Source organism: Cupriavidus sp. PB-02, from assembly GCF_058252315.1.
In genome coordinates, this window is sequence record NZ_CM177694.1 from 1 (window position 1) to 56,447 (window position 56,447).

Annotated in this window: 47 protein-coding genes and 4 pseudogenes (1 of these 51 running past the window's edge); 23 read left to right on the forward strand and 28 right to left on the reverse strand. The window is 65.7% G+C overall.

The features are described 5' to 3' along the window. From dnaA to gyrB, 3 genes are all read left to right on the forward strand, one after another. Positions 1–1,803 carry a chromosomal replication initiator protein DnaA gene (gene dnaA / locus AC10V3_RS00005; RefSeq protein WP_022533108.1) on the forward strand — a complete coding sequence of 601 codons (1,803 nt, stop codon included), beginning with the start codon at positions 1–3 and terminating at the stop codon, positions 1,801–1,803. A 358-nt stretch (positions 1,804–2,161) separates the two neighbouring features. Next, positions 2,162–3,277, forward strand: a complete 1,116-nt coding sequence (gene dnaN / locus AC10V3_RS00010; RefSeq protein ID WP_022533109.1) for a DNA polymerase III subunit beta — start codon at positions 2,162–2,164, stop codon at positions 3,275–3,277. 225 nt (positions 3,278–3,502) lie between these two features. After that, positions 3,503–6,028, forward strand: a complete 2,526-nt coding sequence (gyrB, locus tag AC10V3_RS00015) for a DNA topoisomerase (ATP-hydrolyzing) subunit B (RefSeq protein WP_022533110.1) — start codon at positions 3,503–3,505, stop codon at positions 6,026–6,028. A 420-nt stretch (positions 6,029–6,448) separates the two neighbouring features. On the opposite strand, the gene AC10V3_RS00020 is transcribed toward gyrB, so the two are convergent. From AC10V3_RS00020 to AC10V3_RS00030, 3 genes are all read right to left on the reverse strand, one after another. Next, a complete protein-coding gene (locus AC10V3_RS00020) occupies positions 6,449–7,141 on the reverse strand; it encodes a helix-turn-helix domain-containing protein (protein ID WP_490922890.1) in 693 nt (230 codons plus the stop codon). Positions 7,142–7,156: 15 nt separating this feature from the next. Then, a complete protein-coding gene (locus AC10V3_RS00025; protein ID WP_349605272.1) occupies positions 7,157–8,494 on the reverse strand; it encodes an MFS transporter in 1,338 nt (445 codons plus the stop codon). A gap of 302 nt (positions 8,495–8,796) precedes the next feature. After that, positions 8,797–9,147 (reverse strand): DUF2958 domain-containing protein, encoded by a 351-nt coding sequence (locus tag AC10V3_RS00030; protein WP_349605271.1) that lies wholly within the window; start codon positions 9,145–9,147, stop codon positions 8,797–8,799. Positions 9,148–9,534: 387 nt separating this feature from the next. On the opposite strand from AC10V3_RS00030, the gene AC10V3_RS00035 reads away from it, so the two are divergent. Beyond that, positions 9,535–9,786, forward strand: coding sequence for a helix-turn-helix domain-containing protein (locus tag AC10V3_RS00035; protein WP_349605270.1), 252 nt, complete (start codon positions 9,535–9,537; stop codon positions 9,784–9,786). Between the two features lie 163 nt (positions 9,787–9,949). Here AC10V3_RS00035 and AC10V3_RS00040 read toward each other — a convergent pair whose 3' ends face one another. The 5 genes and pseudogenes from AC10V3_RS00040 to AC10V3_RS00060 form a co-directional block, all read right to left on the reverse strand. Further along, complete coding sequence (locus AC10V3_RS00040) at positions 9,950–10,348, reverse strand: DUF350 domain-containing protein (RefSeq protein ID WP_022533114.1); 399 nt, start codon at positions 10,346–10,348, stop codon at positions 9,950–9,952. Between the two features lie 63 nt (positions 10,349–10,411). Beyond that, complete coding sequence (locus AC10V3_RS00045; protein WP_490922893.1) at positions 10,412–11,140, reverse strand: hypothetical protein; 729 nt, start codon at positions 11,138–11,140, stop codon at positions 10,412–10,414. A gap of 4 nt (positions 11,141–11,144) precedes the next feature. Next, positions 11,145–12,766, reverse strand: a pseudogene (locus AC10V3_RS00050) (glutathionylspermidine synthase family protein). A gap of 106 nt (positions 12,767–12,872) precedes the next feature. Further along, positions 12,873–13,301, reverse strand: a complete 429-nt coding sequence (locus tag AC10V3_RS00055) for a saccharopine dehydrogenase C-terminal domain-containing protein (protein ID WP_022533120.1) — start codon at positions 13,299–13,301, stop codon at positions 12,873–12,875. Positions 13,302–13,344: 43 nt separating this feature from the next. After that, positions 13,345–13,737, reverse strand: a complete 393-nt coding sequence (locus tag AC10V3_RS00060) for a saccharopine dehydrogenase NADP-binding domain-containing protein (RefSeq protein WP_349605269.1) — start codon at positions 13,735–13,737, stop codon at positions 13,345–13,347. Positions 13,738–13,999: 262 nt separating this feature from the next. Between AC10V3_RS00060 and AC10V3_RS00065 the strand changes: the two are divergent. Continuing rightward, positions 14,000–14,262, forward strand: a pseudogene (locus AC10V3_RS00065) (methyltransferase family protein); the annotation flags it as partial. Between the two features lie 369 nt (positions 14,263–14,631). Further along, positions 14,632–17,481 (forward strand): ankyrin repeat domain-containing protein, encoded by a 2,850-nt coding sequence (locus AC10V3_RS00070; RefSeq protein WP_454751460.1) that lies wholly within the window; start codon positions 14,632–14,634, stop codon positions 17,479–17,481. Positions 17,482–17,600: 119 nt separating this feature from the next. On the opposite strand, the gene AC10V3_RS00075 is transcribed toward AC10V3_RS00070, so the two are convergent. Continuing rightward, a complete protein-coding gene (locus tag AC10V3_RS00075; protein ID WP_022533126.1) occupies positions 17,601–17,753 on the reverse strand; it encodes a hypothetical protein in 153 nt (50 codons plus the stop codon). A 179-nt stretch (positions 17,754–17,932) separates the two neighbouring features. Further along, a complete protein-coding gene (locus tag AC10V3_RS00080) occupies positions 17,933–18,592 on the reverse strand; it encodes a methyltransferase family protein (RefSeq protein ID WP_022533127.1) in 660 nt (219 codons plus the stop codon). 148 nt (positions 18,593–18,740) lie between these two features. Between AC10V3_RS00080 and AC10V3_RS00085 the strand changes: the two genes are divergently transcribed. Further along, positions 18,741–19,064 (forward strand): nucleotide pyrophosphohydrolase, encoded by a 324-nt coding sequence (locus tag AC10V3_RS00085; protein WP_022533128.1) that lies wholly within the window; start codon positions 18,741–18,743, stop codon positions 19,062–19,064. Positions 19,065–19,090: 26 nt separating this feature from the next. On the opposite strand, the gene AC10V3_RS00090 is transcribed toward AC10V3_RS00085, so the two are convergent. Beyond that, positions 19,091–19,969, reverse strand: a complete 879-nt coding sequence (locus tag AC10V3_RS00090) for a hypothetical protein (protein ID WP_490922894.1) — start codon at positions 19,967–19,969, stop codon at positions 19,091–19,093. A 210-nt stretch (positions 19,970–20,179) separates the two neighbouring features. Here AC10V3_RS00090 and AC10V3_RS00095 point away from each other — a divergent pair. Then, a pseudogene (locus AC10V3_RS00095) lies at positions 20,180–20,590 on the forward strand (lecithin retinol acyltransferase family protein); the annotation flags it as partial. Positions 20,591–20,682: 92 nt separating this feature from the next. Here the strand turns inward: AC10V3_RS00095 and AC10V3_RS00100 are convergent. Then, complete coding sequence (locus AC10V3_RS00100) at positions 20,683–21,675, reverse strand: PWWP domain-containing protein (RefSeq protein WP_041680911.1); 993 nt, start codon at positions 21,673–21,675, stop codon at positions 20,683–20,685. Between the two features lie 266 nt (positions 21,676–21,941). On the opposite strand from AC10V3_RS00100, the gene AC10V3_RS00105 reads away from it, so the two are divergent. Continuing rightward, entirely contained in the window at positions 21,942–22,862 is a 921-nt protein-coding gene (locus AC10V3_RS00105) for a restriction endonuclease (protein ID WP_022533132.1), read from the forward strand. Here AC10V3_RS00105 and AC10V3_RS00110 read toward each other — a convergent pair. Then, a complete protein-coding gene (locus tag AC10V3_RS00110) occupies positions 22,859–23,371 on the reverse strand; it encodes a DUF2938 domain-containing protein (RefSeq protein ID WP_022533133.1) in 513 nt (170 codons plus the stop codon). The two genes, AC10V3_RS00105 and AC10V3_RS00110, sit on opposite strands and share 4 nt — an antisense overlap. After that, positions 23,364–24,233: a class I SAM-dependent methyltransferase gene (locus AC10V3_RS00115; protein WP_022533134.1), complete on the reverse strand. Its 870-nt coding sequence runs from the start codon at positions 24,231–24,233 to the stop codon at positions 23,364–23,366. Before AC10V3_RS00115 ends, AC10V3_RS00110 begins: the two co-directional genes overlap by 8 nt. Before the next feature lie 73 nt (positions 24,234–24,306). Between AC10V3_RS00115 and AC10V3_RS00120 the strand changes: the two genes are divergently transcribed. Continuing rightward, entirely contained in the window at positions 24,307–24,747 is a 441-nt protein-coding gene (locus tag AC10V3_RS00120) for a helix-turn-helix domain-containing protein (protein ID WP_022533135.1), read from the forward strand. Positions 24,748–24,852: 105 nt separating this feature from the next. On the opposite strand, the gene AC10V3_RS00125 is transcribed toward AC10V3_RS00120, so the two are convergent. The 5 genes and pseudogenes from AC10V3_RS00125 to AC10V3_RS00145 all read right to left on the reverse strand — a co-directional run. Next, positions 24,853–26,031, reverse strand: coding sequence for a DUF3322 domain-containing protein (locus AC10V3_RS00125; RefSeq protein WP_022533136.1), 1,179 nt, complete (start codon positions 26,029–26,031; stop codon positions 24,853–24,855). Continuing rightward, complete coding sequence (locus AC10V3_RS00130) at positions 26,028–29,402, reverse strand: ATP-binding protein (RefSeq protein WP_490922896.1); 3,375 nt, start codon at positions 29,400–29,402, stop codon at positions 26,028–26,030. Before AC10V3_RS00130 ends, AC10V3_RS00125 begins: the two co-directional genes overlap by 4 nt. Beyond that, a complete protein-coding gene (locus AC10V3_RS00135; protein ID WP_490922898.1) occupies positions 29,395–30,102 on the reverse strand; it encodes a DUF4194 domain-containing protein in 708 nt (235 codons plus the stop codon). Before AC10V3_RS00135 ends, AC10V3_RS00130 begins: the two co-directional genes overlap by 8 nt. Before the next feature lie 2 nt (positions 30,103–30,104). Then, complete coding sequence (locus AC10V3_RS00140) at positions 30,105–31,559, reverse strand: DUF3375 domain-containing protein (RefSeq protein ID WP_490923697.1); 1,455 nt, start codon at positions 31,557–31,559, stop codon at positions 30,105–30,107. Positions 31,560–31,709: 150 nt separating this feature from the next. Further along, a pseudogene (locus tag AC10V3_RS00145) lies at positions 31,710–32,902 on the reverse strand (methyl-accepting chemotaxis protein); the annotation flags it as partial. Between the two features lie 517 nt (positions 32,903–33,419). Between AC10V3_RS00145 and AC10V3_RS00150 the strand changes: the two are divergent. From AC10V3_RS00150 to AC10V3_RS00165, 4 genes are all read left to right on the forward strand, one after another. Continuing rightward, positions 33,420–34,631, forward strand: a complete 1,212-nt coding sequence (locus tag AC10V3_RS00150; RefSeq protein ID WP_490922899.1) for a DUF4382 domain-containing protein — start codon at positions 33,420–33,422, stop codon at positions 34,629–34,631. A 164-nt stretch (positions 34,632–34,795) separates the two neighbouring features. Beyond that, on the forward strand, positions 34,796–35,701 hold the full coding sequence (locus AC10V3_RS00155; protein WP_490922901.1) for a DUF72 domain-containing protein: 906 nt from the start codon (positions 34,796–34,798) through the stop codon (positions 35,699–35,701). Between the two features lie 22 nt (positions 35,702–35,723). Beyond that, positions 35,724–37,133, forward strand: a complete 1,410-nt coding sequence (gene dbpA / locus AC10V3_RS00160) for an ATP-dependent RNA helicase DbpA (protein ID WP_490922903.1) — start codon at positions 35,724–35,726, stop codon at positions 37,131–37,133. Between the two features lie 442 nt (positions 37,134–37,575). After that, positions 37,576–38,016: a CBS domain-containing protein gene (locus tag AC10V3_RS00165; protein WP_490922904.1), complete on the forward strand. Its 441-nt coding sequence runs from the start codon at positions 37,576–37,578 to the stop codon at positions 38,014–38,016. 77 nt (positions 38,017–38,093) lie between these two features. Here AC10V3_RS00165 and AC10V3_RS00170 read toward each other — a convergent pair whose 3' ends face one another. Beyond that, positions 38,094–39,131, reverse strand: a complete 1,038-nt coding sequence (locus tag AC10V3_RS00170) for an aromatic ring-hydroxylating dioxygenase subunit alpha (protein WP_490922905.1) — start codon at positions 39,129–39,131, stop codon at positions 38,094–38,096. Between the two features lie 237 nt (positions 39,132–39,368). On the opposite strand from AC10V3_RS00170, the gene AC10V3_RS00175 reads away from it, so the two are divergent. Together AC10V3_RS00175 and AC10V3_RS00180 are read left to right on the forward strand one after the other, a co-directional pair. Then, on the forward strand, positions 39,369–40,859 hold the full coding sequence (locus AC10V3_RS00175) for an MDR family MFS transporter (RefSeq protein ID WP_490923699.1): 1,491 nt from the start codon (positions 39,369–39,371) through the stop codon (positions 40,857–40,859). A gap of 108 nt (positions 40,860–40,967) precedes the next feature. Continuing rightward, on the forward strand, positions 40,968–41,627 hold the full coding sequence (locus AC10V3_RS00180; protein WP_490922906.1) for a glutathione peroxidase: 660 nt from the start codon (positions 40,968–40,970) through the stop codon (positions 41,625–41,627). 24 nt (positions 41,628–41,651) lie between these two features. Here the strand turns inward: AC10V3_RS00180 and gstA are convergent, their stop codons facing one another. From gstA to AC10V3_RS00210, 6 genes are all read right to left on the reverse strand, one after another. Beyond that, positions 41,652–42,278, reverse strand: coding sequence for a glutathione transferase GstA (gene gstA, locus AC10V3_RS00185; protein WP_490922908.1), 627 nt, complete (start codon positions 42,276–42,278; stop codon positions 41,652–41,654). Positions 42,279–42,413: 135 nt separating this feature from the next. Continuing rightward, the gene (locus AC10V3_RS00190; RefSeq protein ID WP_349605253.1) at positions 42,414–43,151 is read right to left on the reverse strand and encodes an aspartate/glutamate racemase family protein; all 738 of its coding nucleotides are present in this window, start codon (positions 43,149–43,151) and stop codon (positions 42,414–42,416) included. Between the two features lie 51 nt (positions 43,152–43,202). Continuing rightward, on the reverse strand, positions 43,203–44,624 hold the full coding sequence (gene hydA, locus AC10V3_RS00195; RefSeq protein WP_490922909.1) for a dihydropyrimidinase: 1,422 nt from the start codon (positions 44,622–44,624) through the stop codon (positions 43,203–43,205). Between the two features lie 4 nt (positions 44,625–44,628). Further along, positions 44,629–45,357 (reverse strand): maleate cis-trans isomerase family protein, encoded by a 729-nt coding sequence (locus AC10V3_RS00200; protein ID WP_490922911.1) that lies wholly within the window; start codon positions 45,355–45,357, stop codon positions 44,629–44,631. Positions 45,358–45,425: 68 nt separating this feature from the next. Further along, positions 45,426–46,622 carry a serine hydrolase domain-containing protein gene (locus AC10V3_RS00205; protein WP_490922912.1) on the reverse strand — a complete coding sequence of 399 codons (1,197 nt, stop codon included), beginning with the start codon at positions 46,620–46,622 and terminating at the stop codon, positions 45,426–45,428. Between the two features lie 121 nt (positions 46,623–46,743). Continuing rightward, positions 46,744–48,042 (reverse strand): MFS transporter, encoded by a 1,299-nt coding sequence (locus AC10V3_RS00210; RefSeq protein ID WP_022533152.1) that lies wholly within the window; start codon positions 48,040–48,042, stop codon positions 46,744–46,746. A 188-nt stretch (positions 48,043–48,230) separates the two neighbouring features. Between AC10V3_RS00210 and AC10V3_RS00215 the strand changes: the two genes are divergently transcribed. The 3 genes from AC10V3_RS00215 (at position 48,231) to AC10V3_RS00225 (ending at position 51,349) form a co-directional block, all read left to right on the forward strand. Next, positions 48,231–48,950, forward strand: coding sequence for a GntR family transcriptional regulator (locus AC10V3_RS00215; protein WP_454751464.1), 720 nt, complete (start codon positions 48,231–48,233; stop codon positions 48,948–48,950). Between the two features lie 25 nt (positions 48,951–48,975). Next, on the forward strand, positions 48,976–49,824 hold the full coding sequence (locus AC10V3_RS00220; protein ID WP_454751465.1) for a fumarylacetoacetate hydrolase family protein: 849 nt from the start codon (positions 48,976–48,978) through the stop codon (positions 49,822–49,824). A 286-nt stretch (positions 49,825–50,110) separates the two neighbouring features. After that, positions 50,111–51,349, forward strand: a complete 1,239-nt coding sequence (locus tag AC10V3_RS00225) for a M20 aminoacylase family protein (RefSeq protein ID WP_022533155.1) — start codon at positions 50,111–50,113, stop codon at positions 51,347–51,349. 9 nt (positions 51,350–51,358) lie between these two features. On the opposite strand, the gene AC10V3_RS00230 is transcribed toward AC10V3_RS00225, so the two are convergent. After that, a complete protein-coding gene (locus tag AC10V3_RS00230; protein ID WP_490922915.1) occupies positions 51,359–52,231 on the reverse strand; it encodes an AraC family transcriptional regulator in 873 nt (290 codons plus the stop codon). A 125-nt stretch (positions 52,232–52,356) separates the two neighbouring features. Here AC10V3_RS00230 and AC10V3_RS00235 point away from each other — a divergent pair, with 125 nt between their 5' ends. From AC10V3_RS00235 to AC10V3_RS00250, 4 genes are all read left to right on the forward strand, one after another. Beyond that, positions 52,357–53,592, forward strand: a complete 1,236-nt coding sequence (locus AC10V3_RS00235) for an MFS transporter (RefSeq protein ID WP_490922916.1) — start codon at positions 52,357–52,359, stop codon at positions 53,590–53,592. A gap of 177 nt (positions 53,593–53,769) precedes the next feature. Continuing rightward, the gene (locus AC10V3_RS00240) at positions 53,770–54,072 is read left to right on the forward strand and encodes a hypothetical protein (RefSeq protein ID WP_490922918.1); all 303 of its coding nucleotides are present in this window, start codon (positions 53,770–53,772) and stop codon (positions 54,070–54,072) included. Between the two features lie 101 nt (positions 54,073–54,173). Beyond that, the gene (locus AC10V3_RS00245) at positions 54,174–55,160 is read left to right on the forward strand and encodes a Bug family tripartite tricarboxylate transporter substrate binding protein (RefSeq protein WP_490922920.1); all 987 of its coding nucleotides are present in this window, start codon (positions 54,174–54,176) and stop codon (positions 55,158–55,160) included. A 70-nt stretch (positions 55,161–55,230) separates the two neighbouring features. Then, a complete protein-coding gene (locus AC10V3_RS00250) occupies positions 55,231–55,548 on the forward strand; it encodes a hypothetical protein (protein ID WP_490922922.1) in 318 nt (105 codons plus the stop codon). Between the two features lie 52 nt (positions 55,549–55,600). On the opposite strand, the gene AC10V3_RS00255 is transcribed toward AC10V3_RS00250, so the two are convergent. Beyond that, on the reverse strand, positions 55,601–56,447 hold the 3' portion of the coding sequence (locus tag AC10V3_RS00255; protein ID WP_022533165.1) for a porin. The gene runs 251 nt beyond the window's last position; 847 of the gene's 1,098 nt are visible here — the last part of the coding sequence; its start codon lies off the right edge, out of view; its stop codon occupies positions 55,601–55,603.

A 56,447-nucleotide genomic window follows, 5' to 3' on the forward strand; every position in this document is an offset into this window, starting at 1 on the left:
ATGCAAGATTTCTGGCAGGCGGCAGCTGCGCAACTCGAGCGCGAGCTGACGCCGCAACAGTTCAAAACGTGGATTAAGCCGCTGGCGCCCGTTGCGTTCGATGAAGAAACGCACGCGCTGCGGATTGCCGCGCCTAACCGTTTCAAGCTCGATTGGGTCAAGAGCCAGTTTTCCGGGCGCATCACCGCGCTCGCCTGCGAGTATTGGGAAGCGCAGGTCACTGTCCAGTTCGTGCTGGACCCCGCCGCCTCCGGCCGCGCCGCTGCCTATATGCAGGCACCGCAGCCGGGGATCGGTCCCAATAGCCTGGGCGCGCACGCGCCCGCCGCCGGCATGGGCATGGAAGGCCACGCAGCCCCGGGTTCGGGCATGGGCGGCTATCCCGGCGCCCAGCAGATGGGCGGCCAGCCCCCCTACGCCATGCCCGGCCAGCCCGGCTATGGCGAGTACCCTGCCCCGGCCGGCTACGGCGCGGGCCAGTCGCCGTACGGCAACCCGTCTGCCGCACCGATTCCGGCTGGTGCACGTGCGCAGATGGGCGGCATGGGCCAGGGCGGCCAGGTGCACCCTGGCCAGCATGGCGGCCACGGCAACCAGCATGGCAACCACGCCAACGACATGGGCGAGATCGACGTGGTCCACATGGACCCCGCCGAGGCCAGCGCCCGCTCCTACCGCCAGCAGCAGCACCAGCCGCAGCATCCGCAGCACCCGCAGCACCAGCCCCAGATGGGCGGCGCCACGCCGATGCCCGGCCACCAGCCCAGCGACACGGTCCACGAGCGCTCGCGCCTGAACCCGATCCTGACCTTTGACAACTTCGTCACCGGCAAGGCCAATCAGTTGGCAAGGGCCGCGGCCATCCAGGTCGCCAACAACCCGGGCAAGTCGTACAACCCGCTGTATCTCTATGGCGGCGTGGGCCTGGGCAAGACCCACCTGATCCATTCCATCGGCAACCACATGCTGATGGAGAACCCGCGCGCGCGTATCCGCTACATCCACGCCGAACAGTACGTGTCCGACGTGGTGAAGGCGTACCAGCGCAAGGCGTTCGACGAGTTCAAGCGCTACTACCACTCGCTCGACCTGCTGCTGATCGACGATATCCAGTTCTTCTCCGGCAAGAACCGCACGCAGGAAGAGTTCTTCTACGCCTTCGAGGCCCTGATCGCCAACCGGGCGCAGGTGATCATCACCAGCGATACCTACCCGAAGGAGATCACCGGCATCGACGACCGCCTGATCTCGCGCTTCGACTCCGGCCTGACCGTGGCGATCGAGCCGCCCGAGCTGGAAATGCGCGTGGCCATCCTGATGAAGAAGGCCGCCGCCGAGAACGTGAACGTGCCCGAAGAGGTCGCGTTCTTCGTCGCCAAGCACCTGCGCTCCAACGTGCGCGAGCTGGAAGGCGCGCTGCGCAAGATCCTGGCGTTCTCGAACTTCCACGGCAAGGACATCACCATCGAGGTGACGCGCGAAGCGCTGAAGGACCTGCTGACCGTGCAGAACCGCCAGATCTCCGTGGAGAACATCCAGAAGACCTGCGCGGATTTCTACAACATCAAGGTCGCCGACATGTACTCGAAAAAGCGGCCTGCCAATATTGCACGGCCGCGCCAGATCGCGATGTACCTGGCCAAGGAGCTGACGCAGAAGAGCCTGCCGGAGATCGGCGAGCTGTTCGGCGGCCGCGACCACACCACCGTGCTGCACGCCGTGCGCAAGATCGCCGACGAACGCAGCAAGGATGCGCAACTCAACCACGAGCTGCACGTGCTGGAGCAGACGCTCAAGGGCTGACGCAATCAGCCCTGGCTAAAAGGCAGTTTTGAAGGGTCGGCCCCTCGGGGCTGGCATACTGTAGGGTGCGCGCCACGGACAACCCGTGGCGCCTGGGGAACTAACGTCAGCGTCGCCGGGGCAAGTGTCCGGAAAGTGGCCACCGATAAGGCTTTGCGGTGAGTCGGGACGGGATGGCAAGTGCGTTATGCGCCAGCGTGGCTTTTTGTGCACAGCTGGCCCGCCGGCCGGTCCCGCCCCGCTTCACCGCAGCGGCTTATCCTTGGTACAATGACACATTAACTCCTTGATTCCTAAGTGAATTTGGAGTTGTTTGCGTTCTGCGGTCGCCGACTACAAACGACGAAGGATAAATTCAATGCAATTGGTCAAAACCTCGCGAGACAACCTGCTGCGTCCGCTGCAAATCGTGAGCGGCATCGTGGAGCGCCGCCACACCCTCCCGATCCTGGCCAATCTGCTGATTCGCAAGTCCGGGTCGAACGTTTCCTTCCTGTCGACCGACATCGAGATCCAGATCACCACGCACGCTGAATGCGGCGTCGGCAACGACAGCGTTGCCACGACAGTGGCCGCGCGCAAGCTGCTCGACATCCTGCGTGCGATGCCTGACGGCGACGTGGCCCTGTCGCTCAACGACAAGCGCATGACCGTGCAATCCGGCAAGAGCCGCTTCGCACTGCAGACGCTGGCCGCCGAGGAATTCCCGACCGTTGCCGAAGCCAGCGAATTCAACGCCAGCGTCACGCTGCCGCAGAAGACCTTCAAGCACCTGCTGGCGATGGTCCACTTCGCCATGGCGCAGCAGGACATCCGCTACTACCTGAACGGCATGCTGCTGGTGGTCGAAGGCAAGAAGGTGATGGCAGTCGCCACCGACGGGCACCGCCTGGCGTACTGCGGCGTGGAGCTGGAAACCGAAGCCGCCGGTGTGGGCGCGCGCCAGGAAGTCATCATCCCGCGCAAGACCATCCTGGAACTGCAGCGCCTGCTGGAAGACAACGACGATCCGGTGCAGGTGCAGCTCGCCGCCAACCAGGTCAAGTTCACGTTCGCCAATATCGAACTGATCTCCAAGCTGGTCGAAGGCAAGTTCCCCGACTTCCAGCGCGTGATCCCCAAGGGCTACAAGAACGCCTTTGCGATCGACCGCGTGCGGCTGCAGCAGGCGCTGCAACGCACCGCGATCCTGACGACGGACAAATTCAAGGGCGTGCGCTGCATCCTCGACACGCACGTGCTCAAGATCAGCTCCACCAACGCCGACCAGGAAGAGGCGCAGGAAGAGCTGGAACTCGATTACTCGGGCGATGCGCTCGATATCGGATTCAACGTGACCTACCTGCTCGACGTACTCGCCAACCTGAAGAGCGAGCAGGTGCAGGTCAGCCTCGGCGACTCGAATTCGAGTGCGCTGATTACCGTGCCGGAAGACGACAACTTCAAGTACGTCGTCATGCCGATGCGCATCTGATGATCCGGTGACAGGACCAGTACAGACGAAAACCGGAGCAGCAAACGGCACGCAATGACACCCGGGCCAAGCCGGGAAGTCCTGGGGATGACCATCCCGCAGCGGGGGCAGGATCCAAGCGATCCGCCCCTTTTGCCGTTTTTAGTAACCCGCCATGCGGACCCTTCGCGCCCCGCCGCTACGCCGGCCCGGCCCGAATTTCGTATTTGCCGTGAGTAGAAAGACATGACCGAACAGCAGAAACCGCAACAGGAAAACACCTACGGAGCCTCTTCGATCCAGATCCTGGAAGGCCTGGAGGCGGTACGCAAGCGCCCGGGCATGTATATCGGCGACACCTCCGACGGCACCGGCCTGCACCACCTCGTGTTCGAGGTGCTGGACAACTCCATCGACGAAGCGCTGGCCGGCTACTGCACCGAGATCCAGGTCACCATCCACAGCGACAACTCGATCTCCATCGTCGACAACGGCCGCGGCATCCCGCCCCTGGTCAAGTTCGACGACAAGCACGAACCCAAGCGCAGCGCGGCGGAAATCGCCATGACCGAGCTGCACGCCGGCGGCAAGTTCAACCAGAACAGCTACAAGGTATCGGGCGGCCTGCACGGCGTGGGCGTGTCCTGCGTGAACGCGCTCTCCAAGTGGCTGCGCCTGACCGTGCGCCGCGACGGCCAGGTCCACCTGATCGAATTCGCCAAGGGCGACGTGCAGAACCGCATCGTCGAGACCGTGACCGGCCCCGACGGCCAGCCCGTTGAAGTCTCGCCGATGAAGATCATCGGCGCCACCGACAAGCGTGGCACCGAAGTCCACTTCCTGGCCGACGAAGAGATCTTCACCAACGTCGAGTTCCACTACGAGATCCTCTCCAAGCGCATCCGCGAGCTCTCGTTCCTGAACAACGGCGTCCACATCAAGCTGGTCGACCAGCGCACCGGCAAGGAAGAAGACTTTGCCTTCTCCGGCGGCGTGAAGGGCTTTGTCGAATACATCAACCGCTCCAAGAGCGTGCTGCACCCCAACATCTTCTACGCCAATACCGAAAAAGACGGTATCGGCGTGGAGGTGGCCATGCAGTGGAACGACGGCTACAACGAGCAGGTGCTCTGCTTCACCAACAACATCCCGCAGCGTGACGGCGGCACCCACCTGACCGGCCTGCGCGCCGCGATGACGCGCATCATCAACAAGTACATCGAAGAAAACGAAGTCGCCAAGAAAGCCAAGGTGGAAACCACCGGCGACGACATGCGCGAAGGCCTGTCCTGCGTGCTCTCCGTCAAGGTGCCCGAGCCCAAGTTCAGCTCGCAGACCAAGGACAAGCTGGTCTCGTCCGAAGTGCGCCTGCCCGTGGAAGAACTCGTCAGCAAGGCCCTGAACGACTTCCTGCTGGAAACCCCGGGCGATGCCAAGATCATCTGCGGCAAGATCGTCGACGCCGCCCGCGCCCGGGAGGCTGCTCGCAAGGCCCGCGAAATGACGCGCCGCAAGGGGTTGATGGACGGCATGGGGTTGCCCGGCAAGTTGGCCGATTGCCAGGAAAAGGATCCTGCGCTGTCGGAACTCTTCCTGGTGGAGGGTGACTCTGCAGGTGGCTCTGCCAAGCAGGGCCGGGACCGTAAGTTCCAGGCCATTCTGCCGCTGAAGGGCAAGATTCTTAACGTTGAGCGTGCGCGCTTTGACAAGATGCTGTCCAGCCAGGAAGTGCTGACGCTGATTACCGCGCTTGGTACCGGCATCGGCAAGGATGACTACAACCTGGACAAGCTGCGCTACCACCGCATCATCATCATGACCGATGCTGACGTGGATGGATCGCACATTCGTACGCTGCTGCTGACGTTCTTCTATCGGCAGATGCCTGACATTATCGAGCGCGGGTATGTCTATATCGCGCAGCCGCCGCTGTACAAGATCAAGCATGGGAAGGAAGAGCGGTACATCAAGGATGATGTTGAGCTCAATGCTTATCTGTTGAAGTTGGCGATGGAGAAGGCATCGTTGATTCGTCCGGATGGCACGGAAATCAGCGGTGATGCGCTGACTGAGCTGGCGCGTCAGTATCAGCTGACTGAAGGGGTGATTGGGCGTCTGTCGCGTGTTGTTGATACGGATGCGCTGCGTGCTATTGCGGATGGCGTGACGCTGGACCTGGATAGCGCTGCTGCGGCGGAAGCTTCAGCTGTGGCGTTGAAGGCCAAGCTGGCTGAGATGCATGCCAAGACGTTGATTGGGGCGGCTGTTAATGATGACGGTACGGCTGATGTGTATGCGCAGTTTGATGAGAAGACTGACAAGCATCGGCTGATGATTGCGCGGCGTCATCATGGCAACGTGCGGTTGTCCCATTTGGATGCGGATTTTGTGCATGGGGCGGATTACGCGGCGCTGTCCAATGCCGCCAAGACTTTCCAGGGGCTGACGCCGGAAGGGACTAAGGTGCAGCGGGGTGAAGGGGATAAGCTGCGGGATCAGACGGTGAATGATTTCCACGGTGCCATGCAGTGGCTGTTGTCTGAGGCTGAGCGTGGGGTTTCTCGTCAGCGCTATAAGGGGCTGGGTGAGATGAATCCTGAGCAGTTGTTTGAGACTACGCTTGATGTCACCCAACGCCGCTTGCTGAAGGTGCAGATTGAGGATGCTATTGCGGCGGATCAGATCTTTACCACGCTGATGGGGGATGAGGTGGAGCCGCGGCGGAACTTCATTGAGAGTAATGCGTTGGTGGCGCGGAATATTGATGTTTGATTGATTGTCGCGCGGCCAAAAAAGAGGCGATCGCCGCGTCAAAATAATCAAAGCGATAGGGGGCGTATCGGAGCCGAAACTGAAATCGAGTGGCTGCACACATCGCTGACGGCCCACTTTGATGGGCTGCGTGCCGCGCGCGGTGGTGCTCCTATTTATCTTCTGGAGCACGGCCTTTCTGAACCTGACTTGCAGGCAATGCTAAAGCCGCAACGCTCAACGGTAGAGGATAGCCGAGTCACCATGGTCGGCTCCTCGTCGTCCAGACGTTTGGTGCCTTGCGGCGCTCCTTCTCTTTCGTTCACGCGGTTTGTCCGGAGGCGGTGCGCGTCTCCCGTCTCCCTGATTCACCATTCCTACCGCTATTCGCCAGTGCGTGCTGATCGCGGTGCTGGCAAGCGTGTGCCTTGACACTTCGCCCTACAGGCGGATCTCAACGGAAGTTGGCGTGGCGAATAGCTTGGGCTCCTTGCCGAGCGGAAACCCGATCACGTACAGAACGTTAGCTGGCATTGATCTGTCCGGGTCCGAGTTCCCCTTCAGCAGCACTTCGCGCTCGGCATAGCGTAGCGAAACGCCAAGGGTCTTGAGCACATCGATGTTGGCTTGCATCGTGTCAGCCGCCTCGCGCTTCTGTGCTTCGGTATAGGCGCCCAGGCCATCCCGGTAGTCGCGGAAATATTCCATCAGCGCGGCGAAGCGTTTATCCGCTTCGCGGCCCATCTCGAAGGCCAGTTGCGACATGTCCATCGTGCTGGTCTGCGCCAACTCGGCCAACTGCTTACCCGTGGTCAGCGGAAGCGCCGCGAAGGCGGCGTGCTCCTGGTTGAACTGTTCCTGCGCAGCCTTGAGTTCGTCTTCCGGTGGAATCGCGAATGGCTTGTTGAGCGCGTCGATGTCCAGGAAATCGAACGCGTTGGCCAGTGCCCGGCAGGTGTCGGGGCCGACCGGCCAGCCTTGCTCGACGCGCTGAACGGTTCGCACGTTGAGCCCGGCGACCACGGCCAACTGCTCTTGCGTCCATTGCCGGGCGTCGCGGAACACCTTGATGCAGACAGCCAACTCGGCGGGGGTCAGCAGGCGTAATGGTGGCGTGTTTTCCGTCGCGTTCATTTCGTTGCTCCTTCGTTATCGACCGGCGTGGCCAGCCGTGCTGGCCACGCCATTGCGCATGGCATGGCCGCGCCTGGCGAGGGGCCAGAATGCAAGCAAGAATCCGACAGCGGCCAGCACTGCCACATAGTGAGCAGGCGCCATGGTGTCGTGCTGCAGCCACAGCGTGAGAATCATCGGCGTGAGGCCGCCAAAGACTGCGTAAGACATGTTGTAGGCAAACGAGAGACCGGTGAACCGCACTGGTGCCGGAAAGGCACGCACGCCGGCAATAGGCACGGTGGCGATGGTGCCGACGAACAGGCCTAGCAGCCCGTAGTGCCAGAACAGCGTGGCAGGCGTGCCAGGCAGGCTGCCGTAGAAGAAGTAAGCGGTCACGAACAGTCCGCTGCAGCCAATCAGCATGACGGCGCGGGTGCCGATGCGGTCGCATGCCCAGCCGACAATCACGCAGCCGATGGTCAGCGTGAGGGTGGCGAACGCATTGGTCTCGAGCGCGAGCGCAGCGGGTATGTGGTGGACCTTCTGCAGGTAGGTGGGCGTGTACAGCACCACCACGACGATAGAGGTAGAGAGTACCCAGGTCAGCAGGGCAACGAACATGCTGGCCGAGCGGTGATCGCGCAGCACGGTGCGGATCGGGAGTTCGCGCGCCAGATTGCTGCGGTCAGCTAACTCGCGGAACACGGGGGTCTCGTGCAGAAACCGGCGCAGGTACACGGACACCAGTCCGAAGACGCCGCCCAGGATGAAAGGGATGCGCCAGGCGAAATCGCTCACCTGCTCCGGTGAGTAATGGCGGTTGATGGCGACGGCAACGAGCGAACCCAGCAGAATGCCGCCCGTGATGCCAGAGGTCAGCGTGCCGATGCCGAAACCGTAATGCCGGCTCGGCACATGTTCGCCGACAAACACCCAGGCACCGGGCATCTCGCCACCGATGGCCGCGCCCTGCAGCACGCGCATCGCCAGCAGTAGCAGCGGCGCCGCTACGCCGATGCTGGCGTAGGTGGGCAGCAGGCCGATAATCAGCGTGGGCGCGGCCATCAGCAAGATCGAGAGGGTGAACATGCGCTTGCGGCCAAGCCGGTCGCCAAAGTGGGCGATCACGATGCCGCCCAGCGGGCGTGCCAGGTAGCCGGCGGCGAAAATGCCGAACGTCTGCAGTTGTCGCAGCCAATCTGGCATGTCGGGCGGGAAGAATAGCGCGCCCAGCACCGTGGCGAAGAAGACGTAGATGACGAAGTCGTAGAACTCGAGCGTGCCGCCGAGGGCAGCCAGGGCCAAGGTCTTGTAGTCGCGAGCACTCAGCGTGCGTGCCGGTGTGGGCAAGACGCCCCCAACTGCGCTCATGGGATTCACAGGTAGTTCTTGTTGTGGATTCACGGTCGGTCCTCGTCAGGTAGTGATCAATGGACTTCGGTCAGGGCTGGTCCTTTTGAGACCAAGACCCTATCGTTTGCGCGTGAGGGATGCCGATCAGGCATCGTCCGATGCGCCACGCCCGCGTGGAAACGGTCAGTTGCTGCGCGGACATCAAATCGTGCGCACCTTTCCATGCTGGTCGCTTTTTGCGGAATCGACGCCCCTGCTGGAACCAATGAGGCGCAGCAGAGGGCGGCCGGTCTGGCTAGCAGAATGGCCGGCGGGTTCGGTCAGTCGGGGATCGAACCGTCTACCTGCGCCAGCTGCGCATACGCCGATAGCGATCGGTTTGGCCGGAAGTACAGGTCGCGAAGAATCGGCCTTTTGAGCGGCCCAACGATGGATGCCAGGTCGGACAGCTTTACATGGCCCAGTTCGGGCATGCCAATACCCACGTCGCATAGACCGTAGGCGGTGTCACCATCGGCGGCGTCGAGCGCGGCCAGTAGCCAGGTCGCATGCGCGTCAGGGGTAAACAGCCGCACTACGGGCAGCGGGTCGTCTGCGTGGCCTGCTGCGTATGCGCGTCCGTTAGCGAGCAACTGCGCGCGTTGTTCTGCGGTGATGAGGGGTTGATTCATGGGGGGCAGCCTCCTTGAAGGTTCGCTTCACGGCGGATCGAGGCAATACAGGGCGCATGCCGATAGCGTGGGCCGTGCAATGCCAAACGGGCTCAATCGAGGTCCGAGGCTTGGTCCCGGGTTGCTGCCAGCAAGCAACCTATGAAGACGGCGGAATTAGCTGCCTCCGCGTACAAGACGCCGCCATGGTCAAAAACAAGATCCTCGTCGTGCGGGGTTGCCCGTCACAGCAGGGCGTCGCGACTGCCGGAAGAGGCGCCTCGGCCAATTTTCAATCGTGAGCTTGCATAGTTTAGCGTAAACGCTAAAAAATTAGTTATAGAGATCTGTACCCAGTTTGGCTCAGTCGGTAGAAGAAAGGTACTTCCGAGATCACTAAAAAACGGGATGGACCTTCTTCACGCGGTCGGCCAAGCCATCCGACTCGCACGCGAACACGCAAGGCTCACTCAACAGCAATTGAGTGAGCTTTCCGGCGTTCATGTCGTCTCACTCAGCAAAATCGAACGAGGCGCGGCTGAAGCACGCCTGCTAACCTTGGACGCACTTGCGCAAGCCTTACAGCTTTCGCTGTCTGACTTACTGCGCAGTGCGGAGGTTATCCAGACTCTTCACCCTAAGAAGGCTACTCGGCAATAACCTCTCGCCGCCCTCGGTCACCCTCGCCAATAGGCAAGTCCAACTAGCCGAAAACTTGGCAAAAGCCAGAAATTCAATGCAATGTCGACTGCTACCGTGATTCAATATATTGTGTAGATAGCAGGCCACACAGTCTCCAAGCTTGCCCCCACTGCGCGACGCTTCAAGTCAAACAAGCCGCATTCACCACCCCCACCGACAACGAAATCACCCCCATCACCGCCCCAACCCCCCGGTTGTCATTGGAGATCGCCTCACTGACACCCCCCAACGCCCGCGCCGCCACCAGGTAAGCCACCACCTGCACAGCAAACGCCCCAAACGCCCACAACAAGAACATCCCAAACGTAGCGTTATGCTGAATGCTCAACGACAACGTCAGCGAGAACCCCAGCGCCGCCCCACCCAGCGACAACGCCGCCGCGACATTTCCCTCGCGAATCAGCTGGAATTCCCGATGCGGCGTCACCCGCGTATAGACCAGCAGGAACAACCCCAGCAAACCAAAGCTGGTGACGATATAGATCAGGTAGGCAAGCGCCGGATGCATGGCATTGACCATAGGTTCGACTCGTTGTCAGTGGATCAGGAAAGGAAATAAGACGTGGCGAAAGCGAAGCAACACTCAACCGCCACCAGACCGCCCGGAGCTGCCCAAGCGGCTCGCAAAGCCTCCACGCGACACCACCGGCGCGCGCGACACGGCGGCGGCGCGCATGGACAGCCCCATGGATTGCCCGCGGCCGAGCGAGCTGCGGCGCACAGCGGCTTCTTCCACCATCGCGGCGTTCGGCGTGGATGGCGCCCATTGCTGCTGCGTGCGCATGCCGTTGCTGTCGTAGGCAGTCATCGGCCGCAGCGGGCCGGAGGACATGTCGCGCTGGGTCTGCGAGCCGTCGGGGTGATAGACGGTGCCGCTGGCGGTGTAGTACGGGCCGTACCAGCGCGCGTAGTAGGCGGTGCTGCCATGACCGCTGCCTGAACTGCCATTGGCGCTCGGGCTGCTGGCGGCGTCGGCCAGGCTGGAGCTGTAGAAGTTGCGCGTGTCGTCGGCCGGCACGCTCTCGCAGTCGTTGGGCGTGTTCCAGTCGGGCTCGCAGTCTTCCAGCGTGGCGTAGCTGGCGCGGCGGACGGTCACGCCGGGATCGTCGTCGGCGTCGTCGCTGCAGGAGCCGAGTGCCGCAACCCCGGCGACCACGGCGCAGGCGCCGATGATCCACAGCGTGGGCGACTTCTTAGGCTGGGTGTTGAAGGACTGCGCCTGCCATGACACCTTGGCGGAGCGGCTGGGCTTGGGGCTGTAGGGGCCGTCGTACTTCGACGGCCGTTGTTTGCCCGGCTTCTTTTTGGCCATGTGCTTACTCGTTCGTGAAGTAGTGTGGAACGAAGAAACTGGTGTTCCTGGCGATGGGCCCGGATTCCTCGCGCACGCACAGGCCGCTGGGTACGTCGTCGACGATCCAGACGCCCAGCGTGGTGTAGCGGCCGTCAAAGCGCCGCGGCGGCGAGTAGGCCTGGTAGAAGAAGCCTTCCTCGCCATACTCGCCGGGGTTGTGGACGTGGCCTTCCGGGGTGAGCAGGGTCACGCTTTCGCCTTCGCGCGACAGGAAGGGCTTTTTGGCGTGCGGCTGGCCGGCGAAGCGGCTGGGGTCGAAGCTGGCTTCGAGCAGGTTGGGGTGTCCCGGGAACGGCTCCCACAGGATCGGCAGGATGGCCTTGTTGGACAGCACGGCCTTCCATGGCGGCTCGACCCAGCGCACGGGGCTGTGCGCGAGCTGGTCGCGGTAGTCGGAGGTGGCCATCCATTCCCACGGGTAGAGCTTGAAGACGACTTCCATCGGCACGTCGTCGGCGTCATAGAAGCCGCCGCGGCCGTCGGTGCCGATGTCTTGCAGGTCGACCAGCTTGACTGACCAGCCGGCCTGCAGCGCGGTGTCCATCAGGTACTCGGTGTTGCAGATGTCTTCCTGGCTGTCGAACATGCACGCGAAGTGCAGCACGCTGGCGTTGCGGTAGTGCTGGCGCAGCCATTGCCAGCGCGCCACCAGCGCCTCGTGCAGGCTGTTGAACTGGTCGGCCTGCGGCTGCACGGTGTCTTTCCAGTACCACTGCGCCACGGCGGATTCGATCAGCGAGGTGGGGGTGTCGGCATTGAACTCGTACAGCTTCGGCACGCCGTGCTCGACCAGCGTCAAGTCGAAGCGGCCGAACAGCGTGGGCTCGTCGCGGTCCCAGGGGTGCGGATCAGCTGCGCGAAGTCCTGGGGGATGGCCAGGCGCGCGAACAGGTCGTGGTCGATCACGTGCTGCACGGCTTCCAGGCAGCGCTGGTTGAGGTCGTACGCGGCGGCGTACAGCGTTTCAATTTCGTGCTTGCTGAAGGCGTAGGCGGCGTCTTCGCGCCAGTAGAAGAAGGTGTTGTCATCGACTTCGCGCGGGACGTTGAACTCGTGCAGCGAATGGAAGTGGAAGCCGACCTTCTCGAGTTCGCGCGGCCAGTTGCGGCGCGGGGTCTGGGGGATGCGTTGCATCAGCAGGCCATTGTCGGTGACGTTGCGGGTTGGCAAGCGACGGGTCGGGCGGTGGCGTCGTCGAGCAGGAAGTCGGTGAAGGCGAGCGACGTGGCGCCCGGCCGCGGCAGCCAGTCGGTGAAATGCACGCCGAGCGGTGCCCACCAGTGCGCGGCATCGGCCAGCACGGGGCGGTAGTCGAGCGCGTCGGATTCCACCACGCCGCGCGCGGGGTTGGCCAACACACCGCATGCCGGCGACCAGGCTCGATGCCACCTGCAGGCTGGTGGCGGTGTTGTACGGCGCCAGCGAGCGAGCGCGCTGCACGGACAGGCGCGAGCCGTACCAGACCGCGCCGTGCCGGCCGCTCATCAGCAGCACGCCGAGTTCGTCTTCGCCGCACTGGATCTCGTCGCGCAGGATGCGTTCGCCGCGCATGCGCGGTGCCGCGCGGTCGTCCAGCCATTGCATCGACACCTGCGTGGCGGTGGTGGGGCGATAGGCGTAGTAGACGGTGGGACGGTATGGCGGCTGGCCGGTAGTGGTGTCGGTCAGGTACTCGGCGATCGAGATCGATTCATTGTGCGTGATCAGGTACGCGTCGAAGGGCCCATGCTGTGGCGACCACGACCGCACGCGCGTGCGGTGCCCGGGCCGGTCCAGCGCGATGGCCCGCGCCGCTGCCGTAGTCGTGGCGATAACCGTCGGGCGGCAGCGTGGGCTCATGTGTGCCCCAGCCGAGTTCGGCGTCCTGCAGGCATTCGGTGATGAAGCCTTCGGCGGACCAGGTGTTGGCGAATTCGCCGTCGCGCGGGTAGCCGGGGGCTTGCTGGCTGTCGTACTCGGCGACCTGGATGACGCGCACGTCGAGGGCGCGCGCCAGTGCGGCCCAGCCGACGCAGTCTTCAGGCTCCGGCAACTGCAATCCCACGTCGCCGGCCAGCGCTATCAGCGCGGCCTTGACCAGCACGGACACCAGCCCGGGATTGGCGCCATGCGCGACCAATGGGGTCGGCAGGGATTCGCGGCCGCGGGCAAAGGCAAGTATCTCATCGCGCAGCGCGTAGTTGCTCAGGTGCGAGGCTTGCGGGTCGGCCTCGTAGTCCCACGGTTCGATGCCGGCGTCGACGTAGAACGCGCCGTGCGCTTGCGCCAGTGCGATCAGGTCGCGGCTGCAGACGGACGGGGCTGCAGACGGACGGGGCCAGGTTCAGCAGGAAGGCGCCGGGGCTTAGCAGCGGGCCGAGTACCGTTTCATGGTTGCCGGCGGTGATGTTGGCCCCGATGGCATGCAAGCCGTGCTTGGCTACGAACTGCATGCGAGTGGGGTCTAGCACGCTGTTCACCACGGTTATCGCTGCCTTTGGCCAGGTTCGCTCCAGCAGCGGCAGCACGGCCTGGCCGATGCAGCCGAAGCCGACGATGACGATTTGTTCGATCACGCAGACCTTTCCGCCCGTAGTGGCGAGCGGCCATGCCGGCGGCGCGATGATGGCTGCCGCGCCGGCGCCGGGCCGCGCGCCTGATTTTATTCGTTCTGTCTGGATTTGCCAGAAATGGCGAAGGCAATACTATAGCGGGCAATGGTTGCTGCCAAGCATGCGTGCAGACTGTGTCAACGCTGGCGGTATGGTGTCGTAGGCAATGCCCTAGTACACGCCCGGCACCATCCGCCATGTCCGCGCGCAATACGTCGCATTAGCCCTGATGACGACCGGCATCTACGCGTGATCCGGCATCCAAGCTACCTTGGGCTCGCGGTCAGTTCGCTGGGATGGGTACTCGGATTCCGCTCAGGCGTGGGGGTGTTGCTGACGCTGGCGATGGTGCCAGTGCTGATCGCGCGGATCCGCGCGGAAGAAGCGTTGCTGCTCGAGCGGTTTGGCGATGCCGATCCAACTCAGGCGGTCTACGGGATCGTGCGTTACAAAGCGCGAACCTACTATTGCGTGGTATCCAACTTTTAAGGGTTGGGGCGAAGCGGCTCACTTCAGAACATACGAGGTGCATACATCGCTCCCCTCACTTCCTCCAGCAAGGCGCCGAAGATGAGCGGGCTCTACTATTCCGAGCGGGATATCCGCAAGATCGCAAAATTGCCGTGCACGCGCAAGGCGGCTTGGCGGCCTTGCGCCCTTGGCCTTCATCGCTCGGCGTATGTCCTTACGAACTGGCTTGCGTGATTTCTCGGAACGCTCTTGCGCGCAGTGCAAAGCGCCCGGCACGCGCCTGATGCTGTAGCGGCGAAAATGCGCTCCTGGCAGCGCCTTTGGCCGGCGCGACCTTCCATTAAAATGGCCGCTCTCTTTCCGCAAACCGACTGGTCCGGCCCGACAATGAAGATCCTCGAATACATCGGCCTTGATGTTTCCCGCGTCAGGAGCACTTACCGCAAGGTTGCCGACGCGATCGGCCGCGACGATTTCCGGGCGGCCCAGGTCAAGAAGCTTGCCAGCCTCTCGCATGGCAAGTTCTATCGCGCCCGCCTGGACGACGCCAACCGCCTGCTGTTTTCGCTCGTGCGCCACGATGGACAGGTTTGCGCGCTGATGCTGGAAGTGATCGAGAACCACGATTACCGCGGCAGCCGCTTCCTCCGCGGCGCGGATATCGATGAAGACAAGATTCCAGACATCGACGCGGCCGAGGCGGCGCTGGCGGCGGAGCCGGTGCGTTACCTGCATCCGGATCGCTCCGATATCCACGTGCTGGACAAGCCTATCTCCTTTGACGATGTGCAGGAGGCGGTCTACCGTGAGCCGGCTCCGCTTGTGCTGGTCGGCTCCGCGGGCAGCGGCAAGACCGCGCTGACGCTGGAGAAGCTCAAGCATGCGGAAGGGGCGGTGCTGTATGTCACGCATTCAGCCTACCTGGCGCGCAATGCGCGCGATCTCTACTACGCCAACGGCTTTGAGCATCCGGCGCAGGAGGCTGAATTCCTGTCTTACCGGGAGTTCGTCGAGTCGATCCGCATGCCGCAGGGCCGCGAGGCCGGCTGGCGGGACTTTGCGCAGTGGTTTGAGCGCCAGCGCCAGCAGTTCCGCGATATCGACGGTCATCAAGCCTTCGAGGAAATCCGTGGCGTGATCACGGCATCGGCGCACGGCGTGCTGGATCGCGATGCCTACCTGGCCCTGGGCGTGCGCCAGTCCATCTTTGGCGCGGACATGCGGGGCCGGATTTATGACCTCTTCGAGCGGTATCGGGCGTGGCTTGCTGACAGCCGTCTCTATGACCTCAATCTTGTCGCCCTGGAGTGGTCGCCGCTGGCGGCTGCCCGCTATGATTTCGTGGTGATCGATGAGGTCCAGGACCTGACCATGGCGCAGCTGGCGCTGGTGCTCAAGACACTCAGCAAGCCCGGGCGGTTCCTGCTCTGCGGCGACTCCAACCAGATCGTCCACCCGAACTTCTTTAGCTGGAGCCAGGTCAAGAGCCTGTTCTGGCATGATGCACAGCTTGCCGAACAGCAGGCGCTGCGCGTCCTGACTGCCAACTTCCGCAACGGTACTGAGGCGACACGTGTGGCCAACACGTTGCTGAAGGTCAAGCATCGCCGCTTTGGTTCGATCGATCGCGAGAGCAATTTCCTGGTCGATGCGGTTGGTGGGGATGCCGGCCAGGTGACGCTGCTGCCGGACAAGGACAACGTCAAGCGGGTACTGGACCAGAGCATCCGCAGGTCGACGCAGTGCGCGGTGCTGGTGCTGCGCGACGAGGACAAGGCGGAGGCAAGAAAGCACTTTTCCACGCCACTGCTGTTTTCCATTCATGAAGCGAAGGGGCTGGAGTACGAGAACATCGTGCTCTATCGCTTTGTTTCCGACCAGCGCGCCGAGTTCGCGGAGATTGCTGATGGCGTGGACAAGCAGGACCTGGCCTCCGACACGCTGACCTACCGGCGCGCCCGGGACAAGCACGACAAGTCGCTGGAGGTCTACAAGTTCTTTGTCAATGCGCTCTACGTGGCGCTCACGCGCGCCACCAAAAATCTTTACCTGATCGAGTCAGATGCGGGACATCCGTTGTTCGCGCTGCTCGATCTTGCGCAAGGCAGCCAGGCCAGGGTCGAGACGCGCCAGGCTTCGCTGGAAGACTGGCAGAAAGAGGCGAGGAAGCTCGAGCTGCAAGGCAAGCAGGAGCAGGCCGACGCCATCCGCAGCAGCATCCTGAAGGAGGTGCCGCCGCCGTGGCCGGTGTTCGGGCAGGCGAAACTTGAGGAATTGCTGCTCAAGGTGTTCCGCGAACAGGCGCCGGGAGGGAAGCCCAAGCAGCAACTCTATGAGATCGCCGCCAGTCATGACGAGCCCGCGCTGGCGGCATGGCTCGCGCAGGAGGCCGGCTTTGTCGGGGCCCGGCAGTTTTCCGGTGAGCGCAGCGGCTTGGCCCGCAAGAGCTTCGCTGCGTACTTTGCCGGCAACTTCAAGGACATCTTGCGGCAGTGTGAACGCCACGGCGTAGAACACCGGCTGCCGATGAACCAGACACCGTTGATGGCGGCCGCCGCCGCCGGTAATGTGGCGCTGGTCGAGGCGCTGCTGGAGCGCGGTGCCGATCGCGACAACGTCGACCACTATGGCCACAACGCCTTGCATTGGGCGATGCTGGAGGCGTTCCGCTCGCCCCGGTTCGCCAGCGGGCCTTTTGGGGCGCTTTATGAATTGCTGGCGCCGGCCGCTATCGATGTCAATAACGGAACGCGGCTGGCGCGCATCGACCGGCATCTGTCAGAGTACTTCCTGTTCCAGACCATGTGGGCGCTGTTCAAGTCGCGCTTCACGCATCACCAGCGCCGGCCTTACGCCGCCTTTGAAACGCGGGCCATCCTGGAGGCCTGGGAGCATCTGCCCGCCAATGTGGTGCGACCCGAGCGCAACAAGCGGCAGCATCTCTCCGGCGTGCTGGCCAGAAACGAAGCGGAGCGCGACTACGCATACAACCGCATGCTCTTCAGGCGCTTTGAACAAGGGTGGTACCAGTTCAATCCCGATCTGTCGGTGCGGCGCCGGGTGGAAGGCGAAGACGTCTGGGTGCCGGTTTACGCGGCGCTGAACCTGCCGTTGATCAACGAGCTTTCATGGCCCCCCGTCTGGCCGCAAATTGATACGTACCTGGCGCTGGCCGGACTGCCTGAACGCACGACGCCGATTGCCGCGGAGCGTGCCATGACCAGGGTACTACGGTGAACCGCGGCTCGTGCGTAGCGTCGGTCTTGTGGCCTTTCTCCTCGCGCTGGATAGAGTCATCTACGCGGTGGCAGTTCTGTTGACGCCGTTCCGGCGGGCGGGCCTGCTGTATACGGGCGCTATTTGCGCGGACCGGTCGTGGCGCGCGCCCCGGCCTGCGGCTCACGATCCACGAATATGCGCGACGGCAGCACGAAGCCACGCAGCGCCAGCATTTCCAGCGGTCCCTGGCCGACTTCCGTGCGCAACTGGTAGCTGAGCGGGTAGGTCACTTCAACCGGGACGGGGAGCTTCGCGACATGGGCTGTCAGGCTGTCGGCATCGCTGTCGACAGCGCTGGCGGTAGCCTGGCCTTTGCCGTCGCCCAGATAGGATTCGTCCTATTATTCTGCGAGCGCTGGACCGTGCCTTGTCCTCCGATGCCGCGGGGAGCCCCACGCCGCTACCATACCTAGTAAATCCCCGGCACCATCCGCCACGTCTTCGCGCAGTACGCCTCGTACTGTTCCCCAAACTGGTCCCGCAGCAGCGCCTCTTCCGCACGAATGCGCGCGATCAGCACAGGCACCATCAGCAGAGTCAGCACGACGCCTACGCCCGACCGAAACCCCAGCACCCACCCGAACGAACTGATCAGGAACCCCAGGTAGCTCGGATGCCGGATCACCCCGTAGATCCCGGTGGTCACCAGCGTATGCCCCGGCTGGATCGCCACGAGCCCGCTAAACCGGTGCCCGAGCACAAACACCGGCCAAAGCCGCAGCACGCCGCCGCCGGCAAACAGCACCACGCCAAGCCAGCGCACCGCGTCGCCATCGATCGTCCAGAAGCCGATGCGGTCGGTATAGGCCGGCAGGTAAGCCGCCAGCAACCCGAGCACGCCGAACGCGGCCAGCACCCAGCGGTTGCCGCGGTCTTCGCGCACGCCGCTGCTGATATTGCCGCCCGAGAAAAGCGCGGCAACGGACAGCGCCGCCAGCACCAGCGTCAGCGCAACCCGGGCCGGATGGGCGAAGAAGGGGCCAATGCCGCCCCAGCCCGCGATGGCGATGGCCAGGTAGGCGAGTGTGCCGGCAAGGGTGGCGAGCGCTAAGCCGAAAGTCGGACGCATGGATACCTCCGCTGCGACGGTGGATGCACATGCGAAGCGTAAGCCTTTGGTGGCGTGGCTGTCGAGCGCGCGGCGTCGTGCTTAAATGATCGTTTTCGCCCCGACGCCCTGCGCCGGAGCCAAGTGAATACGCTACCGCCACACCACCATGCCGCTGATCGACATCAAGAACCTCCAGCAAGCCGCCTATGCCTTCGGCGAAGCCCGCAACTGGGGCAAGTACCACAGCCCCAAGAACCTCTCGATGGCGCTGAGCGTGGAAGTGTCCGAACTGGTCGAGATCTTCCAGTGGAAGACCGAGGCGGAATCGCGCGACATCATGTCGACCGACAAGCGCGAGCACGTGGAGCAGGAACTGGCCGATATCACCATCTACCTGGCGCAGCTGGTGACGGCGCTGGGCGTGGACCTGGATGCGGCGATCCGGGCCAAGATGGACATGAATGCCAGGAAGTATCCGCTCCCGGAGTGAGTCGCCAGGTGACCGCGGTGCGCGGTTCAGGGCAATGGCTGGCTCTGCGTCAGGATGCACAACAGCAGGATGCCGTTCAGGACGAGTAACGCTGCTACCGCCAGCACGATCGGCGGCGCGTTTCGCGTCCGCTCGCGCAGGCGGGTGGCACCCGGCAGCCATTCACCCCGCATCTTCCGGGACCAGCAGGCAAAGCCCGCGCCGCACATTCCCAGCCACGCAAGGGTGCCAAGCGATTCCCACCCCCTTGGCCGTGGTGCCTGGGCGGGGTGAGTGGAAGTCCTCCGGAGTACGGGATCCGGGCTGGGCAGAACCGTCACGACAGGGTGGGCGCGGTATTGCCGGAGCTCCGTATCGACTACGGGCCGGATCTCCGTATCGACCACGGGCTGAGGCGGAGGCTGCGGCGCAGGTTGGGCAGCAGGCAGCGGTGTGGGGAGTCGCGTGGCCGGCGGCGGTTGCTTGTTCTTCGGAACGTCGCGCATAGGCGCGTCGGGCGCCTTCGGTTGCGGTCCGGCAGCGCGGGTAATCGGCTTGTGGCTCTTGTGCGCACGCCAGGTGGCAAAGACGCTGTCCAGGCAGGCCACCGAAGTACAGGCATCCCGGCGTCTTCGCCATGCGGCGACATCGTCCTGCTCAATCACCCCGGCGCGCAGCAGCCGCTGCTGCTCGGCATGGATGTATTCGTGCTTGCTATGGAGCATCGCGTAGTCGCAGATCAGCGTGGCGGCAGTCGGCTGCGTGTCCGCACGCCTGCACGCGTTCCCGGTGGCTAACGGATCGTCGCAGCGGACGGCCGGCTGGCGCAGTGCATTCTTGCAGGCGATATCCGACGCCTGCGCACTTGCGGTGAGCAGAAGGCTGATCGTAATGCAGGCGGCCAGATGGCCAGTAAGCCTTGTCATCCTGACGCCCCGTGGCAACGGGGAGGCGGCGCGCGCAAGGGCGCGCATTAATCTTCTATTCTGGTACTCCGTGGCGGATATGCAGTGCGATAGCCCACAGAACGGCAGGACGAAAGCCCTGGGCGCTGGCTGGATGCGCATCGCGGGCCACATAACGCGGAACTCGCTACAGGCTAAACGGGCTTCCGGACGGCCCTGGCCACGTGCTATCTGCCGGCCGAAGCCGCCTTGCCCCCGGCATCGCCGTTCCCTGCCGACGCCGAAACGCCCCTCGGCGCCCACCTCGTCACGCCGCGCCACGGCTACGCGCATCACGGCATCTACGCCGGCAATGGCAAGGTGGTCCACTACGCTGGCTATTGCCACCGGCAGCAGCGCGGCCCGGTGGAGGAGCTGAGCCTGGATGCTTTTGTCGCCGGCCACGGCACTACGGTACTGCCCACGCCGATGGCGCGCTACGGTGCCGTCAAAACCGTCAGGCGCGCCCGCTCACGGGTGGGCGAAGACCGCTACCGCCTGCTGACCAACAACTGCGAGCACTTCTGCACGTGGTGCCTCTATTGCGAAAGCCGCAGCGAGCAAGTGCGGCATTGCGTGACGCATCCGCTCAGTGGCCTGCGGCTGGCGGCGAGCATGCTGATCTGTGGTGGAAGATGGCGACCAGCCACGCGCGGGACAGTGTCACCGGCCTGGACTCAGGGCAATGGCTGGTTCTACGTCAGGATGTATAACAGCAGTATGCTGTTCAGGACGAGCCCGGCCGACACCAGCACGCTCCACGTCGCGGTTCGCGCCCGCTCGCGCAGGCGAGAGGTACCCGGCAGCCATTCACCCGGCATTCTTCGGGGCCACCAGATAAAGACCGCGCCGCACATGCCTAACCACGCCAGCGCGCCAAGAAATTTCCATCCGTCTGGCTGTGGTGCCTCCACGGGATATATGGGGGTCCATAGGGGGGCGGGAACCGGAGTCGGTCGATCCATCCCGACCGGGTCGACGGGGGGCTCCCGGATTTCCGTATCGACCACGGCCTCAGGCGGAGGCTGCGCCGCGGGTGGGGGGGCGGGATCCGGGGACGGCTGATCCATCGCGACAGGGTAGGCTGGGTGTTCCCGGATTTCCGCAGGCAGCACGAGCTCGAGCGGAGGCTGCGGCGCGAGTGGGGGAGCGGGCCGCGGCGGCGCCGGCTGCGTGGCCCGCGACGCCATCTTCGGCACCGGCGGCGGTCGCCGGATCTCGGCCATCGGTCTGACGGCAGCCGGCTTGCTCTTCGAAACGTCGCGCATGGGCGCGTCGGGCGCTCTCGGTCGCGGCTCGGCGGCGCGGGGAATCGGCGTCTGGCTCTTGTGCTCGCGCCAGCTGGCAAAGACGCTGTCCAGGCATGCCACCGAAGTACAGGCATCCCGCCGTCTTCGCCATGCGGCGACATCGTCCGGCTCGATCGCCCCGGCGCTCAGCAGCTGCTGCTGCTCGGCATGGATGTATTCATGCTTGCTACGGAGCATCGCGTAGTCGCAGATCAGGGTGGCGGCAGTCGGGTGCCGGTCCCGCACTCGCTCGCAAGCCTCGCCGGCGGCAAGCGGGTCGTCGCAACGGGCGATCGACGGACGCAGCGTGGTCTTGCAGGCGATATCCGAGGCCTGCGCACTGGCAGTGAGCAGAAGACCGAACGTGAAGCAGGTGGCCAGACGGCCTGGGCTTGTCATCCTGTCGCCCCGTGTTGTGGGGAGAATGGTTCGGCGCCGCGCCGAAGCGGCGTCGAGAAGCTTCTATTCTGGTACGGCCTGAGCGGGATGCCGTGCGATAGGCCACAGAAAAATGGCGTTACGCAAACCGACAGGCATCCCAGGTCACAGGCATGTGGCCCCCGGGTGACAAACCGCCGCCGCTCCCCGCGTGCGCAGGGGCGACGTGGCGGGCGCAGCACGTCATGCTTCGGCGTGACGAAAAGCCAAGAGAAGGAAGGGTCAATATGAGCCGCAGGAAGCAAACGGGCATGTTGGACGATGTCTATGGCATGGCGGCCGCACTGCCATGGTGGGCCGGCGTAGCCCTGGCGCTGGTCGCCTATGCCGTACTCAATCGCTATGCAGCTGCCGACGTCCCGCCGATGGCCGCGCCAGGGGAGATGGGCCGGATGGCCCTGGCCCAGATGGTCAAGGGGCTGTCCACCTACGGCCAGTACATCATGCCGCTGGCGTTGTTGGTCGGCGCGCTGGCATCGTGGCTGGCGCGGTGCGAGCGGCAGGCAGTGACCCGCAGCCGCAGCATAGCTGCGAGCCAGTCTGCCGACATGCTGCGGCAGATGACGTGGCAGGACTTCGAAAACGTGGTCGGAGGGGTGTTCCGCCTGCGCGGCTATGCCGTCGCCGGAACGGGGGACGCAGGCACGGACGGCGGCATCGACTTGCGGCTCAGGAAGGGCAGCGAGCTGGCGTTCGTGCTGTGCAAGCACTGGCTCGCCATCAAGGTTCCTGTCACGGCGGTACAGGAACTGTATGGCGTGATGGCGGCAGAGGGCGCGGCGCAAGGCTTTGTCGTGACATCGGGCTTGTTCACGGCTGACGCACGGGCGTTCGCTTCCGCACGAAATATCGAGCTGATCGACGGTCCGGCATTTGCGGAAATGATCGAGCGCACCCGGGTCGCAGCGCCGAAGCGAGTGACCGCAAAGCCAGCGCCCGCTGCGAAGACGCCGGTCCGCACCACAACGCCGCCGCGGCTTGCCGCGGTGCCGCAAGGCTCGACGCCGGTCTGCCCGCGTTGCGGCGGCATCATGATCCGACGGATCGCCAAGCAGGGCGGCCACGCAGGCAAGCCGTTCTGGGGCTGCGCGCGGTTCCCCGACTGCCTGGGCGTACGCGGCCTGAAGACCGTTGTGACCGACGACTAGCGCAGGGGCCTGTCCAGCAGCGTGGTGGCACATCCGGCCACATAGAGCCCCAGCCCGAACACCGCATGCGTTACCAGGCTATGCAGCCGCGCCACATTGGGCCGCGGCGTGCGGCGCGCAGCGATGCCGGCGCCCATGGCGGGCTGGATCACCAGGAAGGGCGCGGCCACGCTGACGATGCCGACGACCAGCGCGGGACCGGGCGTCGGATGCCGTGCCCACTCCAGCCCCCACAGCGCCAGCAGGATCGCCGCGAACACGATGCCGGTCAGGTAATGCGCGATCCAGCCGATGACCCGCTCTCCCGGCACGGCAGGCGAGGCCGCAATCGGATGGTGACGAACGCGCCCGCGCGGCAGGTGCGCAAGCCAGCGGCCAACCAGGCCATAGTCCAATGGCGGGACGCCGAGCACACGTTTGCGCACGATGGCCCAGGCGTCCATTACCAAGGTCGCGCCGGTGCCGATCAGCAGCGCACTCAAAAGGAATGAGCCTTCTGGCTCAGGCATGATCGATCTCCGCGGAGTCCGAAGCCGCCCGGGCACAGATCATCCAGCAGGCCGCCGTGAAGCGGACTTCGTTGCCATGTACATAGGGCTCGAAGGCCACGCGCAGCGTGTCGATGACCTGCGCGCGCGTGGATGCGTCTGCCTGCAGCAGAGCCACCCCGACCGGACCAAGTCGCGTGAAGTACCCCACCAGCGCCGGCTCGGGCAGCGTGCATGCCACGTCGATCGGCCGGATCTCGATCCCGCTCCAGCCGGCCTCTTCCAGCAACGCGGCGACACGATCCCTGTCGGCGAGTGCGAACTGCCCCGGCGCGCCGGGCTGGCGAACCGGAAGCGGCAGCAGCGGCGCGGCGGCGCGCTCGGCCGTGGTCATGAACGGATTCTCCGCACCGCTTCGCCAGGCGATGCAGTGCAGCTCGGCACCCTCCTTCGCCGCGCGTCGCAGGCTGGCGAAGGCGACGACGGGATCGCCGAAGAACATCACGCCGAAGCGCGAAACGATGCGATCGAAGCTGGCGGGCGCAAACCTGTAAGCCTGCGCATCGGCCTGGATAAAGCTTGCTTGCGAGGCTTCACGCTCGGCGCGCGCCCGCGCTACCGCGATCATCGGTCCCGAAATGTCGATGCCGATGCACTGGCCCTGCGCACCGAGCCGCCGCGCCAAGGCGAGCGTGGTGGCGCCCGTGCCGCAACCGACATCGAGCACATGCTGCCCGGATCCCGCGCTGACCGTGTCGAGGAGCATCGCCTCGAACGGCTTGAGCACCTGGTCGAGCACCGCCTGCTCGTCGACCCACGCGTTTCCGGCAGGGCCGTTCCAAAGCGCGGCCTGTTCGCTGTCGGGGGTTTGCCTGGCATCCATGTTCCTCTCCGTCTGCTCGCCATCGCGGCGTGAAGCTACACTGTGCCAGTTCAAGTCCACTTGAGGTCAAGCGGTGAATAGCCTGGATATTGCAGAAGTGGCCCGGCAAGCGGGCGTTCCCGCATCGACGCTGCGGTTCTATGAGGAAAAGGGGCTCATCGCATCCATTGGCCGGCGCGGCATGCGACGCGTGTTCGATGCCGGCGTGCTGGAGCGGCTGGCGCTGATTGCGCTGGGGCGGGCTGCCGGCTTCTCGCTGGATGACATTGCGCAGATGTTCGCGCCGCAGGGCGGGCCGCGCATCGACCGGCAGATGCTGGCGGCCAAGGCGGATGAGCTGGATCGGACCATCCGTAAGCTGAGTGCGATGCGCGATGGGTTGCGGCATGCTGCGGCTTGTCCGGCGCCTAGTCATATGGAATGTCCGACATTCAGGCGCATCCTGCAGGCGGCGGCATCGGGGGCGATTGGCGGGCGGAGGGAACGGATGCCGACGGCCCGGAATCTGCGGTGAATCTTTGCACTATTAGCTGCATATCCTGCGGTGAATATGGCGTCGTCATGCCGCAAGCCATTCTTGGCAGGCGATCGCGGCCTCTATCGCGGCAACGGCATATGCCTACCCCAACCCGGCCACCGCCTCCCGCACCCACTCGAACCCCACCCGCTCCTGCTCCAGCCGCAGGTTTTTCCGAATCCGATTGTCCCGCAGGTCGTCGTAGAGCGCCTGCTCTTCTGGCCGCAGTCGCGACAGATCGCGCAGCGTCGGGCTGTCCTCGACACCCCATTGGGCCTCGAACGCCACAAGCGTGGCGCGATCCATCAGCAGGGATTCCGCATGCCCGAACACGCTGCGCAGCTGATCAAGAATGGCGAAGCCGTGGGTATCGATGTCGCCCCAGTAATGCAGCCGGCAGTGCGATAGCCACCTCGCCTTCGCGAGCAAGCCGAATCCGTATCCCGCACCGAAGATCACCAGGCTGTCCGCAACCTCTGGAAAGGCCAGGAAGTTGGTTTCGTTCTCGGTGATGAACACACACGAAACCCCTGGCCGGAGTGCGGCGAAGCTCGCTGCATCTAGGGTCACGTCGTGGGTGGGGGCTTCGCCTGGCAGCATCCGGTTGGCGCGATCCAGTATCCGGAAGCGGATCCGCTCCGGCTTGTCGCGAAAGCCGTACCGCGCCGGGAACTGGCTTGTGCCGGTAAATTCCGCTGCAATGGCTTCCGGCGCGAGCGCCAGGTCCAGCAACTCGGCAAGCACGCCACGATGAGCCTCGATGAATTTGGTGTGCACGCCAGGAAGATCGACTTGCCGCAGGTACACACCCGGTCGCGGATGCCGCTGCAGCCAGCCGACGATTTCCAGCAGCCGGTCCCAGGCGTCGTGCAGATCCAGTGCCCGCAGCGGACGCTGAGCCAGCCACGGCACCAGCAACGGCTGCGCTTCTCGCGTAGTGGCGAGCAATGCGGTAAAGCGTTCGATCTCGCGGCGCTTGCCCAGCAGCGCCGCTGCATCGTCCAGCGTGTCGATCCACACGGCGCATGGCAGCGCATTGGTGCCGAAGGTGCGATGGCGGAACTCGCGCATCTCCAGGCGGTAATGCGGCATCTGCTTTAGTTCGCCCAACCAGTTGCGAACCGCCTCGAAGCTCTCAGTCAGCTCGCCGGATGTGGGCACGCGCAGCGTGAGCCGCCGGGGGAACAGCGCGGCGCCGCTGACCAGCGCACCGAGGATGTCTCCACGGTCCCAAAGCCTCTGCAACTGGGCACGCAGGTCGGCGGGGCGGCTCCAGTTCATGCGGTCAGCCTGGCCTTTTCGGCCCGGTATTCGTCAATCGACAGGTTGCGTACCTTGGAAGCGCGTCCTTCCTCGTTCTGCACGAACGCCACGCTGGACACGTATGGCTCGATGATATGGATCTTCTGCAGCGGCGTGACGATGAGCAACTGCAGGTTGAGCTTGGCGAACAGCCGCAGTCCGTACTGCGCGGATTCGTCGGAGCCCCGACCGAACGCTTCGTCGATCACCACGAAGCGGAACGAGCGCGAGCGCACCGCGCCCCATTCCAGCCCGAACTGGTAGGCCAGACTCGCCGCCAGGATGGTGTAGGCGAGCTTCTCCTTCTGCCCGCCGGACTTGCCGCCGGAATCGGAGTAGTGCTCATATTCCGCATCGTCTTCGCGCCAGCGTTCGCTGGCCCCGAAGACGAACCAGTTGCGCACGTCAGTCACCTTGGCGGTCCAGCGCCTGTCCTGGTCGGTCAGCCCCGTACGGCCCCTGAAGCGTTCGATGATGCGCTTGACCTGCAGGAACTTGGCCTCGGAATACTGGCTGTCCTCCGAGCCGGTCAGTGCGCCTTCGGTGCAGGCGCGCAGCTCCGACTGGAACTCGCGGATCTCGGCGTCCGGCGTGACCTGTGCCTCCAGCCGGATATAGCGGCCGGTGTTGTAGTCGATCTGCGTCAGCGACTCGTTGATGCGCTCCACGCGTTCGCGGATGGTCTGCTGTTCCTTGCCAAGCTGCGCGTTGAAGTTGGCGATCTCGTTGATCGTGTTGACGTTCAGCAGCTCCTTGAAGCGGGCCTCGAAGCGTGGCAGATCGTCGGCGCGCAGCTTGTCGAGCATGTTGCGGTACTCGAAGCCGGCTAAGACGCTGGCGTCGACCTCGCTGGTCTCCAGCTTGAAGGCTTCCTTGTAGGCGGACATGGCCTTGACGATACTCTCGCCCAGGCGCACCAGCCGCTTGCTCTCCGCATCGAGCCGGGCCTGGAGATCATTGCGCATGTCGGTTTCACGGCCGCTGCACGCCTCCACGGTCAGGGTGTGCTGGCCAAGAATTTCGGCGCGCAACGCGTCGATGGTCTCGACCGGCACGGCAGCCGCGAAGTCGCCGGTGGCGTCCAGCATGGCCTGCGTTTCAGTGCGCTGCTCCAGCGCATCGCTCTTCCTGCCCTCCGCCTTGGATCGTTTGTCGCGGTGGTCCTCCAGCTGCGCCTCAGTCTCTTTCTGTTCCGCTTCCACTTCGTTGAGCCGGACCGTCAACTGCCGCAGCAAATCGGAGGCCGATTCCAGCTGGCGCTTCTCCTCGGCTAGGCGCGCGGCCTCGCGCGCGGGCGTCTGCCAGTCCAGTTCCTCGAAGTCGGCAAAAATGTCGAGCTGGGACAGCGCCGTGAGCCGCTCCCTGAGGGCGTCGCGCTCCTTCACCAGCCCGGCCGTAAGTGCGGCCAGTTCGGCCAGCCGTGTTTCGAGCGCGCGGGTCTCGCCTTCCAGTGCCGCGATCTTGGCGGCATTGCTCCAGCCCAGCACGTAGCGGCTGCGGTCGTCCAGGCGGTGGCGGTCATCCTTCTCGTGCCGCTCCCCGGGCATCTTGACCTGGCCGGCGCGCGTAACGGCGCGCGCCTCGCGGCGGAACTGTTCGTGTGTGGCACAGCACGCGACGTCGAAGCGCACGGCGACCTCGCGTTCGAGCCAGCTGTAGAACGGTGAATCGGGCTTGATGGCCAGCTTGCGCGCGAGCGAATCGCGATGCAGGGCGGGCGGCTCAGCCCTGCCGCCTTCGCGCACGCGAAAGTAAACCAACCGGCCTTTCAGGTGCGTGCGGTCCACCCACGCGGACACCTGCGGGTAGAGCGCATCTGGTACCAGTAGCGACAGGCCGAAGTTGCGCAGCAGGCGTTCGGCCGCGCCTTCCCAGTCGCGCTCGTCCTCGCGCACCTGCAGCAACTCGCCGGCGAATGGCATGTCGTCCTCGGCCAGCGAAAGCGCCTCGCACAGCGCGCTGCGCATCGCGACCTGCGCGGCCGGGATATTGCTGCGGCGTGCCTTCAGGCTGCGGATTTCGTCGCTCAGCGCATCGTGCTCGGCCTTGCCCTGGCGCAGCGTGACGCCGTGTTCCGTCAACGCGTTATCCACTTCCGCCTCGCGCGACCTGGAGCGCTCTGCAAGCTCGGCAAAGCGTGACTTCAGGACCAGGAAGGCGGCTTCCTGCTCAGGCGGCGTTTCGTCGACGGCGCGCACAAGCTCCGCGTATCGATCCGACCTGTGCCGGCGTTTCGCGGATTCGTCGTTCTGCTGGCGGATTTCTTCGGTCAGCCGACCGATACGGTCGCCGCCGTTCTCGGCAATGTTGCGGCGCAGTTCGGCTTCATCGTTGCGCAGGGCATCGCGACGGTCCTGCAGGCGCCGCACGCGGGTGTCCTGGCGTTCCCACTCGTCCGTGAGCCCGGCGATGCGCTTGTCGAGCAGGTCCAGCTTGAGTCGCGCGAAGTACGGGCGCAGCGCCTCACGGCACGCGCGCAGCTGCTCTGAGGCAGCCACCAGCTCCGCGTGGCGCTCGCAATCCGCGACCAGCGGGGTCAGCATGGCCTCCTGGCGCTTGGCCTTCAGCACCGCCTCATGGGCGCGGTCCAGGTCGTCGAAGTGTCCCAGCAATGCCACAATGCGAGGTGCCACGTCGAACGGCTCCAGCATGTGGCTGCGCACAAAGTCGGTCAGGTTGCCGACCGACTTCATCGACACGGTCTGATGGAACAGGTCGAGCGCCTGCTCGTTCTCGATGCCGAAGCGGCGCCGGAACCAGGCGCCGTAGGGCGGGAACGCGTCAAACAACTCGGCCTTCACGCCGCGCAGCTTCTTGCGCAGCGAGGCGATGTCGCTCCCGAAGTGGGCAAAGTCGGTGGCGACGGCCAGGTCCTGTTCTGCGCAGACATAGAAGCGCGCGGGCTGGCCATGAGTATCCTTCATCCAGAACACCTGCGCCAGCGTCACGGTCTGATCATAGCCAGCGTTGTGGAAGACGCCCAGGATGACGGAGTAGCTATTCTGGTCGCGCAGCGCCACCGGGCGCGCGGTGCCACTCACTTCATTTCGCTCGGATTTGTAGTGGCCTAGCACATAGCTGCGCAAGGTCCGCTCGCGGCTTTCGGCGCCAGCGGCCTTGTTGTAGGCGATGCGCTGTGCGGGCACCAGCAGCGTGGTCACCGCGTCGACCAGCGTGGACTTGCCGGAGCCGATGTCGCCGGTGAGGAGGCCGTTCCTGCCTTCAGGGCGGATGGTCCAGACGCGGTCGCCGAAGGTGCCCCAGTTGAAGACTTCAAGCCGCGACAGCCGGAAGCCCGACAGCGTGTCGTCGTCGGCGAAATCGAGGCTCAGGGTTTGCGGCTCATGCATTGGACAGCCCTCCGTTTGCCGCCGGTGAGCCTGGCTGGCCCGTCAGCTGGATCTGGTAGGCCGCCAGCCGCGCATCGAACTCGGACAGCCATTGCGCATCGACGAACGCCTTCAGGATGCGACGCACCTCATACCCAGCCTGGTTTGTCGTCCGAGCGCTCGCGCCGGTGCTGGTGTCGGCTTTGAGCCGGCGCAGGAAGCCCAGCTCGACGATCTTGTTCACGTGCAGCTCGATCTGGTCGATCAGCTTTGCCTCGTTGGTACCGGCGGGGAGGAACAAGCGCAGCAGCTCGGCGATCTCGTCCAGCGTCAGCACCAGCCGCGTGTCGCCGCCGGTGGCGTCAAACTCGGCCAGCTTCTTGCGCAACAGCGCGAGCGTCAGGCTTACCGGGAACGACAGCTGGCGCCGCGCGATCAACCGCGGCGGGCGCTCGGCGCTGTCGTCCTCGCTGTCTGGCTGCGAGCGCAGGAAGGCATAGCCCTCGGCGTCATCGAGAACGAGCTCCAGGCCCATTACGGCGACATAGTCGCGCACCGTCGGCTGCAGGTTGAGCAGCGCTTGCCACAGGCTGGCATCGGCGTCGCGATAGAGCACGCCCTTGAGCAGCGGGATCACCAGCGCGGACAGGGCCAGGTCCGCCGGCGCGACTGCGCCACCGGCGGCTGGTGCCGCGTCATCGAAAATGTCGTCTTGCGCCATGCTTATCTGACAAAAATCACCCGGGGCATCCGGGCCTGTCTCACCAGCGTGCCGGCATCCGGCGTCGGCACTATCCACGAGACGGAGTCGGTGGCGCTTTCATCCACCACGGTGCGGAAGGTATCGCCTGCGAGCTGCAGGTAGGCGACCAGTTCTGCCAGACCGTGCTGCAGCGGGCGCATGTTGCACAACTCTTGCAGCGTGACCTGGGCGCGGCCTTGCAGAGCCTGCCGCACATGCGCGGCAAGGTCGGCCTTGTCGATGACAACCTGCGAGAACAGCGCTTCTGCATCGACTTCGGCCTCGCCGGCTTCGATCTCGGCCTCGGTAATGCGCGGTTTGGCCGATGGCGTGAACAGGGGCCGCTCCATCGGCAATTCGATGTCGGCCGCGGTGTCATCCACCGCCATCACGTAGCCTGTGGGCGGCGTGTCGCGCACGGCCAGTGCCCTGGCCTCGATGCCGCGCAGGATATCCATGATGCGGCGGTTCTCCAGCCATGCCTTGTCGTCGAGAAAACGGCGTAGTTGCTGCGATAGCTGGGCTACGGTGCGCTGCGTATGCTCGCCGGCCTCCAGCCAGTCGTAGTGCACGCGGCGCAGGCGAGCATCGGGGTTGAGTTCCGAGACCGGGCGCAGCGCCAGCACATGTTCCAGCAGCGCGGAAAGCTCTTCTTGCCGACTGCTGCTCATCAGGAAGTCCCAGAACGCGCGGAAGCTGCGGCCCTGGTCCGAGTCTGCGATGGCGTCGCGCTCGCCCATGATCTCTTCGAGCAATGCGCCCTTGGAGCCCTCCCACAGCGCAATCCGCTCGCGCACACGCCGGTCCAGCGCGCGGAAGTTGTCCTCGACCTCGCGGAAATCCGTCAGCAGCTCGCGCGCCAGCGCGACGAACTGCTGGAAGCGGTCCTTCAGCGCGGTGTCGTCCAGCAGCGACAGGTCGCCCGCGGCCACGCGTGCGATCTCGGCGTCGATCTCGTCGCGCCGTTGCTGCAGTTCGGCCATGCGCACGCGCGGGTCAGTCTGCGTGCCGTCGTGCATCTGTTTGAGCAAGTCGAACAGCGTCAGCAGGCGCGATTCGGTGCCAACGAAACTGCGCCCGGCCAGCGTGCCGAGCCAGGCAATGGCCTTCTCGGTAGCCGGCGTCAGGTCGAACTGGGGTTCATCGGACCCCTGGCGATAAAACTTGCGCAACCAGCCCTTCTCGTTGGCGGCCCAGTCGTTCAGGTAGTCGAGTGCGGATCGGGGAAACGCGTCCTGCCCGAGCCGTTCGCGCAAGGCGAAGAGCTCGTCTTCCAGCGCCTCGGCCAGATCGGACTGGCCCGCTGAACGTTGGTTGGGTTGGACAAAGACACGATGGAGGAAAGCGGCGACCAGGCTCGCATGGTCGGAGCGCAGCAAGCGCCAGGCAGGATGGACCTGGCGCAGGCGCTCGAGGGTTTCGAAGTCGAGGCTCACTTGGAAAAGGCCGGCGTGTGCAAGCCGCGCGGCGGGCGCGACGGATGCCAGATTGTACGCCAGGGGTGATTGCGACAAGTGATGCATCGGCCTCATTGTGGGTGAATCAACAAGAAGGCAGGCTGAGCGAATCAACTCGACCTGAACTGCCACCGCCCCCGCCAAGCTCCCCGCTTGCGTCTGCAACGCCGCCGCAGCCGCCGTCGACTGCTCCACACCAGCGCCGCGTTCTGCTGCACCATCTAATCGAGCTGGCTGACCGATTTATTCATGTAGTGAATAATGCTCGTCTATTTCATCGTTGCGTGAGTGATTTTGGGAATAATCTAGGTCACCTTCGAGACGTTGCTGACGATCTCGTTCATGGTGTCGCCGGCGCGCCGGACCTGGCCGGAGCCGGAAGTCACACTGCCCACCGTGGTTTCAATCAGCGTCTTGATCTCCTTGGCCGCCTGCGCGCTACGCTGGGCCAGCGCGCGCACTTCACCTGCCACCACCGCAAAGCCGCGGCCCTGGTCGCCGGCACGGGCCGCTTCCACCGCGGCGTTGAGCGCCAGGATATTGGTCTGGAAGGCGATGCCCTCGATCACGCCGATGATGTCGGAGACCTTGACCGAGGCGTTTTCGATCTGGCCCATGGTGGCGATGACTTCTCCGATCACCACGCCGCCGTCAGCCGCCACGCGCGAGGCAGCGGTGACGGATTCGTTGGCGTGTTGCGCGGAGTTGGCGGACTGGCTGACGGTGGCGGTGATCTCTTCCATCGAGGCCACGGTCTGCTCGAGGCTGGCGGCGGCGGATTCGGTGCGGCGCGACAGGTCGATATTGCCGGCGGAGATCTCGTCGGAGGCGGCGCGCACGGATTCGCCGCCGTCGCGCACCACGGGCACGGAGAAGGCAACCACCAGCTTGCCGCTGCCGGCATCGACATAGGGCGGCGTGACCACCGGCTTGCCGGCGGCGGCGGCCTGCCTGTACCAGGGGCGGCCGGTGGAGTCGTAGCCGGGCGGAATGCCTTCCGGCTTGGAGAACTTCGCGGTCTTGTCGGCATAGCCGACGTGGACGTTGGTGAAGCGGCCGGCGTCGGCTACCTGCCTGAGCGCAGCGTCGGGTTCGGGCTGCAGCACGGATTCCTGCAGAGACTGGATCATCTGGCTGTGCGAGCCGACCCATCCGACGATGGCGCTGGTATGCCCGCTCTGCACCGCGGCCAGGCTGCTGTCGATGGCGTCCTCGTTGTAGCGGTTGGCAACTAACTGGTTCAGTACCGTATTGATGGCGAGCGCGGCCACGACAATGGCCACGCACAGGGCCACGATCCGCGCACGGATGGTAGTGAACATCGGGAGATCCTTCGTAGGGAATCGTTGGGGACGTGTGTTTGTGGGATTTCCACTCCGCTGTATACGGAGCGGCCGCGGCCGACTTGAGGCGGTACAGCAAATTCCTGTAGATTGCGTTCGAGTTGATGACACAACCCGTCAGGTTGGTGCGCGATCGTGCGCTTTTCGTTATCGGCACGATCGGATCTGAATTGCTGCTCGTAACACGAACCAGGGTCTGCGCTTGCAGCAATCCGGTTCAGGGTGCGGCGCAATGCGAACCGGATTGCGATGCAGCGGGGACAACGCCCGGAGTCAGGTAAATGAAGGTATGACGCGCGGCCGCCTATGCAGCAGAGCCACTATCGCATTGCGTCGGTACGGCCCGCGCCGCACGCTATGCAGTCGCAAACGCTGGCTGATCAGTCATGCAGACAAGCAGTCGACGTTTTCACAACGTATTACAAAGACTTACAGCGGTTATGCAAACTGCAACATATTCTGCGGTCACCCACAAACAAAAAGCGGAGAGATTACCTTGTCAGCCTTTTCATTGACTTCTGCGCCACTGCGCGTCCTTGCCCTGAGCAGCGTGCTGGCGCTGGCCGCCTGTGGCGGCGGTGGCGGCGATGATTCCGGTGGTGGCGGCGGCCAGGGAACGCTGAAGGTCTCGATGACCGATGCGCCCGCCTGCGGCTTCAACAATGTCTTTGTCACAGTCAACAAGGTGCGCGTGCACACCAGCGCCAACGCCGAAGCCAGCGCCGGCGGCTGGGTCGATATCGACGTGGTGCCCGCGCGCAAGATTGACCTGCTGTCGCTGACCAACGGCGTGCTGACCACGCTGGGCCAGACCGTGCTGCCCGCCGGCGATTACCAGCAGGTGCGCCTGGTGCTCGATGCCAACCGCGGGGGCGGTTCTGGTGCGCTGGCCAACTCGGTGGTGCCCACGGGCGGCACCGAGCAGCCGCTCGATACGCCGAGCGCGGTGCAGTCCGGCATCAAGATCAACCGGTCGTTCACCGTGTCGCGGGGCACGCTGACGGACCTGGTGCTGGATTTCGACGCGTGCAAGTCGGTGGTCCAGCGCGGTAATGGCACCTACGGCCTGAAGCCGGTGGTGACCGCAATCCCGAAGGTGGTCAGCGGCGCGGTGACCGGTGTGGTCGGTTCGGCCCCGGGCGCGCGCGTCTATGCCGAGCGCAATGGCGTGGTGGTGAAGGCGACCGTGGCGGACGCCAACGGCAACTTCACGCTGTCGCCGATCGAGCAGAGCAGCACTGCCGGCACGGTCGACGTGGTGGTGGTGCCGGGCGCTGCCAATGGCCGCGGCACGGGCATCGTGCGCAGCGTGCCGGTGGTGGCGGAGAGCAGCACCGCGATCTCGACCGCGGCCGCGCCGATGACGCTGCCGACCTCGGCGTATCGCCGGGTCTCGGGCACGGTCACGCCGGCCACGGCTGAAGCCACGCTGCGCGCGCTGCAGCTGGTCAGCGGCGGCACCTTCGAGATCGCGGCGACCGCTGCCGCGACCGATACCGGCGCCTACAGCCTGTTCGTGACCGAGCCGGCCCTGCCGGTGGCCGCGCCGATGATCGGCACCTACCAGGCGTCGCTGCCGATCCCGCTGTCGCCGGATGGCGCGGCTGCGGGCAAGTACGGCGTGCAGGCCACCAGTGCCGGCGGTGCGGTGGTGGTGCAGCAGGTTGACGTGAATATCACGGACGTGATCCAGAACTTCTCGTTCTGAGCGTCCTGACCTGACGCTGAAGCAGCCGGAAGCGGGCGCAAGCCTGCTTCCGGTTTTTTTTTCTGGCGTTCCGGCATGCGCGGTGCTGCGGCGCCATTCCTGCTTTCCCCGCTTGCCCTGGTTTCCCGCTAGACTGCCAGTCTCGCGTTTCGGGAAATCGCGCCATGGCAGCACGCACCGCGGCAAAGTCCGCATCCCCGCCTGCAGCAAAGTCCGAGGCCACGTCCACGCCCAAGTCCCGTAAAGCAGGCGCGCCCGCTGACCTGGTGCGCGTCGGTATCGGCGGCTGGAATTTCGCGCCGTGGCGCGACAACTTCTATCCGGCCAAACTGCCGCAGTCGCGCGAGCTGGAATACGCCACCCGCCACCTCAGCGCGATCGAGATCAACAGCACTTACCACGGCACGCAGAAGCGCACGTCGTTCGCCAAATGGCGCGATGAAGCGCCGGACGATTTCGTGTTCGCGGTGAAGGCCTCGCGCTTTGCCACCAACCGGCGCGTGCTGGCCGAGTCGGGCGAATCGATCGAACGCTTTATCGACAGCGGCATTGCCGAACTGGGCAGCAAGCTGGGCCCGGTGGTATGGCAGTTCGCGCCGACCAAGCAGTTCGATGCGGAAGACTTCGAGGCCTTCCTGCAGTTGCTGCCCGCCTCCGCTGAAGGCGTGAAGCTGCGCCATGTGCTGGAAGTCCGGCACGAGAGCTTCATGTCGCCCGATTACCTGAAGCTCGCGCGCAAGTACAAGGCCGCCACGGTCTTTACCGATTCACCGAAGTTTCCGTCGATGGCAGACCTGACCGCCGACTTCGTCTATGCACGCCTGATGGCCAGCAGCGAGAAGCTGCAGACCGGCTACGCGCCCGAGGCGCTCGATGCGTGGGCGGAACGCACGCGCGCGTGGGCGCAGGGCGGGCAGCCGGACGACCTGCCAGCGGTGGAAGACCGCAAGCCCGCGGCGCGCAAGCGCGAAGTCTTTGTCTTCTTTATCAACGGCGCCAAGGAGCGCGCGCCGGCCGCGGCGCAGTCGTTGCTGGCACGGCTTGGCTGGACGCCGCCGGCCGATCGTTGACCACGGATCGCTATAATCGCGCATGAACACGACCCCCGCCCAGCCGCAAGCCGGCACCGATTTTTCCACCCTGCCGCTGTCGCCCACCATGCTCGCCACGCTGGCGCAGCTCGGCTATGACGAAATGACGCCGATCCAGGCGGCCAGCCTGCCGATCACTTTGGCGGGCCAGGACCTGGTGGCGCAGGCCAAGACCGGCAGCGGCAAGACCGCCGCCTTCGGGCTGGCGCTGCTGCACCGGCTCGATGCGCGCCGCTTCGACGTGCAGGCGATGGTGCTGTGCCCCACGCGCGAGCTGGCCGACCAGGTGACACAGGAAATCCGCCGCCTGGCGCGCGCCGAAGAGAACATCAAGGTGCTGACCCTGTGCGGCGGCGCGCCGATGCGGCCGCAGGTCGACAGCCTGATCCACGGCGCGCATATCGTGGTGGGCACGCCCGGACGCATCCTGGATCACATCGACCGCGGCAGCCTCGACCTGGCCGGCATCAACACGCTGGTGCTGGACGAGGCCGATCGCATGCTCGACATGGGCTTCTTCGACGACATCGCCTATGTGGCCAGCCGCTGCCCGAAGGAGCGGCAGACGATGCTGTTCTCCGCCACCTACCCGCCCGGCATCGACAAGCTCAGCCACCGCTTCCTGCGCAAGCCGCAGTCCATCAAGCTGGAAGCGACGCACGACAACACCACCATCCGCCAGCGCTTCTATGAGGTGGAGGAAGGCGAGCGCCTGAACGCGGTGGGGCGCCTGCTGGACCACTTCCGGCCAGTCAGCACGCTGGCATTCTGCAATACCAAGGCACGTTGCCGCGAGCTGGTGGAACTGCTGCGCGCACAGGGCTACCAGGCACTGGCGCTGCACGGCGAGCTGGAGCAGCGCGAACGCGACCAGGTGCTGGTGCAGTTTGCCAACCGCAGCTGCTCGGTGCTGGTGGCGACCGACGTGGCCGCACGCGGGCTCGATATCGCGCAGCTGGAAGCGGTGATCAATGTCGAGATCACGCCCGACCCCGAAGTGCACGTTCACCGCATCGGCCGCACCGGCCGCGCCGATCAGGAAGGCTGGGCCTTCAGCCTGGTCAGCATGGACGAGATGGGCCGCGTCGGCAACCTGGAACAGCACCACGGCGGCGAGTTCGAATGGCATGCGCTGGCCGAGCTGAGGGCATCCAGCGGCGAACGCCTGCTGCCGCCGATGGTGACGCTGCAGATGCTGGGCGGCCGCAAGGAGAAGATCCGCCCCGGCGATATCCTCGGCGCGCTGACCGGCGAAGCGGGCTTTACCAAGGAACAGATCGGCAAGATCAATGTGCTGGAGATGTCGACCTATATCGCGGTGGAACGAAGCATCGGGCGCGAGGCGGTGAAGCGGCTCAATGCGGGCAAGGTCAAGGGCAAGAAGGTGAAGGTGCGGATGATGACGGAGTAAGCCGCGGGCGAGACCTTCGCCGCTGGTTTTCTCCGCTCTCCCGCTTGCGGGAGAGGCGCCGGGGGAGAGGGCAGGCGCATGGCAAGCATCGCGCCATCTCACTTCGTTGAGACGCCCGCCCTCTCCCCAACCGAACGGTGCAGGCGCTGGTGCTTGCAGTCTGGGGCGCGGGCCGCTATCGGCTGCTGCTGCAGGGCGCGCGGCGCTGGAACCGCAGCAATGGGTGCGACAGATGCAGATCCTTTGCCTGTCGACGCTGGGCGGAGAGAGCGGCGATGGCGCAGAGTGATGCACCCGCCGCAGCGGGTCCGTCACAACATTGCTTACAAAGATTCGCGTAAGTCACCCTGTAAGGGTGCGCGTTACTTTGCTACTCTGATTGCATTGGCACGAAGCAGGTACCGCCAGCCGCATCGCATTTTCGACGGAAAAGGAGTTGGTGATGAAAACCGCACGCCAGGTTCTGGAATCCAAGCCGAGTCAGTCCATCTACAGCATCCCGCCGACGGCGACGGTCTATGCCGCGCTGCAGCTGATGGCTGAGAAAGGCATCGGCGCGCTGCTGGTGATCGAGCAAGGCGAGATCAAGGGCATCCTGAGCGAGCGCGATTACGCGCGCAAGGTGATCCTGATGCAACGCACTTCGCGCGAGACGCTGGTGCGCGACATCATGACCACCGCGGTCATCTATGTCAGCGCCAACCAGAGCACCGACGAATGCATGGCGCTGATGACCCAGCACCGGCTGCGCCACCTGCCAGTGATGGAAGGTGAGGAACTGGTCGGCATGCTTTCGATTGGTGACCTGGTGAAGGACATCATCTCCGAGCAGCAGTTCATCATCGAGCAGCTCGAGCATTACATCACGGGCGGCGGGCGCTGAGCTGGCGGTCTGCCCCAGGCTCCTCTTCCGCGTGCGGGAGAGGAGGGCAAAGCGGCGGTCGTTGAAGCGACCGCCGCTTACTCCAGCGTGCCGAACTTCACCCCGTGCGCCGCCAGGTAGCGGCGGTACGCGCCTGCCAGCTTGTCGGCCGGCTGCGGCACTTCCACGCCGGTGCGCAGCGGCAGCCGGCGCGGCTGCTGCGATTCCACGATCGGCTTGTCCTGCAGGAAGATGGTGTCCTGGAATTCGCGCAGGCTGGCGTCGTCGTCTTCCGTGACCAGCGACATCACGAACCACACCTGGCTTGATTCCTCATCCCGCGGGCAGATAAACAGCGCAATCGCGCTGCGGTGGTTGTCGCCCAGGTCTGGCACCTTGGTCAGGATCGCCGCATACGGCGCGACAACCCGGTATTCATACTCGACCATCGCCCCGCCGGCGGCGCTGGCGTGCGCGCGCGGCTGCCAGGCGCGGCAGCCGATGCTGCGCAGTGCGTCGGGTTTGCGGGCGTCGCCGATGGCTTCGACTTCGTACGGCGGCACCTCGGTGTGTCCGGGATCGCCCAGGTAGCCGTCATGCACATAGCCGAAGTGGGCCATGTCCAGAAAGTTTTCCACCAGCCGCGGCGCCGAGGTGGCGACGTCGTACGGGCCGCAGACGATGTGGCGGCATTCGGGGTCGTCGTATTCGGGGAACGGCGGCAGTTCGGGCACCGCTTCGGTGCCGTCGCCAGCCAGGCGCACCCATAGCAGGCCATAGCCTTCGCGCACCGGATGGGTGGTGGCGCAGGCGCGCGGCGCGGGCACCAGCCCGGGGTGCGCGGGATAGCGCGTGCAGCGGCCGCCTGACTCGAAGCGCCAGCCGTGATAGCCGCAATGCAGCAGGCCGTCGCGCACCGCGCCCAGCGTGAGCGCGGCGCCGCGGTGCGGGCAGCGGTCGTCCCAGGCGTGCCAGCCATCGGCGTTGCGCCACAGCACCAGCGCGCGGCCGAACAGGCGGGCGGCGAAGGGGCCGTCGCCCTGTGCCTGTTCCATGGCCAGCACGGGGTGCCACTGGCCCAGTTCGGGTCCGGCCGCGCTGGTGGCGTGACCTGTTTCTTGTGGGGTCTCGGTCATGGTCGGGATCTTACCTGCGATGCCGGCACGATATTCGTCACGGGCCTATAATTATGCGGTTGCTGAATAGCGGTCACCCGCGACGGCGTCACGCCCCCTCCAAAGCGGTTTTCGGCCCGATATTCCCCCGCATTTTGAGTTGATTTCGCCGCACATTGCTGCGGTTTTCTGCCTGCCATGTCTTCACCCTCCTCTGCCGCACTCGCCCACGCTCCCATCCACGACCATCGCGCCATCATGCGGGTGATCGGCGGCATCGTGCTGTGCATCCTGCTCGCCGCGCTCGACCAGACCGTGGTGATCCCGGCGGTGCCGGCGATCGCTAATGACCTGAACGGCTTCGGCCACCTGTCGTGGATCGTGACCGCGTACCTGATCGTGTCGACGGTGACCACGCCGCTGTACGGCAAGCTGTCGGACAGCTTCGGGCGGCGGCGGCTGCTGATGGTGGCGATCACGCTGTTTATCGCGGCGTCGGTGGCGTGCGCGATGGCGCAGACGCTGGGGCAGCTGATCCTGTTCCGCGCGCTGCAGGGCGTGGGCGGCGGCGGGCTGATGTCGCTGGCGCAGGCGGCCATCGCCGACGTGGTGGCGCCGCGCCAGCGCGGGCGCTACCAGGGCTACCTGGCCACGGTATGGGCCGTGGCGTCGATCGCCGGGCCGCTGGTGGGCGGCTGGGTCTCTGACCATATGTCGTGGCGCTGGCTGTTCTGGGTCAACGTGCCGCTGGGCCTGCTGGCGATGTTCATGTGCTACCGCGGCCTGGCGGCGCTGCAGCCGCGCGGCGGCCGCCCGCGCGTGGACTGGTTGGGTGCGCTGCTGCTGGCGGTCGCCATCGTCGCCTTCCTGCTGGCGATGAGTTGGGGCGGCGACGTCTACGACTGGATCTCGGCGCAACTGGGCGCCCTGCTGTTGGCCGCCGCGGCCGCCGTGGCGCTGCTCGCCTGGCAGGAGCGCCGCGCCGCCGATCCGATGCTGCCGCCGCGGCTGTTCGCCAACCGCGCCTATGTGATGGGCGTCGCCGCCTCGGCCCTGGCCGCGCTCGATATCTTCCTGTGCATCTTTGCGCTGCCGCTGCATTTCCAGCTGGTGCGCGGCGCCGATGCCTCGACCTCGGGGCTGCTGGTGATGCCGTTCCTGCTGGCCACCGTGGCGGGGAATTTCATCGTGGCCTGGCTGGCGCCGCGCGTGGGCCGCATGCGCGGCATCCTGACGGGCGGCTATATCGCTGCCGCGCTGGGACTGATCGGGTTGGCGCTGGTGACCCCCGCGATGCCGCTGGCCGTGGTGCTGGCGGCGATGACGCTGGCCGGCGTGGGCCTGGGCATGACCATGGTGTCGACGCTGATGAGCGTTCAGAACGTGCTCGAGCGCCGCGATACCGGCGCCGGCACCGGCGCGCTGCTGGTACTGCGCTCGCTCGGCAGTGCGATCGGCGGGGCGCTGGCCGGTACGCTGCTGACGCTGGAGTTCCGCCATGCGCTGGCCGCCTCGGGTGTGACGCAGGCGCTGGACCTGGGCGCGCTGCGCCATGGCAGCGAAGCGCTGGCGCACCTCTCGCCGGCGGTGCAGCAGGTGCTGGCCGGTGGCGTGGAGTCAGGCTTCCAGCTGATTTTCGCCGCCGGTGCTGCGGCGGCAGTGCTCGCGCTGCTGATCGTGCGCCGCATGCCGGACCTGGAACTGCGCAGCAGCGTCACCGAACACGCCGCCACGCTGGCGATGGACTGACTGGCGTTGGACGGTGGCGCCGGGGCCACCCCGTGCATCCGACCGGCTGCCGTCGGCGTAGACTACGCGTACCCGCTACAGCGAGCCGACCACCGGAGCCCCGTCGCCATGAACCGCCGTTCCCTGCCTGCCACGCCGTACACCGGCGCGCCTGCCAGCCGCCACGCCCTGCGCAACACCACTTTCGCCGCCGCATTGGCGTTGGCCGCGGCCAGCGCTGCCCTGCTCCCGGCCCCTGCCCGCGCAACCGACAAGCCCGCTGCTGCGCCTGCAGCGGCAGGCACCTGCCCCGCCTCGCTCAACTTCACCTTCCCGCGCCTGCAGGACGACGCGCCGCAGAACCTGTGCCAGTACGCCGGCAAGGTGGTGCTGGTGGTCAACACCGCCAGCTATTGCGGCTTCACGCCGCAGTACGAAGGGCTGGAGGCGCTCTACGCCAAATACCGCGCGCGTGGGCTGGTGGTGCTGGGCTTCCCGTCCAACGACTTCTCGCAGGAGCCCGGCTCGGAGAAGGAGATCGCGGACTTCTGCTACAACACGTACGGCGTCAAGTTCCCGATGCTTGGCAAGTCGCACGTGCGCGGCGGCGAAGCCAACCCGATGTATGCGCTGCTGGCAAAGCAGACCGGGATCGCCCCCAAGTGGAACTTCTACAAGTACCTGATCGGCCGCGACGGCCAGGTGGTGGCCAGCTACGGCAGCCGCACCAAGCCTGACGACAAGGAGCTGGTGGCAAAGATCGAGTCGCTGCTCGGCGCGCAGCGCTGAGCGCGCTGCGCACGCGGCCAACGCTCAGTCGCGCACCAGTCCCTCCGCCCGCATCGCCTCCTGCACCGCCGGCCGCGCCGCCACGCGCGACAGGTATTGCTGCAGCGCCGGGTATGCGGTCAGCGGCATCATCAGCATGCGGGCCCAGCCCACGATGGTGAAGCAATAGGCGTCGGCGACGGTGAAGGTGTCGCCGGTCAGGAAATGGCGGGTTTGCAGGTGCCGGTCGAGTTCGGCAAAGCGCAGCTGCAGCTTGGCCTTGCAGGCTTCCTGCGTGATCTGCGCAGTTTCCTTGTGCCACAGCCAGGGACTGAAGACCTTGTGCAGTTCGGTCGAGACCAGCGTCAGCCAGCCGGTCGCTTCCAGCCGTGCGCGCGTGCCGGCGGCGGGCAACAGCGTGCGCTCGGGCACCTGGTCGGCGATGTATTGGAGTAGCGATGCCACTTCGGTGTGGCGCGAGCCGTCGTCGAACTGCAGCAGGGGCACGTAGCCGCGCGGGTTGATGGCGTAGTAGTCGTCGCTGCCATTCTCGGCCTGCGCCAGCTTGTGCTGGATCAGGTCGACCTTGGCCAGCGTGACCGGCAGACCGGCTTCGCGCAGCGCGATATGCACGGCCATCGAGCAGGCGCCCGGAGAGTAGAAGAGCTTCATCGCGATCCTGTTGTGGTTGGCTGGCCGCCACGTCATGCGGCGGCCGTGCAGGCAGTCTAGGATCGCGCCCGCTGTGCGGCAATGCGCGCCCTTGCGGATGCGCCCTGCAAATCTGCACAGCCCGGTTGGCCCGGCTTAGTCGAGCAGCTTTGCCAGCGCCGGCGTCAGCCCCGCGTTGGGCTTGCGCGGCGGCCGCGCAAAGCTGCCTTGCGTGGCGCTGCCGGCGCGCAGCGCCACTAGCGATTCGCAATGCCGCACCGCGCTCGACACGCCATCCACCACCGGCACCGGCAGGCGCCCCTGCAGCGAGCGCGCCAGCCCCGCCAGCGGGGCTCCGGCTACGATGATCACGTCGGCGCCATCCTGCTCCACCGCCTGCAGGCACAGCTGCTCCAGCCGCGCGGCATGGTCTTCCTGCACGCTGCCGATATCGCGCAGCGGCTCCTGCAGCGAACGCACGCTCGCCAGCCGCGACGACAGGCCGTTGGCCGCCACGCATTCGCGGTACCAGGCCTGGATGCGGTGCGAGATCGCGATGATGGAGAAGCGCTGCCCGAGCAGGCAGGCGCTTGCCAGCGCGGCCTCGGTCATGCCGACGACCGGCACGTCGAACAGCTCTTTCAGGCCCGCCAGGCCGGGGTCGCCGAAGGCGGCGACCACCAGGCCGTCGAACTGGCCGGCATGCTCCGCGGCGGCGCAGGCGGTGGCGTAGCCGCCGACCAAAGCCTCGAAGCGAGTTTCGATGTAGGCCACGCCGAACTGGGCGGTGGCCATCTTCAGCGTGGTGGTGGAGGCGGCAGTGCGGCGCGCCTCGGCTTCGATCAGCGCGGTGACGGATTCGCTGATATTGGGATTGACGATCAGGAGTTGCATGGGGAGATAGTGTTTGTCGAACAGCTCTTCAGTCTTCAGGCCCGCAGGTCATCAACCAAGCATCGGCGCGCCCGCCGGCAGGAACTGCCCTCTTCCCGCCTGCGGTTCCAGGTACTGGCCATCGCGCACCAGCATCTCGCCGCGCGAGAAGCAATGCACCGGCCAGCCGGTCACTTCGATGCCTTCATACGGCGTGTAGTCCACCGCGTGGTGCAGCGCGCTGTTGCGGATCTGCACGCGCTTGTGCGGATCCCACAGCACGATGTCCGCATCCGCGCCGATGGCGATGGTTCCCTTGCGCGGATACAGTCCGTACAGCCGCGCTGGCCGCCACGAAGTCAGCTCGACGAACTGGTGCAGCGACAGCTTGCCGCGCGCCACGCCGTCGAACAGCAGCGGCAGGCGCGTCTCGATGCCCGGCACGCCGTTGGGGATGTGGTCGAACGAAGGCCGGTTGCCGCCCGGCTGCTTGCCTTGCGGGTCGTCATAGCGGAACGGCGCATGGTCGGACGAGAACACGCTGAACACGCCGTTGGTGAGCGCGCGCCACACCGCGGCCTGGTTCTCCGGATCGCGCGGCGGCGGGCTGCAGATGCACTTGGCGCCTTCATAGCCGTCGTCGCCTGGCAAGGCCATGTCGTCGGCGGTCAGGTACAGGTACTGCGGGCAGGTCTCGGCCAGGATCTGCAGCCCCCTGCCCTGTGCCCAGCGGATTTGCTCGATCGCTTCCTTGCCGGAGACATGCACGATCAGGATCGGCACGTCGACCAGCTCGGCAAAGGTGATGGCGCGGTGCGTGGCTTCACGCTCGACGGCGGCGGGCCGCGCCAGGCCATGGAAGCGCGGCGCGATGCGCCCTTCCCCGACCAGCTTGTCGGTCAGCCACGAGATGCAGTCGGCATTCTCGGCATGCACCATCACCAGCGCGTTGTTCTGCCTGGCGACATCCAGCACCGACAGCATCTCGCGGTCGGACAGCTTGAGGTCGTCATAGGTCATGTAGACCTTGAACGAGCTGTAGCCCTTGCGGATCAGCGCCGGCAGTTCGTCGGCCAGTACCGCGGGCGTGGGATCGGCGACGATCAGGTGGAAGGCGTAGTCGATCACGGCACGGCCTTCCGCGCGGCGGTGGTAGTCCGCCACGGCAGCCTTGAGCGATGCGCCCTTCTCCTGCGCGGCGAACGGAATCACGGTGGTGGTGCCGCCGCAGACCGCGGCGCGCGTTCCGGTGAAGAAGTCGTCGGCCATGCGCAGGCCGTCTGGCATCGGCTGGTCGAGGTGGCAATGGCCGTCGACGCCGCCGGGCAGCGCCAGCAGCCCATCGGCATCGATCTCGCGCGCCCCCTGCGGCAGACCGTGGCCGAGCGCGACGATCTGCCCGCCGCGCACGCCGATATCGCAGCGGAAGCGGTCGGCGGCGGTGACCACGTCCGCGCGGCGGATCACCAGGTCAAGGCTGTCGTGAGCGGACATCGGCTTACTCCACTTCGCGGAACAGGCGGCCCCAGCCGCGCAGCTCGCGCGTATCCACGCCGCACAGGCGCAGCGACTTCCACACCACGGTGGAGATGGTGTCGTACAGCGGGATGCCGGTCTCGGCTTCAAGCTCCTCGGCCAGGTGCGCGGCACGCAGGTTGGTGCAGAAGGTGGTGATGGCCTGCGGCTTGTGCTGCGCGATGCCGCGCACCATGTCGCGGATGGTGTCTTCCTCGACCTCGGCGAAGCTGTAGTTCACATGCAGGTCCAGGTGGCTCTCGGCCACGCAGGTAAAGCCGCTGCGCGCGTAGTTGGCGATGATGCGTTGCTGCACGTCGTCCAGGTAAGGCGTGGCCAGGCCGAAGTTGCGCGCGCCGGTCTTTTGCAGGATTTCATTGAGCGCCAGCACCGAGGTGGTGGCCGGGATGCCGGTGGCTTCGGTGATTTGCTTGCACAGCGCTTCATCCTTGTCGAAGCCGAGCCAGCCTGACGAGGTGCCGTTCCAGGCGATGACATCGACGCGCGCATCGGCCAGCAGGCTGGCGGCAGCCAGGATCTTGTCGAGATTGAACTGGCCCAGCGCCTGGTCGCGCAGCGAGATCTCGGTCACGGTGAAGCGCGAGAAATGCGCGCTGGCATTGGGCAGGCCGGCGACCATCGCGCTGGTGATGGGTTCGAGCGCCGTGTTGGAAGACGGCGTCAGCATGCCGAGTCGGATTTGCTTGGTCATTTCAGTCGTTCTCAGGAGTAGGGCGGGCGCCGCCTTTGCAGCCTATGGGTGCGACGGCGCCTTTGTGTTTATTGTTCGGGTTTGTCGTTGAGGGCGAGGGCGGTGCCGGGCACGCCGTGGCTGGCACGTGCCAGCTGCAGTTCCTTTTGCAGCGCAGCCTGCCGCGCGGCATCCGGCCTGACGGACTTGCCTGCCTGCAGCGCGGGCAGCACGTACTCATTCACCATGCGCCGGTACAGGTCAAGGTACGCCGCATCGCGCAGGCCGCCTTGCGTGGACATGATGCTGTTCATCACGATCACGGCGTTTTGCTGCGGTAGTACGGTGATGAACTGGCCCTTGTAGCCCATGGCGCTGAATTCGCGTTCGCTCTGCACGATGTTGTTGACCCAGCAGTAGAAGCCGTAGTCCTTCGCCGGACCGGCGGGCGTGGTCATGCGTTCGACCCACGAGGCCGGCACGATCTGCTGGCCGTTCCAGCGGCCCTGGTTCAGCATCAGCATGCCGAGCTTGGCCATGTCGATGGAGCGCAGCCGCAGCCCCCAGCCGCCTGAGACCGCGCCTTTGCCGTCGGCACCGTCCCAGCGGTAGTGGCTCATGCCGAGCGGGCCGAACAAGCGGGCTTTTGCATACTGGTCTTCAGGCTGCCCGGCGGCCTGCGTGATGGCGGCGCCGACCAGCACGGGGTTGACGTCGATGTAGTCGAACTCGGCGCCGGCCTTGGTGCGCACCGCGGCGGTGGCCGCCACGCGCAGCCGGTCCGGCACGCCGTAGTAGAGCGTGTCGGTGCCTTCCACCAGCTTGTACGACAGGCCGCTGGACATCGACATCAAGTGGCGCAACTGGATCGCCTGCTTGTCTGCCAGCGCGCTGGCGAGGTCGGGACGCGCGGCGGCCAGGCGCGGCGCGGGCGAGTCTTCGGCGCTCAGCTTGCCGTCTCCGACCAGCGTGCCGACCAGCAGCGCGCTGATGAACTTGGTGACGGAATACAGCTCGTGGTTGTAGTCGCGCGACAGGCCGTCGCCATAGCGCTCGAACACCAGCTTGCCGTCCTTGATGACGAGCAGGCTGCGCACATCGAGCTTGTCGCGGCGGATCCATTCGGACAGTGCGACGAGTTTTGCCGAATCGACGCCGACGGCTTCGGGTTGTGCCGTCGGCAGTCCGTCACCGACGGGGGTCGATGGGGCTGCCGGCGTGGCATGTGCCTGCGCGGCGCCCAGCACGAGCAAGGCGGCAGCCAGCATACGTGGGAAGCGGGTCATGACATGTCTCCTCCAACGCCGCGCCGGCAGGAGCAGGCGCAGCGTGGGTGGTATGCCTTGCACGAGGCAAGGCGTGAGCGAGGGTCTTATTGGATGTGTGAGTCGAAGCTGCGGGCCGCGATCAGACCGGGATCTTGGTCTCGTAGTCGATCGCGGTCGATGCCAGCAGCAGACCGACGCCGGCCGCGGCGAAGAACATCAGCGCCAGGAAGTACGAGCCGGTGAACTGCACGATCATGCCGACGATGATCGGCACGGTGATGCCGCCGATATTGCCGCCCAGGTTCATCACGCCGCCCAGGAAGCCGACCTTGTTGCGCGTCCCCAGCATCGACGGCACGCACCAGAACAGGCCGCACCAGCGCAGGAAGAACAGCGTCGACGACAGCAGCACGACCACCACGATCGGATCGCTGACGTAGGCCACCGAGAAGATCGAGGCCGTCGCCACCACCGCGGCAATGCCGAACAGCGTGCGCATCACCACATTGGGGCGCCCGCCGGCTTCCTTCCACTTGTCGGCGATCCAGCCGCCGATCAGTTCGCCGACGAAGCCGCTGAAGAAGATGATGAAGCTGGCGCCGCCCATCTGCTTGATGTCGAAGCCATGCACCTTGTTCAGGTAGTTGGGCATCCAGGTCAGCAGGCCGTAGAACACGGTGTTGAAGCACATCCAGCCGATCGCCATGCACCACACCGAGCGGTACTTGAAGAAGTCCAGCGAGCGGCCGGACAGGTTGGCCGGTTCGGCGCGGTGCTCATTGGCCTGCGCTTCCTCGATATAGCGGGCTTCCAGTTCGTTGACGCCGCGGTGCTCGCGCGGCGAATTGCGCACGTAGTACCACGCCACCACGCCGGCCAGCACGGTGCCCACGCCGGCCACGATGAAGGCCAGCCGCCATGAGCCCAGCGTGGCGATCAGCCACGTGATGATGATGGCGCCGAGCGCCGCGCCCAGCGGCGCGCCGCCGTCGAGCAGGGTGGCGCCGCGGCCGCGCTCGTTCTGCGTCATCCAGATCGCATTGAGCTTGCCGCCGGCCGGGTAGATCGGCGCTTCGGCAGCGCCCAGGCCGAGCCGGGTCAGCAGCAGCGAGGTGGCGTTGGTGGTGAAGGCCGCGACCGCCTGGGCAATGCCCCAGAACACGGTGGCGGTGGCAATCACGATGCGCGGCTTGTACTTGTCGGCAAGCATGCCGCCCGGCACCTGCATCAGCGCATAGGTCCAGAAAAACGAACTGAGGATCAGGCCCTGCATGGTGGGACTGAGGTCGAACTCCTTGGCGATCAGCGGCATCGCCACCGAGAGCGAGGCGCGATCGATGTAGTTGATCGCGATGAGGAACAGCATCATCAGAAAAATCTTCCAGCGCACGGAGGTCTTGGCCTCCGTAAGCACTGTCGCCCGGCTTGTCGTTTGCATGGCGGCGTCTCCTTCTTTGGTCCGTGGATGGGCAGTTTTAATAGTCGTGTCGCGCAACAGGTCGGAGTATAAGATACGTAATCTGTAATTACAACGCGTGTAAGTCATTGATTTTACAATGTTGCGCATGCACAATTTTGGAATGTGGTAGCCTTGCCGTGGTGCATTTCCCCATTCTGGTGACGTCTGTGACACAAACGCTTTCAAAAACCACGCGCCTGCGCACGCTCGGCATGTCGGCTGAAATTGCCGTGCGGCTGCGCACCATGATCGAAGAGGGCGAACTGCCGCCCGGCGCGCGGATCGACGAACGGGCCTTCTGCGAGGCCTTCGACGTTTCCAAGACGCCGCTGCGCGAGGCGCTCAAGGTGCTGGTGTCCGAGGGGCTGGTGCTGCACCGGCAGTACATCGGCTACCGGGTGGCGCCGCTGGACCTGGAGGAACTGCGCGCCACCTTCGAAACCCTGCACGGGCTGGAGGCGCTGGCCGGCGAGCTGGCGGCGCGACGGCTGGGCGACGCCGCCCTGAACAAGCTCGAGCGGCGCCACCAGGCCATGATCGACGCGCATGCCGGGGGCCGGCGTACCGACTATTTCCGCATCAACCAGGAAATCCACCAGATCATCATCGACGGCGCCGGCAACCCGGTGCTGGCCGGCATCTACGCCACGCTGATGAGCAAGGTGCACCGCGCGCGCGGCGCCGCCAATGCGGATACGATCCGCTGGCAGGAGTCGCATGAGGAACATGAAGCCATCATGGCCGCGCTGCGCGAGCCCGGCCGGCCGCGCCTGGCGCAGGTGCTGCGCCAGCATTCCGAGAACACCGCGAAAGAGGTGCTGAGCGTGGTGGCGCGCTCGCTGGCAGAAGCCGGCGCGCGCGACGCCAGCCAGCAAAAATCCGCCTGAACAACCCCTTGAGACGACAACGACGATGAAACTGGTTCGAGTAGGCATCCCCGGCGCCGAGCGCCCGGGCGTGATCGATGCAGAAGGCCGAGTGCGCGACCTGTCCGGCGTGGTGGGCGATATCGATGCGGCGCAACTGGCGCCCGCGGCGCTGGAAGCGCTCGCCAGGGTCGACCCGGCATCGCTGCCGGTGATCGACGACGCGCGCTTCGGCGTGCCGTGGACGGGTATCGGCAAGATCGTGGCGATTGGCCTGAACTATGCCGACCACGCCGCCGAGGCCGGCATGCCGCTGCCGGCCGAGCCGATCGTGTTCCTGAAGGCCAACAGCTCGCTGAACGGCCCCAACGACGCGGTGATGCTGCCGTTCGGCTCGGAAAAGACCGACTGGGAGGTGGAGCTGGGCGTGGTCATCGGCACCACCGCGCGCAATGTCTCGCGCGAAGAGGCGCTGCGCCACGTGGCCGGCTACTGCGTGGTCAACGACGTGTCCGAGCGCGAGTTCCAGATCGAGCGCGGCGGCACCTGGGACAAGGGCAAGGGCTGCGACACCTTCTGCCCGGCCGGCCCGTGGCTGGTGACGCGCGACGAGGTGGCCGACCCGCAGGCGCTGGGCCTGTGGCTGGAGGTCAACGGCGAGCGCGTGCAGAAGGGCACCACCGCCACCATGGTCTTCGACGTGGCGACCGTGGTCAGCTATGTCAGCCGCTTCATGACACTGCTGCCAGGCGACCTGATCGCGACCGGCACGCCGCCGGGGGTGGGCATGGGTTTCAAGCCGCCGCGCTTCCTGAAGGCGGGCGACACCATGCGGCTCGGTGTGGACGGGCTTGGCGTGCAGACGCAGAAGGTGGTGGCGTACGGCGAGCGGTGAGGACAGGCGGGACCGCGCCGCGCGTGCCCGTCATGCGCTGGCGTTGGCAAACGCCGGCGTTTCGTACGGGAAGAAGGGCCTCGGAAGCGAGCTGCTAAAGGTTCCCCGTCGAAACGCTTTCACACAAAGCGTTTGGTTTCCACACAAAGCGTACGATTAGGGCAACAGTTTCGGTGCCCCAAACGCCCAAATTACATCGATTTACAGGAAATCGCACCCTTGGCATTTCGCTCGTGTTTTCTGCGTGAAATACTGTTTATACAGGTTTCGCCAAAGAGCACATGCCATGTCTGAGCACGCCCCCGAGCTCGAGTCTTACCTCGGCACCACCCTCAAGTCCTCCCCGCTGATGCGCCAGTACTGCGCGCTGACCGACACCCTGGACAGCCGCGCGGAACTCGAGGCCATCCGGCGCAATATCCACCAGCATCCCGAACTCGCCTTCGACGAAGTCCGGACTTCCGGTCTGGTCGCCAGCCTGCTGGAGACGTGGGGCTACACGGTCACGCGCGCGGTGGGCGGCACCGGCGTGGTTGGCACGCTCAAATGCGGGCAGGGCGGGCGCAGTGTCGGCATCCGCGCCGACATGGATGCGCTGCCGATCTACGAGCGCAGCGGGCTGCCTTACGCCAGCGTCAATGAGGGCCGCATGCACGCCTGCGGGCACGACGGCCACACCGCGATCCTGCTGGGCGCGGCCAAGCAGCTGGCGCGCACGCGCAACTTTGACGGCACGGTGCACCTGATCTTCCAGCCGGCCGAGGAAATCGGCGCGGGCGGCGGCGCCGAGCGCATGCTGGCCGACGGCCTGTTCGAGCGTTTCCCGTGCGACGCGATCTTCGGGCTGCACAACCATCCGGGCATGGAGCAGGGCACCTTTCTGTTCCGCTCGGGCCCGTTCATGGCGGCCTGCGACACGGTCACCATCACCATCCGCGGCAAGGGCGGCCACGCGGCGCGCCCGCATCAGTCGATCGACCCGATCCTGGTGGCCGGCAGCCTGGTGATGGCGCTGCAGTCGGTGGTGTCGCGCTATGTCGACCCGAACGAGACCGCGGTAGTGACCATCGGCACGCTGCACGCCGGCCACGCCCCCAACGTGATCCCCGACAGCGCGCGCATGGAGATCAGCGTGCGCTCGTTCAGCCCGGAAGTGCGCGCCTCGCTGGAAAACCGGATCCGCCAGCTTGCCACCGCGCATGCCGAGGGCTATGGCGCGATCGCCGAGATCGACTATGTGCGCGGCTACCCGGTGCTGGTCAACAGCGAGCGCGAAACCGAGTTCGCGCGGCAGGTGGCCGAGGAACTGGTCGGCGCCGACAAGGTGGTGGGGCAGGCCGCGCGCATTGCGGGCAGCGAGGACTTTGCCTACTTCCTGCAGGAGCGGCCGGGTTGCTTCGTGCGTCTGGGCAACGGCGCCAACCAGCCGCTGCTGCATAACGCGGGCTATGACTTCAACGACGAGAACCTGACCGTGGGTGCGGCTTACTGGACGCGGCTGGTGGAGCGGTACCTGGGGCGGTGACGCCCACGGTCAGCGAAAGAACACGCTCGGCGGCACGCCGAACTGCCGCCTGAACATCGTCGCAAAGGCGCTCGGGCTCTCGTAGCCTAGGTCGAGCGCTACATCCACCACCTTGCTCCCGGCTGCCAGCTTCTCCAGCGCCGCCAGCAGCCGCGCCTGCTGGCGCCACTGCCCGAAGGTCATCCCAGTCTCCCTGGCAAAGCGCCGCTGGATGGTCTTCGGATCCACGCCCAGCCGCCCGCCCCAGTCCGCCAGCGTCAGCGCGGTATCGGGCGTACTCACGATCGCATCGCAGATCTGCCGCAAGCCGTCGTCCGTTGGGCGCGGCAGGTGCAGCGGCAGCGACGGCACCAGCATCACTTCATCGAGCAGCAGCCGCATCAGGCGCGCGTCGCGCGTGTCGGGCGCGTAGGGCAGGGGGATGTCGATCGCCGCCAGGATCAGCTCGCGCAGCAGCGGCGAGATGCCGAGCACGGTACAGCGCTGCGGCAGGTCGGGCGCGGCATCGGGGCGGATATAGGCGGTGCGCATCTGCACCCGGCCGACCATGCGGATCCAGTGCGTGATGCCGCCCGGCATCCACATGCCGCGCGTGGGGGGCACGATCCACTGGCCTTCCTCGGTTGCCACCACCATCACGCCGTGCACCGCGTGGATCAGTTGGGCGTGCGGATGCTGGTGCGGCTTGGTCACCTCTCCGGGCAGGTAGTCGGCGGCCATCGCGGCGACCGGCATCGGGCCGCGGTCATAGCGGGCGTAGCGCGGGGGATTGGAGTAAGTGTCGCCCTGCGTGGTGGCAGGGGGTACAGGCTGGTCCCGGACGCGCCGGCGCCGGCTAGTGTCGGCCGGAGCGAGGGCGGTGTGACTAGGGGCGCGCTGCATGTCCTTTTCTCCAAGGTTGCGGCCCCATTCTCGCAGGACAGGCGGGCTGGCGCCAGCTAGCATCGGGCTCATCTTCTCCATGGCCGGCGCCCTGCTGGCCGCTTTCAGTCCGTCGAGAGCCGCCAATGAGCACAACCATCGACTCCGCGCCGACCGGCGCCGCCCAGACTTCGTCTTCCCCGCAGGCCGAACGTACCGGATTCCGCGTGCTGTCGGCGATCAGCTTCGCCCACTTCCTCAACGACATGATCCAGTCGTTGATCCTGGCGATCTACCCGATGCTCAAGGGGGGCTTCAACCTGAGCTTCACCCAGATCGGGCTGCTGACCATGACTTACCAGGTCACCGCGTCGCTGCTGCAGCCGGTGGTCGGGCTGTACACCGACAAGCATCCCAAGCCGCATTCGCTGGCAGTGGCGATGGCCTTCACGCTGGCGGGCCTGCTGCTGCTGTCGGTGGCGCCGAGCTACGGCGTGCTGCTGGTGGCCGCGGCGCTGGTCGGCACCGGCTCGTCGATCTTCCATCCCGAATCGTCGCGCGTGGCGCGCATGGCCTCGGGCGGGCAGCACGGGCTGGCGCAGTCGATCTTCCAGGTGGGCGGTAACGGCGGCAGCGCCATGGGGCCGCTGCTGGCCGCGCTGATCGTGCACCAGCAGGCCAGCCTGGCGTGGTTCTCGCTGGCGGCGCTGGTGGGCATCGTGGTGCTGTGGCGCATCGGCGGCTGGTATGCGCGCCAGCTGGCGCAGGGCGCGCGCAAGCGCAAGGCCGCGGGCGTGGTGGCGAGCCCGGTGCCGACGCGCGTGGTGGTGCGCGCGATGGTGGTGCTGATGGTGCTGGTGTTCTCCAAGTACTTCTACATGGCCAGCCTGACCTCGTACTACACCTTCTACCTGATGGAGCGCTTCGGGCTGGCGCGGCAGGACGCGCAGCTGCACCTGTTCATGTTCCTCGCCGCGGTGGCCGCCGGCACCATCCTGGGCGGGCCGATCGGCGACCGCATCGGCCGCAAGCGCGTGATCTGGGCGTCGATCCTGGGCGTGGCGCCGTTCACGCTGGTGCTGCCGCACGTGGGCCTGTTCTGGACCGGCGTGCTGACCTTCATCATCGGCTTTATCCTGGCCTCGGCGTTCTCGGCGATCCTGGTGTTCGCGCAGGAGCTGATCCCCGGCAAGGTCGGCATGGTGTCGGGGCTGTTCTTCGGCTTTGCCTTCGGCATGGGCGGCATCGGCGCCGCGGTGCTGGGCGGCATGGCGGATACGCACGGCATCCGCGCGGTGTATGAGTACTGCGCCTACCTGCCGCTGCTGGGGCTGCTGACGGTGTTCCTGCCGGACCTGCGCCAGCGAGCGCAGCGGGCCTGAGGCTGCACCTACCTGGTCACCAGCGAATGGGATCGCACCCACCGCGGCGCCACCAGCCGCCCTGCGGAAACGCGCGGCAGCACCGGCGGCGGTGGCGCGTGCGCGGACGGCCTGACCCGTGCATCCGATCCCGCATGTCCTGCCGCCGGCTGCTTTCGGGAGCCGATTTGCGGCATCATGGCGGGCATGAAGTCCGCCGTGCCCCCGCTCCCGATGCCGCCCTCATCACCGCAGCCTGCCGCCCCTGCGAAGCCCGCCTGCGAGCGTTGCCTGGAGCTGGCGGCCGATCCGCGCCGGCGCGAGCCGCCGGCCTGCCTGGCGCTGCGGGGCACGGCGCCGCTGGTCAGCCAGAGCGCGGCCGGCGTGCCGTTCAGCATGTTGACCTTTGCCTGCCGCGACTGCGGCACGGTATGGCGGTTGTATGACCGGGCCAACGAGCTGTTCGTCTCGTGGGTGCCGGAACGGCCGCTGGTGCGCTGAGTGCGTCACCCATCGGCTAAGATAGCGGCTGCTCCGCGCTGTAACGGCACCCCGCTGCTGGCGGCGCGTTCCTCCCGAATCTCTCCCGCATTTCCACCATCATGGCCTTCCCCTTCCGCCTGAACCTGCTGGCAGCGACCTGTGCCGCCGGTCTGCTCGCCGCCGCACTGCCCGCCGCCGCCGCCGATGCCTACCCCAGCCGCCCGATCCGCCTGATCGTCGCCTACCCGACCGGCGGCATCAGCGACACCGTGGCGCGCGCGCTGGGCGAGCGCCTGTCGGCGCAGATGGGCACCTCGGTGGTGGTCGAGAACAAGGCTGGCGCCGGCGGCAGCATCGGCATCGATGCGGTGGCCAAGGCCGCGCCGGACGGCTATACACTGGGCTTTGCCTCGACCAGCCCGCTGACGCTCAATCCGCACGTCGGCCACGTCAACTACGATCCGCAGAAGGACGTGGCGCCGGTGATGAGCGTGATGTACTCGCCGGTGCTGGTGATTGCCACCAACAGTTTCAGCGGCAAGGGCTTTGCCGACGTGGTCGGCCAGGCCAGCGCCAAGCCCGGCTCGGTGCGCTGGGCGACCTCGGGCCTGGGCACGGTCGGCCATGTGGTGCTGGAGCAGATCAAGCAGAAGTCGAAGGCCGATATCACGCTGATCCCGTACAAGGGCGCGGGCCAGCAGATGAACGACGCGCTCGGCGGCCAGTTCGAGGTGATGAGCACCAACGCCAGCCCGGTGCTGACGCAGCATATGCAGGCCGGCCGCCTGCGCGCGCTGGCAGTGGGCGCGCCGAAACGGCTGGAGAGCCTGCCGTCGGTGCCGACGCTGGCCGAACTCGGCTATCCCAAGGCCAACCTGACTTCCACCTTCGGCGTGTTCGCGCCGGGCAAGACGCCAGCGGCCATCATCAACCGCCTGAACGCCGAGCTGAACAAGGCGCTGGCCGAGCAGGAGGTCCATGAGCGCCTGCTCAAGGGCGGCGAGGTGCCCACCGGTGGCACGCCGGCGCAGTTCGCCAAGGCCATCCGCGACGAGTACGCGGAGAACGCCCGCATCGTGAAGGAAGCCGGCATCAAGGCCGACTGAGGCTCGCCCCCCCGGGGCCGGCCTAGGCCGCATCGCAGGGCGCCTGCCGCGCATCGGCGGCGACCACGCCATGCTGGTGCAAACGCTGGAATGGCTGCTCTCGTGCGCCATCGGTGCCGCGGGGCAGGGTACCGCGCTGCGCATCAGGTGCCGCCGCCACGCGGGCGGCATGGCGCTATGGATCGCACTCGATCCCGTCGATGAAGAAAGCGCCGCGCGGCTGGCCGAGCCCGGGCCGGCGCTGCTGTGCGCGCAGCGCGTGGTGGCACGCCACGGCGGCGTGCTGGTGCCGCTGCAGCCGATGGCGGCGCCACCAGCCAGGGACGCGACGCAAGCCTCGCCGCAGACAGGCTGGTACCTGTGGCTGCGGCGCCGGCCGCGCCCATGAAAAAAAGCACCCGAAGGTGCCTTTTGCCAGGGTCTGCCGATCGGGAAAACGATCAGAAGATGTGGCGGATGCCGACAGCAGCGCCGGTCTGGTTGTTACGGCCCGGTAGTTCGGTGGTGGTGCCGCCCGAAACCTTGTTGAAGTCAACCGTACCGTAGACCTGGGTGCGCTTGGACAGCGAGTACTCGGCCAGCAGCACGCCGGTGTAGCGGCGGCCGTTGTTGTCGTTCACGCCGTTCTTGTTCTCGACATAGTCGCCGTAGAACACGCCGGTCAGGGCCAGGGCCGGGGTGGCCTGGTAGGTCACGCCGATGTAGCCGATGGTGTCCTTGCGCGGGTTGTTCACAGCACCGGCGGCGACCACGGGTGCGGGGGGCGCGGAAGCCGAGTTGTTCAGGAAGCCGTTGTCGATCACGCCGGTGCGGTCCTTGCCACCCACGTAACCCAGGAAGATCTTGGCCGGGCCGATCGAGTACTTACCGGCAGCGCCCCACATTTGCTGCTTGTTGCCGTTGATGTCGCGGATTTCCTGGTACACGCCGCCGACGCCGAACGGACCGTACGTGTAGGCGGCACGAGCGCCCCAGTACTGGTTCTTGGTCATGCTGCCCGGCTGCTCGCCGAAGCCGTAGCCGGCGCCCACGTCCAGGCCGCCGAACTTGCCGCTGTAGCTGACCACGTTGTCGCTGCGGAACTGGGTCAGGAAGAACGGCCAGGCGTTGGCGGTGTAGTTGCCGATGGTCAGCGGATCGTAGTCGCCGAAGAAGTTAAAGCCTTCGGTGTACTGGCGGCCCAGCTTGATCGCGCCGAAGTCACCCGACAGGCCAACGTAAGCCTGACGACCGAACAGGCGGCCGTTCGGGTTGGTGGCGCTGGCCTGGTTGGAGCGGCCGGTGTCC

Excerpts from the sequence above, each read along its gene's own strand:
- dnaA (WP_022533108.1), top strand. The coding sequence starts at position 1 with ATGCAAGATTTCTGGCAGGCGGCAGCTGCGCAACTCGAGCGCGAGCTG.
- gstA (WP_490922908.1), bottom strand. The coding sequence starts at position 42,278 with ATGAAGCTCTTCTACTCTCCGGGCGCCTGCTCGATGGCCGTGCATATC.
- gyrB (WP_022533110.1), top strand. The coding sequence starts at position 3,503 with ATGACCGAACAGCAGAAACCGCAACAGGAAAACACCTACGGAGCCTCT.
- AC10V3_RS00035 (WP_349605270.1), top strand. The coding sequence starts at position 9,535 with ATGGACCTTCTTCACGCGGTCGGCCAAGCCATCCGACTCGCACGCGAA.
- AC10V3_RS00085 (WP_022533128.1), top strand. The coding sequence starts at position 18,741 with ATGCCGCTGATCGACATCAAGAACCTCCAGCAAGCCGCCTATGCCTTC.
- AC10V3_RS00130 (WP_490922896.1), bottom strand. The coding sequence starts at position 29,402 with ATGCATGAGCCGCAAACCCTGAGCCTCGATTTCGCCGACGACGACACG.
- AC10V3_RS00040 (WP_022533114.1), bottom strand. The coding sequence starts at position 10,348 with ATGGTCAATGCCATGCATCCGGCGCTTGCCTACCTGATCTATATCGTC.
- AC10V3_RS00175 (WP_490923699.1), top strand. The coding sequence starts at position 39,369 with ATGCGGGTGATCGGCGGCATCGTGCTGTGCATCCTGCTCGCCGCGCTC.
- AC10V3_RS00020 (WP_490922890.1), bottom strand. The coding sequence starts at position 7,141 with ATGAACGCGACGGAAAACACGCCACCATTACGCCTGCTGACCCCCGCC.
- dbpA (WP_490922903.1), top strand. The coding sequence starts at position 35,724 with ATGAACACGACCCCCGCCCAGCCGCAAGCCGGCACCGATTTTTCCACC.
- AC10V3_RS00225 (WP_022533155.1), top strand. The coding sequence starts at position 50,111 with ATGTCTGAGCACGCCCCCGAGCTCGAGTCTTACCTCGGCACCACCCTC.
- AC10V3_RS00180 (WP_490922906.1), top strand. The coding sequence starts at position 40,968 with ATGAACCGCCGTTCCCTGCCTGCCACGCCGTACACCGGCGCGCCTGCC.
- dnaN (WP_022533109.1), top strand. The coding sequence starts at position 2,162 with ATGCAATTGGTCAAAACCTCGCGAGACAACCTGCTGCGTCCGCTGCAA.
- AC10V3_RS00125 (WP_022533136.1), bottom strand. The coding sequence starts at position 26,031 with ATGAACTGGAGCCGCCCCGCCGACCTGCGTGCCCAGTTGCAGAGGCTT.
- AC10V3_RS00045 (WP_490922893.1), bottom strand. The coding sequence starts at position 11,140 with ATGGCCAAAAAGAAGCCGGGCAAACAACGGCCGTCGAAGTACGACGGC.
- AC10V3_RS00200 (WP_490922911.1), bottom strand. The coding sequence starts at position 45,357 with ATGACCAAGCAAATCCGACTCGGCATGCTGACGCCGTCTTCCAACACG.
- AC10V3_RS00105 (WP_022533132.1), top strand. The coding sequence starts at position 21,942 with ATGAGCCGCAGGAAGCAAACGGGCATGTTGGACGATGTCTATGGCATG.
- AC10V3_RS00170 (WP_490922905.1), bottom strand. The coding sequence starts at position 39,131 with ATGACCGAGACCCCACAAGAAACAGGTCACGCCACCAGCGCGGCCGGA.
- AC10V3_RS00190 (WP_349605253.1), bottom strand. The coding sequence starts at position 43,151 with ATGCAACTCCTGATCGTCAATCCCAATATCAGCGAATCCGTCACCGCG.
- AC10V3_RS00115 (WP_022533134.1), bottom strand. The coding sequence starts at position 24,233 with ATGGATGCCAGGCAAACCCCCGACAGCGAACAGGCCGCGCTTTGGAAC.
- AC10V3_RS00220 (WP_454751465.1), top strand. The coding sequence starts at position 48,976 with ATGAAACTGGTTCGAGTAGGCATCCCCGGCGCCGAGCGCCCGGGCGTG.
- AC10V3_RS00230 (WP_490922915.1), bottom strand. The coding sequence starts at position 52,231 with ATGCAGCGCGCCCCTAGTCACACCGCCCTCGCTCCGGCCGACACTAGC.
- AC10V3_RS00205 (WP_490922912.1), bottom strand. The coding sequence starts at position 46,622 with ATGACCCGCTTCCCACGTATGCTGGCTGCCGCCTTGCTCGTGCTGGGC.
- AC10V3_RS00030 (WP_349605271.1), bottom strand. The coding sequence starts at position 9,147 with ATGAATCAACCCCTCATCACCGCAGAACAACGCGCGCAGTTGCTCGCT.
- AC10V3_RS00135 (WP_490922898.1), bottom strand. The coding sequence starts at position 30,102 with ATGGCGCAAGACGACATTTTCGATGACGCGGCACCAGCCGCCGGTGGC.
- AC10V3_RS00155 (WP_490922901.1), top strand. The coding sequence starts at position 34,796 with ATGGCAGCACGCACCGCGGCAAAGTCCGCATCCCCGCCTGCAGCAAAG.
- AC10V3_RS00025 (WP_349605272.1), bottom strand. The coding sequence starts at position 8,494 with ATGAGCGCAGTTGGGGGCGTCTTGCCCACACCGGCACGCACGCTGAGT.
- hydA (WP_490922909.1), bottom strand. The coding sequence starts at position 44,624 with ATGTCCGCTCACGACAGCCTTGACCTGGTGATCCGCCGCGCGGACGTG.
- AC10V3_RS00090 (WP_490922894.1), bottom strand. The coding sequence starts at position 19,969 with ATGACAAGGCTTACTGGCCATCTGGCCGCCTGCATTACGATCAGCCTT.
- AC10V3_RS00165 (WP_490922904.1), top strand. The coding sequence starts at position 37,576 with ATGAAAACCGCACGCCAGGTTCTGGAATCCAAGCCGAGTCAGTCCATC.
- AC10V3_RS00210 (WP_022533152.1), bottom strand. The coding sequence starts at position 48,042 with ATGCAAACGACAAGCCGGGCGACAGTGCTTACGGAGGCCAAGACCTCC.
- AC10V3_RS00070 (WP_454751460.1), top strand. The coding sequence starts at position 14,632 with ATGAAGATCCTCGAATACATCGGCCTTGATGTTTCCCGCGTCAGGAGC.
- AC10V3_RS00245 (WP_490922920.1), top strand. The coding sequence starts at position 54,174 with ATGGCCTTCCCCTTCCGCCTGAACCTGCTGGCAGCGACCTGTGCCGCC.
- AC10V3_RS00110 (WP_022533133.1), bottom strand. The coding sequence starts at position 23,371 with ATGCCTGAGCCAGAAGGCTCATTCCTTTTGAGTGCGCTGCTGATCGGC.
- AC10V3_RS00250 (WP_490922922.1), top strand. The coding sequence starts at position 55,231 with ATGCTGGTGCAAACGCTGGAATGGCTGCTCTCGTGCGCCATCGGTGCC.
- AC10V3_RS00080 (WP_022533127.1), bottom strand. The coding sequence starts at position 18,592 with ATGCGTCCGACTTTCGGCTTAGCGCTCGCCACCCTTGCCGGCACACTC.
- AC10V3_RS00235 (WP_490922916.1), top strand. The coding sequence starts at position 52,357 with ATGAGCACAACCATCGACTCCGCGCCGACCGGCGCCGCCCAGACTTCG.
- AC10V3_RS00100 (WP_041680911.1), bottom strand. The coding sequence starts at position 21,675 with ATGACAAGCCCAGGCCGTCTGGCCACCTGCTTCACGTTCGGTCTTCTG.
- AC10V3_RS00240 (WP_490922918.1), top strand. The coding sequence starts at position 53,770 with ATGGCGGGCATGAAGTCCGCCGTGCCCCCGCTCCCGATGCCGCCCTCA.